Below are 57,671 nucleotides of genomic sequence, written 5' to 3'. Positions count from 1 at the left end.
AACATCTGCTTTATGCATCATCGAGCTCAGTGTATGGGTTAAATCGAAAAATGCCATTCTCAACGGATGACTCTGTAGATCATCCTATTTCATTGTATGCCGCTACGAAAAAAGCCAATGAATTGATGGCACACACATATTCCCATTTATATGGTATTCCTACTACGGGATTGCGTTTTTTTACTGTGTATGGCCCTTGGGGGCGTCCTGATATGGCTCTGTTTAAATTTACAAAAGCCATGTTAGCAGGAGACGCTATTGATGTGTATAACTACGGTGAAATGCAGCGCGACTTTACTTTTATTGATGATATTGTCGAATCAGTTGTTCGTTTACAAGATGTGATCCCACAAGCCGATGCAAATTGGACAGTTGAAGAGGGATCACCAGCCAGCAGTTCAGCACCTTACAAAGTATATAATATTGGCAATAATGAACCGGTTCAATTAATGGAGTATATCCAAGCGTTAGAATCAGCTTTAGGTATTGAAGCGAAAAAAAATATGATGCCGATTCAACCGGGTGATGTACTTAATACAAGCTCAGATACATCCGCGCTGTACAGTACAATTGGCTTTAAACCTAAAACATCTGTGCGTGATGGCGTGCAGCAATTTGTTGATTGGTATCGTCAGTTCTACCAGTGTTAAGTTCGATAAATTTGACCATAATAAAACAAAAATCCCACAAGAAATGTGGGATTTTTGTTTATAGACGTTCATTGTACAATGACAAATTGAAACGTTTATTCTGCTGTAATGGCGAAATTTTCTAAATCCTGACCTGCATCAAGAGCTTGTTTGATGATAGCTGGTGTACGACCTTGGCCTGTCCAGGTTTTTAGTTCACCATTTTCATCGGTATATTCATATTTAGCTGGTCGGGCAGTGCGCTTTGCTTTTTTCGGTGCCGCCGTTTTACTGTTCGCAAGCATTTCAAACAGTTCATTTGGATCAATACCATCATTAATGAGCATTTCACGATATTGTTGAAGCTTGCGTTGACGCTCTTCGTTTTCAGCTTGGTTTAACTCAGCTTCTTCACGACGCTCTTCTACTACAGTCGTTAACTTACTGAGCATATCTTCAAGTTGCTCAAATGATACTTCACGGGCAAGAACACGTAGGCTACGGATATTACTTAATACTTTAATAATTTCGCTCATCATTGTTATCTCGAAATATGAATTAATTATTGTCTTTTTAATGCTAACAGAAAAAATATTCAAGCTATAAAACAAAAATAATTAAATTAATGGGAAAAGTATATAATCAAATGGCTAAAAATAGTATGTATAACAAAAATAAAGTCAGTTTAGCGTAACGTTTAATCATATCTTATCACTACATTTAGATATTAGACCAATGCGTGATAATTTGTTCAATGAGTCTAAAGTTAGTATAAAGAAGTGAGAATTGTTACGTATATTTTATACTGGATGTCATTTTTAGCAGTACAAATTGTACATTGATGCATAAATGCCTTTGTGTGATATATCGTGAAATAATTCTTATAAAAAGTGATATTTATGCATTGCATCACTGAAATCAATTGTTACAATGGATTTGGCAGCTTGATTGAAGAGCGTTTCATTTTTCAATTTTAATCACATAATGAGTGTTAAACAAATAGGTCGTTGTTCAAGGGATATTTTGTTATGCATAATGTTGTGGTTATGTGAAATATGATTCATTGTTTATTTAGCTGTTGAACGTGTTTTGAAGTAGAGGTGCGCTGTTTATCAGTAATTGTCAGTAGGGTGATTCTGTTGATCGACAATGAAAGGAAGCCGCGCCGAAGTTAGAGTGGTTATCACTCCCTCTAGCTGGTGGAGTACTCAAATAGGGGCTGCACTGCCATAGTCATAAGATTGTTAATACACTATGGAGCGCTACTGGTTGGTTTTGGTTCACAGATTCGTTGTTCCGTACCTTTAGTCATCTGACTGTCAGTAGATCTTCGCCGAACTTTTAAGGTAAAGATCATGAATATTGTTGATTATTCAAACTCATTTCTTGCGGTACTTCCCCCGCTCACAGCGTTACTGCTTGCCGTATTGACCCGTCGTGTCCTGTTTTCATTGGGCATGGGGATTTTGGTCGGCGCTTTATTATTAAACAGTTTCTCTCCTTTGGGCTCTTTAGGGTATCTGCAGCATAAGATCACGGCATTAGCGTGGGATGATGGTGCATTGAATTTGTGGAATATCTATATTCTGCTGTTCTTATTCTTACTGGGCGGAATGACTGCCATGCTGACACTTTCAGGTGGTAGCCGGGCATTTGCACTTTGGGCGCGTCAGCGGGTGAAAACGCCACGCGGAGCAAAGTTACTGACCGTATTTTTGGGCGCATTCATCTTTATTGATGACTATTTCAATAGTCTGGCCGTTGGCTCGATTGCCCGCCCGGTGACAGATCGCGCAAATATTTCGCGTGCAAAATTAGCTTATATTCTTGACTCAACCGCAGCACCGGTGTGTGTGATGATGCCCGCTTCCAGTTGGGGTGCTTATATCATTACCATTATTGGTGGCATTTTAGCGACTCACAGCGTGACAGAATACACGCCATTGGGTGCGTTTGTCGCTATGATCCCGATGAATCTGTATGCCATTTTTGCATTGCTGATGGTGCTGGCAGTGTCATGGTTCTCTATCAATATCGGGCCGATGCGTCGTCATGAACGTATGGCGCAAGAGGGGATTTCACTGACTGGTCGCCCGATGGATGAGCAAGATAATGGGCACTCTGGTTTCTCTGTACGTGAGCTGGAATCTGGCCGTGTTGCTGATTTGCTGATCCCAATTATTGCGTTGGTTGTTGTCACTGTTTCTGCCATGGTCTTTACCGGTTATAAGGTGCTGGCAGCTGAAGGCAGTGCCTTCTCAATTATTGGTGCATTTGAAAATACCGATGTCGGTATTTCACTGGTCAGTGGCGGTATTGTCGGTTTAGTCCTGTCAATTGTCAGTACCCTGCGTCAGCGGGTTGCAATGGGCGAAATGGTACAAGCGTTGCTCAGTGGTATGCGCTCAATGCTACCGGCTGTATATATTTTAGTGTTTGCGTGGACTATCGGTGCGGTAATCAAAGATATGTCGACCGGCAAGTATCTCTCATCGCTGGTACAGGGCAATATGCCAATTAGCATGCTGCCGGTTCTGCTGTTTATGGTTGCAGGTATTATGGCGTTTTCAACCGGGACGAGCTGGGGCACATTCGGCATCATGTTACCGATTGCCGCAGATATGGCTGCGGCTGCAGACATCGTAATGCTGCTACCCTCGATGGCTGCGGTAATGGCAGGTGCGGTGTTTGGTGATCACTGTTCACCGATTTCTGATACGACCATTTTGTCGTCTACAGGTGCACATTGTAATCATCTTGATCATGTGACAACTCAATTGCCATATACACTGGTTGTTGCCGGTATTTCTGTTGTTGGTTTTATTACGTTGGGCGTTACCCAATCATCGATGACTGCACTGGCTGTTTCAGCACTGTTGTTTAGTTTTGTTATTGGTTTGTTTTATTTTTTACGTCCACGGCCTATTGCAATAAAAGCAGTGTCATAATACAGAATATAGTATGATTAGGAGGGCGGATTTCCGCCCTTTTTTACGCTTAAAATAGGAGCATTCACGCGCATGGCGCAGTTATATTTTTATTACTCAGCTATGAATGCAGGTAAATCAACCTCATTATTACAATCCTCTTATAATTATCAAGAACGTGGATTACGTACGTTAGTATTTACGGCTGAAATTGACGATCGTTTTGGCGTTGGGAAAGTGAGTTCGCGGATCGGGTTATCATCCGATGCATTGTTATTTTCATCTGAAACAGATTTGTATGTTTGCATTGAAAGTGAGCATCAAAAACAAAAAATTGATTGTGTACTGATTGATGAGTGTCAGTTTTTGAGCCGCAGCCAAGTTGAGCAGCTCTCTGATGTGGTTGATGGTCTTGATATTCCGGTACTGTGCTATGGTTTACGTACTGATTTTCAGGGCGAACTGTTTGTTGGAAGCCTGTATCTGCTGGCATGGGCCGATAAATTGGTGGAGTTAAAAACCATTTGTCATTGTGGCCGTAAAGCGAATATGGTATTGCGCCTAAATGCCGAAGGTATCGCGATGCGAGATGGTGAGCAGGTGCAAATTGGTGGTAATGAACGTTATGAATCAGTGTGCCGAAAACACTATAAATCGGCTTTTACTGATAACGAAATGAATGATCAATCGCAACTGGTTTAGCAGTAATCTATAGAGAGTTGTTATCTTTAATTCCCTCTAAAATAACCCACTATATGGCTATACCGATCTTTATCTAACAGTATTGTGGCAAGAGTAAGAACATAATGGAAACTTTCCCCGCGATATAGCGGGGAAGTGGCTTATCATTCATGACTAACAATAAGCGATATACCATTTGCTTAAATTATGCATTTGGCAACAACTCTGCAAGTGAAATAGCGTTTAACAGTGCATTTGGTGGTGTAGTACGTGTACTTAAATGAGTCTCTTCTGGTGCAATAGGCACAGGTTGGTTGAGTACAAATTGGCGGGCATCAAGATAAGTGAAATCATCAGGGAAAGGCCATTCACTGTCAGTTCTTGCGCAATCTGCACTCATCAGGACAGCATCACGCTTTCCCCAACTGATCCAACCTTGAGCCTGTTGGCGAGTCACCCATAGCGCAAAATCCTTGATCACCTTTGGAAATGGTGAGGCTGCATCAATCTGTGCTTGTGTAATCCCTGTGTTTATCTGACAGAGCTCGGTGAGTTCAGGTTCAAAACAGGGTTTTACGACAGCATGAAATTGCTCGGTAATTGTACCATCAGGTTTTACCGCGACAGCCCCAATCTCAATAATTTCATTTTCTATTTCACAAAAGAGATCATCTTGCTGATAAGAGACTTGCAAACTCATGGCAATGAAAGAGGTGAATGCAACGGTCATTTTTATACCCGACTTTTTGTATACATCTAAAGTTATCTAGCATGTATAACATAATATACAGTAACAGTGATGAGACTATCACCAATTGGGTTGACTAGTTAAAAGGTGTTACCGATTCAAATAGTAATGAAATACATTATCATTTAAAGAGCGGTGCTGTAATATATCAGCTTTTAAACGCCAAGCTAAGTGACTACAGCGCATAGTGGTGTATTGATTTTTGATACAAAAAAATCGGGGTTTTCTGTGGGATTATTTAGGCAACTCAGTTGGTTTTTTCGCCAACAATGGAAACGCTATATCGGTGCAATTGGGTTATTGGTTTCTATTGCATTTTTAGAGCTTTTACCCCCGATGCTGGTTGGGCATATTGTTGATGGAATTGATCGGCAACAAATGAGCACGCAGCATTTATTGGGGTTTGTTGCCGTTTTATTAGGTTGTGCGCTGGCGGTATATCTATTACGGGTTGTATGGCGAGTGCTACTGTTTGGCGCATCATATCGCCTTGCTGTGATATTACGGCAGGATATTTATCGGCAACTTAGCCGCCAGCACGGGCGATTTTACCTTAAGCATAGAACCGGCGATCTGATGGCTCGTGCAACCAATGACATTGATCGGGTGGTATTTGCGGCCGGTGAAGGTGTGTTGACGTTGGTTGACTCTATGGTGATGGGGCTGGCTGTGCTATTTATTATGAGTACCCAACTAAGCTGGCAACTCACTTTACTTGCATTATTGCCCATGCCGATTATGGCGGCAGTGATTAAACGTTATGGTGATCAGTTACATCACCGTTTTCGGGCTGCACAGGCTGCATTTTCATCATTAAATAATAATGTGCAAGAGACACTGACCAGTATTCGGATGATTAAAGCATTTGGGCTGGAAACGCGCCAGATGCAGCATTTTGCGCAAACCGCGCAGCAGGCCAGTGAGCGGAATATGCACGTGGCGCGTGTTGATGCAAAGTTTAATCCGACTATCTATGTGGCGATTGCCTCAGCCAACTTATTGGCCGTGGGCGGTGGAAGCTGGATGGTGGTTAATGGTCATCTGACTTTAGGGCAATTGACCAGTTTTGTGATGTATCTTGGTCTGATGATCTGGCCGATGTTGGCGCTGGCATGGATGTTCAATATTGTCGAGCGCGGCAGTGCTGCGTATGTTCGTGTGCAGTCTTTGTTGGAAGAGGATATTGATATTACTGCCGGTCATTTGCCGATCCCGACTGAACGCGGTGTTTTATCCCTGAATATTACGCAATTTTTGTACCCTGAAAACCCACATTCAGTACTGCAACAGATTGATATTCAGGTCACACCGGGCATGGTTTTAGGTTTATGCGGTGCAACCGGTTCCGGTAAAAGTACCTTGTTAGCCTTGGTGCAGCGGCAGTTTGATGTGGCACATAATGAGATCACTTTTCATGCTCTACCACTGACAGATATTGCACTGGATGCATGGCGTGCACGGCTGGCCGTAGTGAGCCAAACCCCGTTTTTGTTTTCTGCAACCATCGCTGAAAATATTGCATTTGGTCGCCCAGAGTCCACATTAGCGCAGATTCAGCGGGCAGCAGAGCTTGCTTGTGTTGCTGACGATATTGCCCATTTACCGCAAGGCTATCAAACGCAAGTCGGTGAGCGTGGTGTGATGCTCTCTGGCGGGCAAAAACAGCGTATTGCCATTGCACGTGCGCTGCTGCTGGATGCTGAAATCTTGATTCTGGATGATGCACTCTCTGCAGTAGATGGGCAGACTGAGCACCGGATTTTGTATAACCTAAAACAGTGGCGACAAGGCCGTACTATGCTAGTGGCTGCTCACCGACTATCTGCGCTGGCAGAGGCCGATGAAATTGTGGTTCTGCAACAAGGGCGTATTATTCAGCGCGGCAAACATGATGCACTTCGCCACCAGTCTGGGTGGTATCAGGATATGTACCAATATCAACAGCTAGAACAAGCCTTAGAGCAGGATGATGGAGTGAACAATGTTGAACCTGCGTGAACAGTGGCCAACGTTGAAGCGTTTACTGCGCTACGGTAAGGCACATAAGAAAGATATTATTATTGCTACCTTAATGCTGTGGTTAGCTTCGATAGCCGAAGTGGGTGGCCCATTATTGGTCAGTTTTTTTATCGACCATTTTCTTTCTCAGCGCTATCTTCCACTGTGGCCTGTTGTTGGGCTGGTGGTCGGATTTTTGTGTTTACAATTTGGTGCCGGAACACTGCACTATTTTCAGGCGCTGCGTTTCAACCATGTTGCATTGAACGTGGTTCAGCAGGTGCGCTGTGAGGTGTTTCAGGCAGCCATCCGCCAGCCGTTAAGTGCGTTTGATACTCAACCGGTAGGGCAACTGATCTCAAAAGTGACCAATGATACCGAGGTTGTGAAAGACCTGTATGTGACAGTATTGGTAACAGCATTGCGTAATATTGCCTTGATCAGCACCATGCTGGTGGCGATGTTTGTGCTCAACTGGAAGATGACGCTGGTCGCAATGGTCATGTTTCCTGCCGTGCTGACTGTGATGAGCCTGTATCAAAAACGCAGTATTCCGATAGTGCGTAAAGTGCGTAGTTTACTGGCCGGAATTAATGATGGTTTTAATGAAACGATCAGCGGTATCAGTGTGATCCAGCAAATGCGGCAAGAAGCGCGAATGGGCGAAAAGCTTTCGGCAGAAAGTCAGGCACATTACCGTGCAAGAATGCAGGCTTTGCGGTTAGATGCCTTCTTACTGCGCCCATTACTGAGCCTGATTTCAGCCTCGGTACTGAGTGGATTGTTGCTGGTATTCGGGTTTTCAGCCACCGGCAGCATTGGTGTCGGCGTGTTGTACGCATTTATTAGCTATCTTGGCCGCTTAAATGAGCCGTTGATCGAGCTGACGTCACAACAATCTATGCTGCAACAAGCCATTGTTGCCGGAGAGCGTATTTTCACGTTAATGGATGCGCCGGCACAGCACTACGGTGTCAGCATCCAGCCACTGGCTGATGGCCGTGTGGAAGTGCGTAACCTCAGTTTTGCTTATCATGTTGCAGAGCCGGTTTTGCAGCAGATTACACTGAATGTGCCTGACCGAGGTTTTCTGGCATTAGTCGGTCATACAGGTAGCGGAAAAAGTACGTTAGCAAGCCTGTTGATGGGCTACTATCCAGTACAAGAGGGGCAAATTTTACTGGGTGGACAACCTTTATCAACACTATCGCATGATGTTTTGCGTCATGATATTGCTATGGTGCAGCAAGACCCCGTAGTACTGGCAGCGACTGTGTATGACAACGTTGCGCTGGGGCGCGAAGTGAGTGAAGAGGCTGTTTGGGCGGTATTAAAGCAAGTTGAACTGGCTGAATTGGTTAGTGCGTTACCACAAGGGTTGCACACCTTGTTTGGTGAGCAGGGCAATAACCTCTCTGTGGGGCAAAAACAGCTCCTCGCTCTTGCGCGAGTGCTAGTACAGCAGCCAAAAGTGCTGATTCTTGATGAGGCTACGGCAAATATTGACTCCGGCACAGAGAGATCAATTCAAACGGCATTAGCACGGGTACGCCGCTCTACAACACTGATTGTGATTGCGCACCGTTTATCCACCATTGTAGATGCCGATCAAATCGTGGTACTACACCGAGGCAATATTGCTGAACAGGGTAAGCATGCTGCATTGTTACAGCAGCAGGGGCGATATGCGCAGATGTGGCAACTTCAGCAAGTCACCGATCAGTTGTTGCAGCAAAAAGCAAGATAGTGTTTTATACCGATACTCTACCCGTTCAGAGGGGTTTTCACCCTTGGGTAGCGTATCGGTAAACATTGGTAATAGCTGATAATGATAATAGTGAAAAAAATCAAAAATTAACCTTTTGGGGTACTCTCCTTTACCAAGCTATTTGTGGCCTTGTCACCTAGCCATAACCCGATGACCAACGCAGAAAAAAACAGCACTGTAGGTAAGGAAGGCTCGACAAGTAAGGTAATCGCAGGGCCTGGGCAGATCCCCGCTAACCCCCAACCAACACCAAAAATAGCCGCTCCGCAGACTAAGCGTAACGTGATTTTTTTACTGGCAGTATCAGGAAGCGGATCACCGCAAACTGCGGTTGAACAAGGCTTTACCCAGCGAAAATAGCCGGTAGAGAAAACGGCAAGTGCACCAAACATGACAAATGCCAGTGTCGGATCCCAGTTGCCGGTAATATCCAAAAAGTCTTGTACTTTGGCCGGATTATTCATACCCGAAACGGTTAATCCACTGCCAAACAGCACGCCACAGATAAGGCTAAACAGATAGCGCATCTTCTCTCTCCCTGTATTTAGCGGGTATTTCAGTCTATTTAATTCACGGATTTGTTTGGTTATTGTGCTTCATTAGGTATGTATCTATTACTCACAGGCTGTTAGCCAGCAAAAATATGCCGCAGTAGATAGACCGTAATGAACCCAGTGGCCATAAACGTGCAAGTTGCAATGATAGATCGCACTGACAAACGCCCCATCCCACAAATACCGTGCCCACTGGTACAGCCATTTCCCAGCTTTGCACCAAACCCTACCAATAATCCAGCAACCACAATGAGGGGTAAGGGAGCGTTAACGGTTGAGCCTAATGTGATGCCCATCAGGTTTGCGGTATACAGCGCACCTACAGCCATTCCCAGAACAAAAAGAATACGCCAAAACCACTCTTTATTGGGATGAAGCAATCCGGTGAGAATGCCACTAATACCTGCAATACGGCCTGTACTTTTAAGCAGTAACAGAGCCGATAAACCGATTATTGCGCCACCAGCTAAACCGAGTAAAGCTCCACTGAGTGAAAGCATATCCATTTCCCTAAACTGAGGTTGATGTGCATGATAAAAAATAAGGATAATCTAATGTACTATAATGCAAAAGATAACTCCGTTGTGTTACGGAGTTATCTTTTTTATAAAACAGATAAAATTAAATAAGGGTACTTAGGTTATTTAGCCTTGCATAAGTTACTGGGTGTATAAATTTTGTTTTAGAAGGTAATGACACTTGTGTAAACTATCTCTATAAGGAATTAATAATGCCATTAATTGATATGCCTATTTATGGAAGCACAAGAAGCTTTCCCATAGAGAACATAGAGAAACAAAATGTCCTTAATGTAAATTGTAATTTAGATCTTCGTGGCATTGCTGGCAATATAAAATCAGTGAGATCTTTATCATTGGGATTGGGTGAAATTAATTTTCTAAAGAGCAGAATTAAAAAAACAAATAAGAAATCACTTTCTAACACTAAGGGAAGTGTTAATTATTTAAATCATCAAGTGAATGTTATACGAAAGAGAGATACTGCTGAGTGTATTTTAACTGAACAGTGTGGATTATCTTCTATAAGCGCAAAGCAGTTATTATCAAAATATTTATTTCCTGAGAATAGTTTGTGTAATGCTTATACATTTGCATTAGATCTTGAAAGCTCGGGTGTTCCTCCTGCATGGGCAGAAAAATTTAGAATTGGAAGCACACTTGAAAATAATATACCTAATGGTAAGACATGTATCGAGGTATTTTCTCCTGATGATAGAGTGAGAGTAAGATTAACGTTAGGTGATTTTTTAGGTGATGGTGCGTATGGTGAAGTGTTCGTGGATCATGATGATCCAAGCTATGTGATAAAAGTAATAAATGAAAATAGGTATAACCCAAAGTTTTCTTTTGCTTCAGATGAGCCCGATATACACTCTGAATCGTTACTGTTTTGTCGGTACTATGGAAGTTATGATGCCTCAAAACTATTTGTAGATGATAATGAGGGGTATTACATAAGAATGTATAGAGTTCCAGGTCAGAACTTAAGAGATGTTCCTTTAGGTACTCTTCCGTATGATGCTGTCGAGCGTTTTGTGGATATGTTAGAAAAATTGAATAATCTCGATATTATACATGATGATCTTCATGATGATAATGTGAGATGGGATGACAATGAACAGGTTTTTTATCCAATAGATTTGCGTAATTGCAAAAATGATTTTTTTAATTCAAATTCAATAATGAAAAAAGAGCATAACGATATTCAAGAGCGTGGTTATTGTATGAAAACAATCGAAAAAATAAAACAAAAAATAAAGAGGGGTTAAAATATATTATATTCACTCATTTTTTTAAATACCACGTTTATACATAAAGCCAGACTCTTGTCTGGCTTTATGCTATAAAAAACAAAAACAATTACTGACGTTGGCGAATTAACCCTTCTTGTGCCGTTGTAGCAACTAATTTCCCATCACGCGTAAATACATGGCCACGTACAAGACCACGTGCACCTGATGCCGACGGGCTTTCAACCGCATATAAAAGCCAATCATCCATACGGAAAGGGCGGTGAAACCACATAGCGTGATCAATGGTTGCAACTTGCATATCAGCTTCTAAAAAACCCTTACCGTGTGGCTGTAATGCAGTAGGCAAGAAGTTAAAATCAGACGCGTAGGCTAGCAGATATTGGTGTACTCGCAGGTCATCGGGCATACTACCATTTGCTTTAAACCAAACATAACGCGTAGGTAGATCAACTTTCCCTTTCAGTGGATTGCTGAATTTAACTGGACGCATCTCAATCGGGCGTTCACACAGAAATTTCTCTTTTACCGAAGCGGGCAGAAGATGTGCCATTTTACGTGCAATCTCTAATTCAGACTCTAGCGTTTCAGGTTGTGGAACAACCGGCATAGTATCTTGATGTTCAAAACCCTCTTCATGAAGCTGGAAAGAGGCAGTGAGATAAAAAATAGGGCGACCATTTTGAATCGCGCTGACACGGCGGGTACTGAAACTACGGCCTTCACGCAAAATTTCAACGTCGTACACAATCGGCTTATGGCTATCACCGGGCAGTAAAAAATAGCTGTGGAAAGAGTGTACTGATCGCTCAGGGTCAATGGTTTGTTTTGCAGCGTGTAGTGCTTGTCCAATAACTTGCCCACCAAAAACTTGGCGTAAGCCTAAATCTTGGCTTTGACCTCGAAAAATACCCTCTTCAATTTTTTCTAGATGCAGAAGCTGCAGTAATCCTGCCAATACGTCACTCATAAATAACCTCAAAATGTATAACTCAATACTCTGTGGTATTGATGTGTTAATGGCCAATTGTGTATACAGAGTAGAAGATTAGAAGCATAGCATTAACTGTGGTTAGGGCTAAAACATCGAAATTAATATATCAACTTGCACACATAAGACAGTGTTATTGAGAATGTGGAAAAAGAGGGGTATTAAAAGTGGGTGTCATAAGTAAGTAACCTTTATGACTCATTGAGTTAACAATAAAACATTTATTGATAAGCTCTGCACAAGAAAACATCACCTGAACGGTTTAGCTATTGCATTCTACGGCAGTATCCCTGATAATTGCCGCGCTTTCACGGGATTACAAGTGAAAGTTTGTCAATGGAGGCTCTATTGGTCCTCCCGCATTGATACTATGTCGACCTGGTCAGATCCGGAAGGAAGCAGCCAAGGCGTAGAAATCGAGTGCCGGGATGTGGCTGGTAGAGCCTCCACCCGTTTCTGGGGTTGGTGTTTTATCCCTTCAAAAGTATTTTGTCTTTGTCTTGTATCCTCCATCCCATAAATAGATTAATTTTATATCTGTATTACTCAACAGCACAGCGTTATAAAAAAGGGCACAGACTTCGCTGTACCCCCGATAATGTACTATTCAATAAGCTCAATGAGCATCAATAGATACTGCGCGTATACCTGTTTTGGTTATTCATCAAAACCATTTTTTGCAGCAACCTCAGCATACCAGTAAGCTGATTTTTTCTTGTAACGCTGCTGTGTTTCCCAATCAATATACAAAAAGCCATAACGTTTTTTAAAGCCGTTGATCCACGAAAAGTTATCCATTAATGACCACATATAGTAACCACGGACATTAATGCCATCATTTACAGCCTGATGAATGACTTTGAGGTGCTCGCGGACAAAATCAATACGGCCATCATCATCAACCGAACCGTCGGCATTAAGCTGATCTTGCATGCCGATACCGTTTTCGGTGACATAAACCGGAATGCCGGGGGCATACTCATGTGCTCGTTGCAGCAAGTCATACATTGCTTGCGGTGCAATTTCCCAGCCCCAGTCAGTGTATTTTCCGTGTGGATTTTTGACAAAGCGAACCACTCCGGCAATAGAGAATTTGCAGTCATCACTGTTATTGCCTGAGTTGTTAATGTGGAACTCGGTATCTGTTGCATCGGCAGTGGCATAGTGCGGGTAGTAGTAATTAACGCCGATAAAATCAATTTTTGTTTCGGAAATATCACGTAATTGCTGCTCATCCCATTCAGGCAGCAGATTATGTTGCTGATAAAAATCGACCACATCTTGCGGATAAAGCCCTAGCAGAGCCGGATCAATAAACCAGCGGTTTAACATGCCGTCAGCTAAATTTGCCGCAGCAATATCTTCGGGTTTGTCAGTTGCCGGATACACGGTTGACATATTCAGCACCAAACCAATTTCACCACCGGTATTAAGCGCACGAAACAGTTTTACTGCACGCGCATGGGCCAGTACAAAATGGTGGGCAACTTGAATGGCGGCACGATAGTCATGCTTGCAGGGCGGATGCAGTGCGGTGACATAGCCATTGAGTGTCGTCCAGGCCGGTTCATTAAAGGTTGCCCAGCGTTTAACGCGATCGCCAAACAGGGTAAAGCAGGTTTTGGCAAAATGCAGGTAGGCATCAAGCGTTTTAGGATTTTCCCAGCCACCGTTATCGGCCAGCCATACCGGAAGATCCCAGTGGTAGAGCGTGACATTCGGTTCAATACCTTCTGCCAGCAGTGCATCAAACAGGTTGTTATAAAACTCAACACCCTGTGGGTTAATCTGACCATCTTCTGTCGGTATTAGGCGTGGCCAGCTGATTGATAAACGGTAACCATTGTGGCCAATCTCTTTCATCAGGCGCACATCATCGCGGTAGCGATGGTAGTGATCGCAGGCAACATCAGGGTTGGCTTGTTGATAGATACGCTCTGGGTGCTCATGGCAGAAAACATCCCACTGCGATAATCCGCGCCCTTCTTCACGGGCCGCGCCTTCAATTTGTAGCGCAGCGGTTGCCGAGCCCCAGATAAAGCCTTCAGGAAAAGTATAGGTTGTCATAGCGTTGTCCGGTTATCTGTTAAAATCAGTCAAAAAGTGATTATGATTTCGGTAGCCATATATAAAGATATTTATGTTTTGTTTATTCGCACTATTTTGCGAAATACTACTGAATATCCTTCCGTATCTCTTGCCTTTTTTCCTTTCATTATGATCAGTATCACACCTTGGATAGGAAGATTTTTTATTGTTGAGTGAAGAAAAAAGTGAAGTGATTTATCAGACAAAATAACAATTCAAATTGTCATGAAACAAGTGATTGCAAGTTTTTATTGGCTGTTTATTATACGCTGAAAATGAGCAGCTCACTGGTGTTAACAAGTACTATTCCCAATAAATATTTATTGTAGAGTCATATGCTTATTAGTGTGTAATGCTGTGTGGGTTATTATAAGTGACTTAAAATAAGAGTAGATCATGTGTCAGTTTTTTGTTGTACCAAAATCATGGTTATGGGTATGTAGCATTGCATTTTCAGGGGCTTTTTTTACGCTATCTGCTACAGCTAGTCTTGTGCAAGAGCCACCAAAAGCAGATTTAGTCGTAGTAAAAAAATCACAATATCGGTTATCACTTTTACGTAATGGCGAAGAGATTAAAAGCTTTTGGATTGCATTGGGTGCAAATCCGGTGGGACACAAAGTGATGCGTGGAGATAACCGTACCCCTGAGGGGCGATATCTGCTTGATTATAAAAAAGATGATTCTCAATACTACAAAGCAATTCATATCTCTTATCCTAATCTCAATGATATTGAACGAGCGCAAGCGAGTGGAGTAAATCCGGGTGATATGCTCATGATCCATGGCCAACCAAATGCGGTACAAAGTAGCCGCGTTCAGAGCTCGAACTGGACAAACGGTTGTATTGCGGTACTTAACCATGACATGGATGAGATATGGCGTTCAATTGAACCGGGAACGCCTATTGAGATCTATCCATAACAACATGTTTTTTTCTGCTATCGATAGTCACTTTTATTTGTTTCGAAATACAGTCATTCCGATTAAAACAGTATTAATAACAGTGCTAATGGACATGAGCGTTCATCAATTACAGGAGTTACCGAATGACTTTACGTACATATTCATGGATTACGGCTACGGCGACAGCAACATTATTAGCTCTGAATGCACAGGCGGCTGAAATTACGTTGCTGAATGCCTCGTATGACCCTACCCGTGAACTGTTTGCTGAATATAATCCACTTTTTTCTGAACATTGGAAAAAGTTACACGGTGATGATGTGGTAATAAAGCAATCTCACGGTGGTTCAGGTAAGCAGGCTCGCGCGGTGATTGATGGGCTTGAAGCCGATGTAGTGACACTGGCTTTGGCATATGATATTGATACTATTGCGAAAAAAGGCCGTGTTAATCCTGCTTGGGCAGAGGCCTATGCACACCATGCAACGCCTTTTAATTCAACGATTGTGTTTTTAGTGCGAAAAGGTAACCCAAAACAGATAAAAGACTGGAACGATCTGATCCGTCAAGATGTTGAGGTGATCACGCCAAACCCCAAAACCTCAGGCGGTGCTCGCTGGAACTATTTGGCAGCGTGGGGGTATGGATTAAAACAAAATCAGAACTCGGCAACGGCAGCACAAGAGTTTGTGGGTAAATTGTACCGTAATGTGAAAGTGCTGGATTCCGGTGCGCGTGGGGCAACCACCACATTTGTTGAGCGTGATATCGGCGATGTGCTGATTACATGGGAAAATGAAGCGCATTTAGTGCTCAAAGAGCTGGGTGCGGATAAGTTTGATATTATCACGCCTTCTGTCTCTATTTTGGCCGAACCGCCAGTGGCAGTGGTTGATAAAGTGGTCAATAAGCGGGGTACTCAGGCTGTTGCTAAAGAGTATTTAGCGTATCTGTATTCACCTGAAGCACAGACTATTGCAGCGAAAAATTTCTATCGCCCAACAGATCCAAAAATAGCAGCACAATATGCCAATCAGTTTGGCCAGTTAACGCTATTTACTGTTCGTGATCTGTTTGGAGATTGGTCACAAGCCCAGCAAACGCATTTTGCACAGGGTGGCATATTTGACCAAATTTATCAGCCTGGACAGTAAATAATAACTGATATTTTACGGTATTTTAAGTGGATATATACTGAAAGTGCCTTAAGGGAAGGGAATATACACACTATTACTACAACCACATTTCACATTGGTGGATTACTCGTCACAGACGTTGATTAATAATGATAATTGATTAATGGCAATAATTGTGGCGAGTACAAAAATATACATAATTTATCGGATAGTCTAAAATCCATGTGTTAGTACACTTACTTCCTTCTCAACGTCTACTGTCTACTCTAATTGACAAGGGAATAAAATGAGTACAATCAATTCTAATTTATCCAGTACTGATGTAGCTAATATGGCCGAATCAATAACAAGTTTGGGGACTCGTGATGCTGCAAATAGAGTTAACTCGCCTAAAGGTGTGTTGCAATATATCGTTAATTTTTTTACGTTTGGTTATTTACGAAAAAATAATGAGAATAAGTATCAAGAATTGGTCAATGCACTGGCTAATGCATTAGAGGAAAACAGAAAAAAAGCAGAGGGAAATGTAGAACAATTAAATCTAACAGATAAAGTCTCTTTTGATATTCATGGCTGCAATGTAACTTTTACAAAGTTGGATCTTGCTGATAATAAAGATAACATAAAGATTGAGGTGAAAAGCAATAATGAAGAGCCTCAGCAAGTCATGATTAATGAAGATAGTTATAAAAAAATATGTGATGCTTTACAGTTAAGAACACGATGTAAGATACCGCAATCAACCGCTATATTAACAGAAGAGGAGGGGCTTGACTTATATCAACTAGATTTAACCCAATCTGACTTAAGCAATGTAGATTTAACTAAAGCTGATATGCGCGGTGTAGATCTGAGTAATACCACATTGCACAATGTTAATCTTAGTTTTGCTAATTTAAATTTTGCTAATTTAGAAGGGGCGCGTTCATATAAAGTTATTTTATCTGGTGCGAAGTTAAACAATACAAAAATGAAGGGGGTGTATATAGATGAAACAACACTTGACGGTGCGGGGGTGCGTAATTCCGACATGAGAGGATGCATTATAAATAATTCAAATCTTAGTACTGCTAATATAACTAACTCTATTTTCACTAAGTCAATTATTCATAACACCAAGATGGAAGGAGTTATAGCGGGAGATACAATATTTCATGGGGTTGATTTTAGAAATATAGACTTCAGTAAGGCTGATTTCACACGTGCATCTTTTTCAAAAATAACAAAGAATATGTATTCACCTTTAGGATTCGATATCTCTAATCCTGCAGACATTAGATGTAATAACTTTACTGGTTCGATATTTAATAATACTCAGTTGTCGGGTGTAAGGGTTGATGGCGCTAATTTCACTGATACGATTTTCTGTGAAGTATTTATAGATGGGACGGATTTTAGTCAGGCCATCGGTCTTGATAATAGAGTAATAGATAAAAATCTAATGCCACTATCATCCTGGTCAATATTATCAGGATTATCAGGGAAGTTCAGTGCTACGATGAGAAGCATCTCTGGTCTTGCCTTTCGTTATTAAATACATTGTAATAAATAATAGTGCGTTACAGTATAAAATATGATTGCACAATGAATAGCCTTATGTTTTGAATATCTTCTTGATGTATGACTATGAAATGGGCGTTTATGTTGTGCTATTTTTTAATCATGATGTATCACATTGGAGATAAGAGTATTGAAAGCAAGTTTTTCAGACTGGTAATTGAAGTGTGCTAAATATTGAGCTGCAGCACTTATAGTATTTCGTCATAATTTATAGCGTTACTGAAAATACTCAAAAAAACATGACCAGTATCGCGTTAGCAAAAAACAAGCATAAGAAAGCTCTTTTCCTTATTTTACCCTGCTCGATGAACGCGAGATAGTATGCATTAGCAATCTATTTCAACGGTTTGGCTATAGCATTAAGGCTGTAGTAACAAACGAATCAGTGGGGGATACAATGGCAGTTCGCTCTTTTAGCGTAATCCCAGGGATGGGGCCTACACTTGGTTTTACCTTAGTTTATCTGGGCTTAGTGGTGTTACTACCGCTGTCAGCACTGGTACTGTACAGTTTTACCCATTTATCATTAACTGATTTTTGGCACATCGTGACCCAGCCACGGGTTATTGCATCCTATAAATTGAGCTTTTTTGCCGCCTTAATTGCCGCCTTGATCAATACTGTCTTTGGCGTGTTACTTGCGTGGATTTTGGTTCGTTATGAATTTCCCGGTCGCCGTTGGGTTGATGCCTTGATCGATTTACCCTTTGCAATGCCCACTGCCGTTTCAGGCATTGCGTTGACCGCCGTGTTTGCGGGTAACGGAGTTATTGGCCACTGGTTAGCACCTTATGGCATCAAAATGGTATTTAATCCAACCGGCATCGTGATTGCGCTGATTTTTATTGGCCTGCCTTTTGTGGTACGCACACTGCAACCTGTGCTCCGTGAGCATGAAAATATGCTAGAAGAGGCTGCTTCCTGTTTAGGTGCTGATCGCTGGCAGATATTCTCACGGGTTATTTTTCCTGCCTTATTACCCGCAATTATTACCGGTTTTACCTTGGCGTTTGCGCGTGCCATTGGTGAGTATGGCTCGGTCATTTTTATTGCGGGCAATATTCCGATGGTGTCAGAAATTGCTCCATTGATGATCATGAGCCATCTCGAAGAGTATGACTATGCTGGTGCAAGCGCCATCGCTGTGGTGATGCTGGGTGTATCATTCTTACTGCTGCTGCTGATTAACCAGCTACACGCATGGAGCCGTAAAGGAATTAAAGAGGATAGACTATGAGCCGGCAGCAAACAGAGCGCTCTTGGGTTCGCTATAGCTTAATCGCATTGGGTTTGAGCTGGTTTACACTGATTTTAGTGATTCCGGTCATCGTTATCTTTCTTTCAGCATTCAGTAAAGGGTTGGATACCTACCTATCCGCCCTCAGTGACAGCGATGCACTTTCGGCACTCTGGTTAACGTTGACGGTTAGCCTGCTGTCAGTGCCGTTAAATATTGTTTTTGGCGTGTGTGCTGCATGGGCCATTGCACGGTTTAAATTTCGCGGCCGTGAAGCTCTACTTACCTTGATTGACTTACCGTTTTCAGTATCACCCGTTGTTGCTGGATTAATGTTTGTCATGCTGTTTGGCAGTAACGGTTGGTTTGGCGAGTGGCTGGAAGCATTTGATATCAAAATTATCTTCTCAACACCGGGCATTGTGTTGGCGACCACCTTTATTACCGTCCCGTTTGTGGCGCGTGAAGTACTTCCGCTACTGCAATCTCAGGGGGTAGAGGAAGAAGAGGCCTCTATTATGCTCGGTGCAAGCGGTTGGACAACCTTCTGGCGGGTGACTCTGCCGAGTATCCGGTTAAGTTTGCTGTACGGTGTGTTGCTCTGTACTGCACGAGCGGTCGGCGAGTTTGGTGCAGTGTCTGTGGTCTCTGGCCACATTCGCGGGCAAACCAATACCATGCCGCTGCACATTGAAATTTTGTACAACGAATACCAATTTGCTGCAGCGTTTGCGGTTGCCAGCTTGCTTGCCAGCTTCGGCCTGATTACCTTATTAGCCGAAACCCTGATTGATAAAATGCGTGAACGCCAAAAAAATCACATCTTGTCTCAAGGAGTTGAATCATGAGTGTTGAAGTCAAACATATCCAAAAAGCATTTAACGGCTTTGCCACCTTGCATGATATCAACCTGACCTTTCGCTCCGGTGAATTGGCCGCGTTACTTGGGCCATCAGGCTGTGGTAAAACAACCCTATTGCGTATTATTGCAGGATTAGAGCGTGAAGATCAGGGGCAAATTCTGCTGAATGGGCAGGATGTATCGGCACTGTCAGCCCGTGATCGTAAAGTCGGTTTTGTTTTCCAGCACTATGCACTGTTCCGGCACATGTCAGTATTTGAAAACGTTGCGTTTGGTTTGCGTGTAAAACCGCGCCATTTGCGCCCTAATGAAGCGACAATTCGGCAGAAAGTGTTAACGCTCTTAGAGTTAGTGCATCTTGGCCATCTGGCACAGCGTTTTCCGAGTGAACTCTCTGGTGGCCAACGTCAGCGTGTGGCGCTGGCTCGTACACTGGCCGTTGAGCCGCAGGTGTTGCTGCTTGATGAACCGTTCGGTGCGTTAGATGCGCAGGTTCGTAAAGAGTTACGTCGCTGGTTGCGTGAACTGCATAACGAACTGCATGTAACCAGTTTGTTTGTCACCCATGATCAAGAAGAGGCGCTTGAAGTGGCTGATCGCATTGTGGTGATGAATAAAGGGCAGGTAGAGCAGATTGGCACACCAGATGATGTGTATGAGTCACCGGCGACGCCATTCGTACATCAATTTTTGGGAACAGTGAACTTACTGCAAGGTCAGGTTAACGGTGATAATATCCATTTTCACGGGCATATTTTACCGATATCCAACAGTGTAAGTACATTATCAGGCAGTGATGCAATCGCTTATGTGCGTCCGCAAGATATTGAGGTCTTACCGGCTAATGTTAATGTAGGTACACCGGCCAAAGTGGTGCGCTTACTGCGTTTAGGTTCCGGTATTCGGGTTGAATTTATTACCGAAAATACGGGGAAAAATGCCGTGGTAGAAGTAGATATGAACCGCGAACAGATTGCCCAACTTGGTTTGACAGTAGGAAAACAGGTGCGCCTCTGCCCGCAGCGTGCACATGTTTATCCGTCAGTCATTACGGCTGAACAAACCAAACCCCATACCGCGAAACAAGGAGAACGCGCCGCATGAATTTCCAGCAACTCAGGATCATCCGTGAAGCTGCCAGACGTAATTACAACCTGACTGAGGTCGCAAACTCACTGTTTACGTCACAGTCAGGTGTGAGTCGGCATATCAAAGATCTTGAGGAAGAGCTGGGCATTGAAATTTTCATTCGGCGTGGTAAAAGGCTGCTGGGGATGACCGACCCTGGGAAGGAGCTGCTAGTAATTGTCGAACGAATGCTGACCGATGCTGGAAATATCCGGCGTTTAGCATCATCGTATTCGGCAACGGACAGCGGTTATTTGCGGGTTGCCACCACCCATACACAGGCGCGGTTTTCATTACCGGGCGTGATAAAAGAGTTTCGGCCGCTGTTTCCCAAAGTACAGCTAGGAGTCAATCAGGCCAGCCCCGATGAGATAGTGTCATTGCTGCTCAGTGGTGAAGTTGATGTTGGTATTGCTAGTGAACGAATTAATGAGCACCCAGATTTGGTCTGCTTTGAATATTATCACTGGCATCATTCGGTTGTAGTGCCTAAAAACCATCCGTTGGTTCATACACCTATTCTAACTTATGAGCTGCTCTCAGCGTATCCGCTGATTACCTATTATCCGGGGTTAACCGGTCGTTCTCGTATCGATAGCGCTTTCCAAAAGGCTGGATTTACACCCGATGTTGTGTTGAGTGCGCAAGATGCTGATGTGATAAAAACATATGTAGAGCTGGATATGGGCGTGGGCATTATGGCCTCGATGGCGTTTGATGCACGCAAAGATACTGATTTGGTACAACTCAATGCTAGTCATCTTTTTGCACCGAATACCGCATGGTTGGCAGTAAGAAGGGCGCAATATCAGCGCGCTTATGTGCTGAGTTTTTTACAAATTTGTAATTCAAGTTTAAGCATCAGTGATATCAAAGAGGCTATCTGGAAAGAGCCGCAAGAGGAGCATGTTTTACAATTTGATATTTAACAGATATATACGTAAGACGTGAGATATGTAAAACCGAGGTCTATACAATAAAGTATTTAAGACAGATATATAATGTGTGTTATGTGGTTTGCTATTGTTCGCTTTCTCTAACATGCAACCGCTAAGTGTGAAACTTATCTGCCGTAATCGAAATCATGATTAGCATCAGTGCCCGTTATTAATACGGGCACTGATATCAGGTTAGAAGAGATAAATTACACATTATTGATTATAAGCATTCTCACCGTGCGTGGTCACATCCAGCCCGATACGCTCATCCTCTTCCGGCACACGTAAGCCAATAATCATATCAACCAGCTTGTAGCAGATAAGGGCAACAACGCCTGACCAAAGGATTGTGATCCCCACACCCAGTGCCTGAATCTTCACCTGTTCCCACATTGAGTAGACGGCTACGCTGTTGGTGACATAGTCCCATACGCCTGTTCCCCCCAAAGCCGGGTCAGCGAACACGCCGGTCAAAATTGCGCCCAGAATACCGCAAACACCGTGTACTCCGAAAACATCAAGGGCATCATCGGCACTGAGCCAGCGTTTAAGCATATGAACACCCCAGTAGCCCGCTAATCCGGCGAGTAGACCGATAGCTAATCCGCCGCCGATCCCGACAAAACCACAAGCCGGTGTAATGGCAACCAGCCCCGAAACAGCGCCAGACACTGCACCTAGCAGCGAAGGTTTGCCTTTAATCAGCCACTCAGCAAACAACCATGTGAGTGTGGCGGCAGACGCGGCACTCCATGTATTAACGAATGCCAGAGCTGCTGTACCGTTGGCTTCAAGGGCTGATCCAGCATTAAAGCCAAACCAACCAAACCAGAGTAGTGCAGCGCCAATCATGGTCATGGTTAGGCTGTGTGGTTTCATCGCCTCACGGCCAAATCCAACACGGCGGCCCACCATATAGGCCCCTACTAATCCTGCAACTGCGGCATTGATATGTACAACAGTGCCGCCAGCAAAATCAAGTGCGCCGTGGCGGAATAAGTAACCCGCTGTTTCGGTAGCAGCACTGGCCGCTTCTGCGCTGGTATATGCGTCAGGGCCAGCCCAATACCAAACCATATGTGCCATTGGCAGATACGATAAGCTAAACCAGATGACACAAAACAGCAGCACTGCAGAGAACTTCATCCGCTCGGCAAACGCACCGACAATCAAGCTACAGGTAATTGCTGCAAATGCCCCCTGAAAGATGACATAAACCAGTTCATGTACCCCGACACCTTTTGAGAAGGTGGCCGCAATTGAGTCTGGTGTCACACCTTTAAGCAGTACTTTATCGAATGACCCGATAATGGCATTGCCTTCGGTGAAGGCGATGGAGTAGCCGTAGACTATCCATAAAACAGAGATCAGAGCAAAGACAGTGAACACCTGCGCAAGCACGGAAAGCATATTTTTTGAACGTACTAACCCGCCGTAAAAGAGTGCCAATCCGGGAATTGACATCAAGATCACCAACGCACTACAGATCAGTAGCCATGTGTCGTCAGCCTTATTAATTGCTGGTGCGGGGGCAACACCTTCGGCATAGGCTGATGATAGAGTCAGTAGTAGGCCGAACAGGGCCGTAAAAACAGTGAATAAAGAGCGTGTCATGGCAGGCCTCTCTTCAGCATAGGGAATTTTTTTCACAATATAGCTCCTTGCATGATGTTGCTCCTTGAACGGTACAGCCTCTGAAACGGTATAACGTCTAAATGATATAAATGCCGTGCTGCATCCTGATAAGGGTGATCAATATCGGGTCTTACCGCGCTGTTACAGTGCAGAATCATCCGTTTCACCGGTTCTGATCCGAATTACCTGACTGAGCTCGCAGACAAAAATTTTGCCATCACCAATTTTTCCGGTGTAAGCCGATTTTTGTATCGCATCGATGACCTCTTCAAGTTGATCATCAGAAATTGCGATCTCAATTTTTACTTTGGGCAAAAAATTCACCACATACTCAGTACCGCGATAAAGCTCTGTATGACCCTTTTGACGGCCAAACCCTTTGACTTCACTGATTGTTAACCCTTGTACACCTAATTGTGAAAGTGCTTCTCGTACATCTTCGAGTTTGAAGGGTTTTATAATCACCGTAATAAGTTTCATAGTGTTCCTTTGATATACACAAGATAACCTGATTACGTTGATATACGCATAATACATGCCATAAATTAATAAATTGTTAAAAATAGTTTAATTTATTTTTGTGTTGAGCTCTACTGAGGGAGTATGAGGTATTGTGATGATGAGTCAAAAAGGAGTGGTGCAAAAGGCCCTGTAAAGAGTCAAAATCGCACTAGGCTAGTGCAGAAAAAGAGCTCACAGTGCACTATACAGTGCACTATATTGGTGCAACATCTCTTACAGTTGAACATTAGGCTAAATCAATAAAAAAGAGAGCACTTTCTGAGGATAAAAAAATACCAGCAAACAATATAACGTTTACTGGTATTTATTATGGTGGCTATTCTTAATGAACGTTATTTTTTAGTTTCTTGTACAGATGTTGTTGCAGGTTGAGCATCGGGGAATTTCATATCTTCATAGCGTACTAAACGGCTTTTAAATTTAATGCGATAACCTAACCACAATAAAATAACGAGTGGAATACCAATATAAGTGGCAGCTAAACTCTGTATATCAAGGTGAGTAGATGTAAAAGCCTGATAGTCTTGGCCAAAAGTCACAAATAAGCACAGTGCTAGGGCAAATAATGGCCCAAAAGGGAATAATTTTGCACGGTAAGGCAGTTCATCAAGTGAGTGGCCTTGTGCCAGAAAACCTTTACGGAAACGGTAATGGCAAAGAGAAATACCCAGCCATGCAATAAAACCACTCATACCTGAGATATTTAATAGCCACAGATACACGGTTTTATCACCAAACAGTGAGCTTAAAAAGCATAACGCTGCAATTGCTGTGGTGGCATACAGGGCATTGCGGGGCACACCAGAAGGTGTGAGTTTACCGAAAAATTTCGGTGCCATACCACTTAAAGCCATGTTGTAAAGCATGCGCGTTGAAGCATACATGCCTGAGTTACCCGCAGATAAAATTGCTGTTAAAATAACCGCATTCATAACACTTGCTGCAAAAGCTAAACCCGCATTTTGGAAAACAAGTGTAAATGGGCTCACTCCTACATCTTGCACATTATTTTGCAGCAGAGCAGGGTTTGTATAAGGAATAAGACAACCAATCAGAAAAATAGCAAGCACATAAAAGAGTAAGATTCGCCAAAAAATCTGTTTAATAGCACGGGGAATATTACGGCTCGGATTATCTGATTCACCGGCGGCTACACCAACAAGTTCAGTGCCTTGGAATGAGAATCCAGCAATCATTGCTACACCAATAATGGCAGGGATACCGCCTGCAAAAGGTGCATCGCCCATAGTAAAAGTTGACCATCCTGCATGAATATTGGCGGTATCGTTAATGATCCCAAAAATCATCATCACGCCGACAATGATAAAAATCAGTACAGTGATCACTTTAACCATTGAGAACCAATATTCACCCTCTCCAAATCCTTTTACGGAAAAGAAGTTCAGCGCAAAAATAATGGCTAAAAAGAGCCCACTCCATACGGTTCCGGGAATACTTGGAAACCAGTAAGCCATTACGATAGAAGAGGCTGTTAATTCAACGGCAATCGTAATTGCCCAGTTGTACCAATAGTTCCAACCTAATGCAAAACCCACAGCCGGAGAGACAAACGCATTACCGTACGTCGAAAACGAACCAGAAACCGGCATATAAGCGGCCATCTCACCTAAGCTGGTCATCACAAAATAGACCATCAGACCTATAACGGCATAAGCAACCAGTGCACCGCCAGGGCCTGCTTGGGCAACTGTTGCGCCTGAGGCAACAAATAATCCAGTGCCAATAGCCCCACCGATAGCGATCATCGTTAAGTGGCGTGCTTTTAATTCACGTTTTAGCCCTGGAGCCGGTTCTTCTTTGGTTTCATTAACGTCGTGCATGGCTTATGGGCACTCCTCTTAAACAGCGTAATTACAATTGGAAAGATGCATATAAAACGGATTTGTGATGTTCAACACAAGTATTAATTATCGTAATTAATCTTAGCAGAATATGGAGCTATTTTTTTGTGTGATTTTTACTATTATCGTTTTGATTTTTAACATTATTTCTAATGCAACAAAAGCGTAACTTAATGTGTCAGTTAGAGGTGATTAAATAGCAATTAAGTCGATTTTTTTACTTGACATATTGACTATTTATTCTAGAAGAGATTTAGCTAAATGGCATAATAAGATAAATATCTCTTTTGATTATGTGTTAAATCTCTTCAGTTGCTTCTTTTTTCATCCCTTTTATATGAATTTCTTGATGTAGAATAGATGCATTTTGCTGTGGGAAAATGTATAGGTCTGTTATTCTATTCTTTTATTCGATTGCTCTTTTTTTACTCGTTTTAGGACGCTATGGCCTCGATGTTGTGTGTATCTTCTCGTATTAACAGAGCTGCATTGCTCTCTGTATTATTGGTTTTTTCCCTTTTCTTTGGTCATTCAGTTATCGCTGCACCGAGTATCGGTGGGGGTTCATTTGAGTTACCGCAAACAGAAGAGCTACAAGTTCAGTTAGATGGGTTGGCAAAAAAGGATAAATTATCGCCAACTCAAACAACACAAAAGGGTGATCTTGAGCAAACGATTGGCTTTCTTGATACAATTGATAAAGAGAAAAGCAAGATTCGTGAAATTCAACAGCAGTATGATAAAGCACCTGCACTGTTACGTCAGTTGCAAGATCAAGCGAATACGCTGCGTAATGGTTTAGATAAAACCAGCCTAGACAAAGAGTTTAAGCAGTTGAGTTTAGCTGAGTTAGAGAAAAAACTCAGTGATACACAAGCGAATACACAAAAAACACAAGAGCAGCTTTCGGCAGTAAGTAGCCAACTGATCTCAATGCAAACACTGCCTGAGCGTGCACAAGCGGCAATGAGTAAAGCTTATGTACGTATTCAAGATATTCGCAATATCCTAAATGGGGTATCAGCTGATCAAGATAGTTTAACAGCAGAGCACAAGCAGTTGTTAAATACAGAGATTGTTTTATTAAATACACAAATTGAACGTCGACAAAAAGAGTTAGACAGTAATACAACTCTGCAAGACATCGCTCAAAAACAACGTGATATTTTTACTGCACAATTGAATCAATATGAGCAGTTATCACAATTGTTGCAGCAACAAATTAACCAAAATAACCTGACACAGTCAGAAAAAATGGTGACTGATGTCAGTGGTTCAGAGCATGCCTCAGAACAGGATTTAAACCCGCTCGTCGTTAAAGAGCTTAATAAGAATCATCAGATAAGCCAGAATTTGATTAATGCAACACAACAAGTAAATACTATGGTGCAAGAGAACACCAAGGTAAAAAACTGGCTTGATAGCGTGACACAAACTGAGCGTAACCTAAATGAGCAGATCTCCGTATTAAAAGGTAGTTTGTTATTATCGCGTATTTTGTATCAACAGCGCCAAATGTTGCCTGATGCAAATTTGGCCCGCAATCTAGAAGAACGTATTGCTGATTTACGTTTAGAGCAATTTGAGGTAAATCGTCAGCGCGATGAGTTGTATCAACCTAATCAATATATTGATCAACTTGCAACTCAAAATGGCAATACACCACTATCAGAACCTGTACGTAAAGCGTTAATGCAAGTTCTAGATGCGCGTAAAGAGTTATTAGATCAATTTAATAAGCAGTTGGGCAACCAACTTAATATGTCGATTAATTTACAACTTAATCAACAGCAATTACAGCGTGTTAATAGCAGTCTTCAAAATACATTACAGCAACAAATCTTTTGGGTTACAAGTAATAAACCGCTGGATTTAGCATGGGTTTGGGGTTTGCCTGCAGCCATGTTTTATCAAACACAAGAGATTATTAGTGATATTCACCTTACCAATTGGGTCGGACAAGAGCTCAAACTTCTGTTTGTTATTATTCCATTGTTAATGTTGGCCAGTTTAATTATTTGGCGACGTAAAGATCTGACAAAGCATTTACAATCAATAGAGTCTGATATTGGTCAATTGCGCCGTGATTCGCAGTTGCACACACTAAAAGCTCTTTTGCTTACCATGCTGCAAATATTACCGGGCACACTCCTTGTAATCAGTTTCGGTATGTTATTTATTTTTAGTAATTTAAGTAGCCCAATTATCATTTGGCATTTGACTTTGCGTTTTGCATTGGCTTATCAGGCGTTTGGTATGTTGGCGAAGGTGTTACAACCGGGTGGTATTGCCGAAACACACTTCAACCGTAAAGAGTCTGACATCAACCATTTCCGCCGCTCATTGCACTATATTGCGATGGCGGTTGTACCATTAATTTTAGTTTCTACGATAGGGGAGCTTGACCCTTCGAGTTTAGCTGATGATGCAATTGGGCAAGTTATTACTATTTCAATGCTCATTGTGATGGTGTTTTTGATTTACCCTATTTCTCGTTCTCGTATTGATGAGAATGGAAATAGTTTGCTACGTTTGTTTGTCATGTTCGCTATCATGCTTGCACCTGTGGCACTTATTGCATTAGTTGTGCTTGGTTACTATTACACTTCGCTTAAGCTCACTGCCAAGCTTATTGATAGTTTCTATTTAGTCATGCTCTGGTGGGTTATCCATGAAACCGCGTTACGTGGTTTGGCCGTAGCTGCTCGTCGTTTAGCCTATCGTCGTGCAATGGCTCGTCGTCAGCAAAAAGCGCATGAAAACGCAGAAGGTGGGGAAATTATTGATGAACAGCCTATGGCTCTGGAGCAAATTAACCAGCAGTCATTGCGTTTATCTAACATGTTACTGTTTTTGGTATTCTTAGGAGCATTTTACTGGCTTTGGTCTGATTTAGTTACGGTAATTTCTTATCTTGATAGTATTACGTTGTGGGTTAGTACTAACGCAACAGATAATATTACTCATGCAGTGACGTTACGTGATCTACTCATGGCTATTGTGTTTGCTGTAGTCGCTTATGTGCTTACACGCAACTTGCCTGGTTTGCTCGAAGTTTTAGTGTTATCAAAACTCCAACTGGGGCAGGGGGCATCGTATGCAATTACAACGATGCTTTCATACGTAATTACCGCGCTTGGTGTTATGCTTTCACTTTCAGCCGTAGGTATGTCGTGGGATAAATTGCAGTGGATTGCAACAGGTCTCTCTGTTGGCCTGGGTTTTGGTTTGCAAGAGATCTTTGCAAACTTTGTCGCGGGTTTGATTTTGCTATTTGAACGCCCGATTCGTATTGGTGATACCATTACAATTGGTAATTTTACCGGTACAGTCAGTAAAATTCGTATTCGTGCTACAACAGTAACTGATTTTGACCGTAAAGAGGTCATTATCCCGAACAAAAACTTCGTGGTTGAGCGGTTACAAAACTGGTCATTAACTGACACTGTCACCCGCGTATTAATTCGCGTGGGTGTAGCATATGGTTCTGATTTAGAACTTACTCGTAAGTTGTTATTACAGGCAGCATATGAGAATGATCGAGTAATGCAAGATCCTGAACCACTTGTGTTTTTCTTAACTTTTGGTGCAAGTACATTAGATCATGAGTTGCGTGTTTATGTTCGTGAATTGCGAGATCGTAGCTTTACTGTTGATGAATTGAATCGCCGTATTGACCAACTTTTCCGTGATAACAACATTGAAATTGCGTTTAATCAGATGGATATTTATGTTAAAAACCTAAATAAGCCAACGGAAGAAGAAGTAAAGGTACACTCAACAACACAAGTATTTCCACCTAAATTAGCTGAATAAGTGTTAGGGTAAAAAAAAGGGGGCGAAATCAATAAAGATTTCGCCCCTTATGTTTTTTCGCTAAGAATATTGATCAATATGGCTGCAAATTATAGCATTATGGTTGTACTACGGGTTCTGCGTCTACAGGTGGTAGAGTCGTTATTTGTGTAGCACATTTATACTGCATATCTTGTTTTACAATCTCAAGTGCACTTAGTGCAATTTGAGGTGAAACATTATTAATTTCCAGCAAATAGATAAGATCAACAGCTAGTTTTATTTCAGGTGATGCTTGTTCAAGGCTCATCATACTTCCTATTTTGGATAAACTTTAATCATTTTTATAGAGTGTACACTGATTAAGTTGTTGAGCCTTTACGGTTTAGCTTTTAATTTTTCGATAGACAAAAAGTACAATTAAAGAGCCAATAATTGAGAAAATTAGGCTTTTAATGTTAAAGCCGGTAATAGTGGCAATACCCAGTAACTGACTAACATATCCACCAATTACTGCACCTACAATACCTAAGATAACAGTAACAATAAAACCGCCTTCATCATTTCCTGGCATAATCCATTTTGCCAACACACCAACGACTAAGCCTAGAATAATCCAAGAAAAAATACCCATTTTATTTGCCTCATAAAAGAAAGAGTTACCCTAATAAGTATAGTGTCTCTGCATTGATAGCAAGCATAATATTGATAAAATTCTTGTCTATTGCTGAAATAAGCGTAGGGTAACAAGCAACGTAGTGTAGGAAATTTTTAACGCGGTAAGCGACTATCTTGCTGCTCTATACGGCGTTCTATTTTTTGTAATGCAGATTTACAACGTTGTAATCGTCCTTCATAAGCAGCAATTTCTTGCTGTAATGTTCGTTGTTGTGCAAGTGTTTCGCAGCGATTTAAATTTGACTCTTTAATACGAATCATCTCCGTTAAACGGCGTTCATATTCTTGATGTTTGGTAAACTCATCATATACCTCTGCATAGTTTTTACGGTTGTGTGCAGGTTTTGTATGCACACGTTCTTGCTGGCGAAGGGTTTGTGTAGAGATCTCACGCTGCAATGCAGTAAATTGTGCAGTTACAATGTCAGCTAAAAATGCTACTTGTGCAGCAGTTTTAGCATGATCAAGTTGATCAAGGTTAACGGCAAGCTCCTTTACGCAGTCAGTTAAACGTGGGCTGTAGCATTTAAATAACGTTTGAGCAAAACGTGGGGCATTAGGTAGCGTTTTATCTGCGGTAATGGCTAACTCTTCAAGCTGTGTTAGTGCTTGTCTAAAACGTGCGGTAATTGACATACTTTACCCGATTAATATTCTACATGGCGGTGAAAAGGGGGCAGCGCATCAAGCAGCGCTTTTCCATAACGGCGGGTAATCACACGCCTATCAAGCAGTACAACCCGCCCCTGATCATCTTCAGTTCGGATCAACCGCCCAACAGACTGTATCAACTTGCGGCTTGCTTCTGGTACGGTAATTTGCAAAAACGGGTTGCCCCCTTTGTGCGTAATATATTCAGCATAAGCTTGCTCTAAAGGGGATGTAGGCACTGCAAAAGGCAATTTAGTAATAATTAAGTTAGTGAGATAATCACCAGGTAAATCAAGCCCTTCAGAAAAACTGCCTGTTCCCAGTAAAATGCTAGTTTTTTTTCCATCACACTGCATTTTATGTAGAGTCAGCAGCGCATCACGCGAAGCCTCACCTTGAACCAGCAGACTAAACCCCTGTGCTCGCAGACCTTCTGCCACTCGATTCATCTGCCAATATGAAGCAAATAAAATTAAACTGGCTTGCTGATTAGCCAGATAGGTCGGTAATTCAGTGATCAGTGTATCAGTATACTGATCATCAGCAGGGTCTATTTTTAGATTAGGGATCAGAAGCACACTGTTGTTCTTGTAATCAAATGGTGATTGCAAGCTTAGGTGTGCTATTTCATGGGCTTTGCCAAGACCAGCTTGCCGACAAAAATAGTCAAATTTTCCTAATGCACGTAATGTAGCTGAACACAGCACCGCACCTGCACACCGGCTCCAAAGTAAGACATCTAATTTACCACCACTTTCGAGTGGGGATACTGCCACAATCATATCGTGTGATTCAGCATCTATAGCTATCCAGCGAGCAAATGGTGCATCAGCAGGGTGATCCTCTTTGCTCATTCCTGTCCAACAGCGGTCAAGCTGTGTCATGCGCTCAATATATGGCGAGAACTCAGCCAACAAAGGCTCAACACGAGGGCTTAATGAGGCATCATTGCGTACCAGTTCAGCCGCTTGATCGAGCAAAATCCCCAGTGTTTGATTTGCTTTTTTGCACTGTATTTTTAAATCACTAAAGAGTGGTTGCAACCCTTCTGGCACTTCACCTAAAGGAAAACGCCAAATACCTTCAGCATTAAACTGGCTTTCTGCTTGTTCAATAATCTGCATTAACTGCCGTAATGCAGGGATTATCTCTATAAGAGCTGAACGTAGGCGATTTACCAACTCTTGTGCCCGCGCAGTGGTCAGAATAGTCAGTAACTTACCAACATGTTGATTGAGTTTTTCAACCCAGCTTCCGCTTTGGCGTACTGGCAGGTGTACAGCAAAAAACTCACGAGCGACATCAGGCAGATGGTGTGCTTCATCAATAACAAATAGAGTATTTTCAGTATCAGGTAAAATTACACCGCCTCCAAGATCTAAATCGGCCATCAACAAACTGTGGTTGGTCACAATCACATCATGGGTGAGTAAATCAGAGCGTGCGCGCTGAAAGGGGCATTGGCGATGCTGTGAAAGTGATGCATTACAGTGATGCCGTTCCGAAACGACTTGTTGCCAAAGCTGATCTGGCACGGGTGTAGGCCAACTATCACGATCACCACTCCACGACCCATCTTGTAGGGCAATGTTCATTTGGCTGATGATCGCCAGATCTTCTGCTTGTGGTGGGTTTTCCCACAATGCTAGTTGCCCGTCGTCTGCCACGCTGTGCGCTACCTTATGTGCGCAACAATACCGACCTCGACCTTTTGCTAAAGTGTAATGAAACGGTAACTTACTGTATGTAGCATAAAAGGGTAAATCTTTGTGAATTAATTGTTCTTGTAGTGCAACAGTGGCTGTAGAGATAACCAATTTTTTATTATTTGCTTGTGCGTAGGGAATGGCTGAAACCAGATAAGCCAGAGATTTACCAATTCCTGTGGCAGCTTCTGCAACTAAAATTCGCGGTTTTGGTGCATGTTCACCTGCCAGTGTTTTTGCAATTTCAGCAATTAATTTAAGTTGCCCATGGCGTGGTTTAAAGCCAGGTAATGCATCTGAAAGTGCTCGGTACACATTACGAATCGTTGTTTTGGTTTCTGAATTTAGCATTAAGACACTCCGTTACTCGTGGTGCAATTCTACCAAAAAGTGAGATGCATCACGCTAATTAAAGTAGGCGGCTTGTTGCATACGGATAAATTTTTGGGAATAGCTCTACTTTTGAATGAATATGTGAAGCATCTCACGATTGATTCACCTGTGCTATTAATGGGCTATTTTACGGTTTAAAAAATGAATAAGTAGCATATAAAATTGATTGTAACGGCATTTTTCAAGGTTAAAATCTGATTTATGCTGTTTTTTATGAATATATAGTGAATAATTTTGCATTAAAGATTTCTGATTAAGTTCAAAAAAAAAGGATTTTTTGTGTGAAAAATGGAGTTATTTAAGTGCTGTTATTATCTTATCTGCATGAAAAATAATGGGAATTTGTTGTTTTTTGCCAGTGTTTGACATGAAAAATCCTTTCTGTCAGCATTAGCCGCGAATCAACATAAAGTTGCTTGTTTAGCCTTAGAGTAAGCGACAGGGAAACTTTAGCGACGGTAAAAAATACCGCATTTAGATATAAAAACTAACCAAAGAAAAGGCAGTGGATTAAATATTATGAAAAAGACGATTTTAGCATTAGCAGTACCTGCTCTGTTGGCTGCTGGCGTAACAAACGCAGCAACGGTATATAAAAATGACGATACCTCAATTGACCTGAAAGGTTCTATTCGCCTGTTGGCTGAAGAGGGAAGTCATCGTGATGCCAATCTTGGTGATGATGGTTCGCGTATTGGTTTGGGTATCAATCACAATTTGGGTAATGGCCTGAGTGGGATTGGCTATATCGAAATGGGTTACGATACTCAAAAACAAGAGAGCTCAGGTGATTCGCCAATTAAAAACCGTTTAGCATATGCGGGTCTGTCTTTAGATGGTGTTGGTACACTGACTGCTGGCCGTATTACGGCACCGTTTGATGATGTTGCACTGTCTGACTACACCTATACCTACGGTGGTGTTATGGACTTTGGTAAAATCGCATCAAGTAAAGACGGTGGTCCGTTTGGCCATAAAAATACGTTCTTTGCACGTACCTCTAACTCTGTGAAAGTAGAGTCTGCGGAATTTAATGGCTTTAAAGCTGCGGGTTCTTATACCATGCAGACGGGTGAAGCCTATAACCATATTGATAGTGCATATACCTTGGCTGCATTTTACACTTCTGATTTTGGTCTGACATTTAACGCAGGTTATGGCCATGGTAAGTCAAACGGTGGCAAAGACTTAATCGGTGTATTACAGAATGCAGCTGATGCAGATATTTGGGGTATTGGTACTCAGTACGAAATTAATGATTTTACTATCGGATTGGATTATGGTCAGGCTAAACTAGACTATAACTCTACAAAGGCAACTGCTAAATCTGACCTGCTTGGTGTGGGTGTGAAATACCAAATTATTGAACAATCTAAAGTGTATGCAGGTTACTTTGGCCGTGATTACACCGACTATGCTGATTTGAATCGCCATGATCAATATGTTCTTGGTGTTGACTATGCTTACTCTAAGAACGTTGTGACTTTCTTAGAATATGCACATGATGACTATAAATACGTTAAGCCAACCGACGAAATAAAGAACGAAGATCGTATCGGTCTGGGTTTCCGCGTTTACTTCTAATGTAGCGTTGTACTTAGTATGTTAAAAAGCCGGTATTTATACCGGCTTTTTTATTGTGTACGAAAAGTTATTATTTGCAATATCCTTACTGTTTGTCAGTTGTTGTAATTTTCTTTTTGGCATTAAATAGGCAAGTAGTATATGTGTCTGTTATGTCGATATTTATTTAGCACCGTAAGTTAAGTCATCGTGATGAGATAAACCAATGAGGAGCACACATGGACAGTGATTTTAAAGATCCACTAAATATAGGATGTATCCTACTGTTTTTACTGGTTTTTTGTATTCCGTTATTGCCCGCATGGTTTGGTTGGTTACACGTATTCACGCTACACCCTTAATGATTTATCAGCAGGAAAAGAAATTTTTAGTATCTTGTCATTGATACTGAACAATATGGCGGCATGATGAATATCCTCAAGCTCAGGGTGTAAATATAGGTGAGGATATATGCGTTGGTTTTATATAGCCACGGGGTGTTTGGCTGTGATATTGGGTGTTATTGGGGTTATTTTACCCTTATTGCCGACAACCCCTTTTTTATTATTAGCACTTGCTTGTTTTGCGCGCTCTTCGCCACGTTGCCATGATTGGTTAATGTACCGTTCGCCGTTTGCCGTGTTATTGCAACAGTGGCAACACAATAGAACGATTCCTAAAGCAGCTAAATTACGCGCAATCTGTTTTGTTTTATGCAGTTTTGCTGTATCGATAGGGTTTGTATCACTGAATGTGGTTAAAATAATTCTTGTGTTGTTGTGCATGGTTATTTTGTATTTACTTTGGCGGATACCAGTCGGTATGCCAAAGTAAAGTATATAGCGAGCCATGTTACTCATGAACAAATGTAAAGATAACGATAAAAATAGCGAAGTCAAACGGGTAAAATAATACAGAGACAGGTAAAAAAGACATAAACCGAAAAGAGACGCTTACTCAACATTGCGCCTCTTTTCGGTTTAGTTTAGTTATGCTGAGTGTTCTTGTGTCATTCGGTAGAGTAATGGTGCTGTTGCAATCATCAATACAGCAATGACAGCTGTCGCAATACCAATTTGTAAAAAGACATGACCATAAATATTCAGTGAAACTAACGGATCTTTTACGTCACCGGGTGTTGCCGTTAAACTAGCAACATACCCTGCAATAACAGATGCGCCGGCAGACGTTAAGAACCATGCTCCCATGATAAAACCCATCAAGCGTTGAGGTACAAGCTGAGCAACCATGGCAAGGCCTAACCCTGAAATTAGCAGCTCCCCCACACTTTGCAGGAAATAACTTAAAATCAGCCAGTTAGCTGAAACTAACCCTGCTGCGTTAGCATAGCGGGTGCTGAGATATAAAATTAAAAATGCCCCAGAGCAGAGCACCATGCCGATGGCAAATTTATGCGGCATCGGCAGTTTATCACCCATACGGTGATAAATAATCGCCAAAATAGGGCTGGCAACCATAATCCAGAATGGGTTAAGTGACTGAAACTGTTCTGGTTCAACTGGAATACCAAACAAGCTATGCACTGTGTTATGGATAGCAAAGAAATTGAGCGAGAGTGGCATTTGGCTATATAGCACAAAGAAAATAACAGCTTCTAGCATCAGCACAAAAGCAACAATCATTTTACGGCGCGCAGTATTTTTCAGTGCAAAGGTTTCACGGATAAAGATAAATACAATTCCCATTGAGACCAATGCCAGCGCAATATGGGCAATTAAAATATGTTCTAAAACCCAGCTGGATACTAATGAGGCAACAACAGTACCTATTACGACGAGTAAAAGATTACGACGATCAATAGGCTTGAAATCAGGTTTCGAACCATACTCTTTGACCCAGCCTTTCATCATCAAAAAGTTGATGATAGTAATTAATAACCCTAGCACACTCAGTGAAAAGGCGACGTTCCAGCCATAACGGTTGGCTAAATACGGTGTCGCCAGCATAGAGATAAATGAGCCGATATTAATCGACATATAATAGAGCGTAAATGCGCCATCAAGTCGAGGATCATCTTTGTCATAGCATTTAGAGAGCAGGGAAGAGGGGTTTGCTTTAAATAACCCATTACCCACAGCAATGGTTCCCATACCGAGGTAAATCCACGTAATGTGGGTGGTTGAAAAAGCAATCATGGCGTAACCCACCACGAGTGTAATAGCGCCTAAAATAATCAGGCGTTTTGTTCCAAGAACTTTATCTCCTAACCAACCACCAACAGCAACCAATCCATAAACCAGTGCAATAAAAGAGGAAAACAGTGCAAATGAGTGGGTTTCAGGTAGTTTTAACTCTTGAACCAAGTAAACAGCAAGAATGCCCTGTAGCCCGTAAAAACCGAAACGCTCCCACAATTCGACCGAAAAGATGAGATAAAATGATTTGGGTTGTTTGAGTGATTCAGTGATCGACACGTTAACCTCTGTATGAATTATTGTGCTGGCAAGATGCGTAATTTTTTTAGACACTCTCGTTTACACGCATGTGAGGTAAATCACAAGGTTTTGCAAAATCATGTTACAAAACAGCCGGGGCGGAAAGTTAATTGAGTTTTCACATTGGGTGATTTATTGATTTTTATATAGTTACGTTTTTTTTAAGTTTATTTAATGTAATTAAAGCGTGGCTGGCCTGCGTGAGATATGAGCATTGAGTTTAAGATTTACTTTAAGGCGTTGCATTTCACGTCAGCTTTGACTAAATTCTGCACTTTTGAGATTTTCCTCTGTGCAATAGGCAGAATAAGCGTAGTTCTTTTTTGTTGTATAGTAATAGAAACCTGAAAATATACTGGCATAAAAAGAGTATGCTTAACGTTGCCGATATTGTTGCCAGATTACCTTTGTACTGCGGACGACACGAAATGATGACTGAACAAGCACGCCAACTGGTTAAAGAGAGCATTAAAACAATTGTAGATTATCCAAAGCAGGGCATTTTGTTCCGCGATGTGACCAGTTTGCTGGAAGTACCCGAAGCGTTTGCTGCAAGCATACGTTTACTTGTTGAGCATTACCGCGATCAAGGTTTTACTAAAGTGGTTGGCACAGAAGCACGCGGTTTTTTCTTTGGTACACCAGTCGCCTTAGCTCTTGGTGTTGGTTTTGTGCCTGTACGTAAGCCTGGTAAATTGCCGCGTGAAGTTATCGCAGAGAGCTATGCGTTAGAGTATGGTACAGATACATTAGAGATGCATATTGATGCGATTGTTCCAGGTGACAAAGTGTTGGTGATTGATGATCTACTTGCAACCGGTGGAACTATTGATGCTACTGCAAAATTGATCCGTCGCTTAGGTGGTGAAGTGACTGACGCAGCATTTATTATTAATCTACCAGATTTAGGTGGTCAGCAACGTTTAGAGAATATGGGGATTAAAACGTTTAATTTGGTTGATTTTGCTGGCCACTAATATTTATGCGTTAAAAAATGCTGCATATCCTATTGATTAAATCATAAAGTAACACTATGTAATAAAATGGTATGCAGCCTAATATCTTCAATATTGTATTTTGATGGATGCGGGTGAGTTTTTTAACCCGCGTTTTATCTAAAATCAGATCTTCAAGTCTATATTGTTTTTTGTGCTTTTTTCTCTATATCTACAGCCTGATTTTCAGTGTAATTATGTCAGATATTGGCTGACTTCTGTGAACTCCGTGGCTGCTATGCTATTATTGGCCTCCGTTTCCCTGTATTCCGGTTCCGATGAGTTATCAGGTTTTAGCCCGTAAGTGGCGTCCCCACACCTTTAATGCCGTTGTGGGTCAGGAGCACGTATTAACAGCCTTAGCGAATGGTTTATCGCTTGGGCGTTTACACCATGCCTATCTGTTTTCTGGTACGCGCGGGGTAGGTAAAACTACTATTGCCCGCCTGTTTGCCAAAGGGCTAAACTGTGAAACCGGCGTTACTGCAACGCCTTGTGGTGTTTGTGATACTTGCCGTGAGATTGATGAAGGCCGATTTGTTGATTTATTAGAAATTGATGCGGCATCACGGACCAAAATTGAAGATACGCGGGAATTACTCGATAATGTGCAATACACGCCGGTACGTGGGCGCTTTAAAGTTTATCTGATCGATGAAGTGCATATGTTATCGCGCCACAGCTTTAATGCGCTGCTTAAAACGCTTGAAGAACCACCTTCATATGTAAAGTTTTTGTTGGCGACAACGGACCCACAAAAACTACCAGTGACTATTTTGTCGCGTTGTTTGCAATTTCATCTTAAAGCGTTGGATGTTGATCAGATTCGTGGCCAGCTTGAGCATATTCTAAAAGCAGAAGCTATTCCGTTTGAGATGCGTGCACTTTCGCAACTGGCACGGGCTGCTGAAGGCAGTATGCGTGATGCATTAAGCTTAACAGATCAAGCTATTGCTATGAGCAGTGGGCAGGTGACGATTGACGGTGTCAATCAGATGTTGGGTTCATTAGATGCTGACCAGCCACTAGCCCTAATTGAAGCTCTGCATCAAGCAGATGGCCAGCAAATTATGCTGCTGTTACAACAGGCTGCTGAGCGCGGCACTGATTGGGAAGCTTTATTAGTAGCAACCAATGCTATTTTACACCAAGTTGCCATGGCGCAAATGTTACCAGGCACAATCGATGATACTGAACCACACGCAGTACGTTTACACTCACTTGCCCACACTCTTGCTCCGCAAGATATACAGTTGTACTACCAAACATTACTGATAGGGCGCAAAGAGTTGCTACTTGCACCTGATCGTCGAAGTGGTGTTGAAATGACATTTTTACGTGCACTGGCATTTCATCCTACGCACACTATTATGCAACAAAATGTTGGTATACCATTTAGTGCTATGGCAGTGGCGAGTGAGCCACAACCCTCTGTTTTAGCAAAAATGCCTGTTACACGAGCAGACGTTAGCATAAATCACACACCACATCAGGTAATATCAGTTGCATCGAGTCAAGATACAGCAGCACATGCTCCAACCCAGATCATCTCTTCAGATGTACCTCAATCTGCAGCTCCTCAGCCCCCTATAGATACGAACATGAGAGCTCAAGAGCCGTCTTTGGAGGATACTGCATTATCTATAAACTCACGGGTTGATACTGAGTCGACGGTTAAATTGACAAATTTTGTCAACAATGCAGAGCGATTAAATGAGCATGTAGAGACTAATGTGACATTTGAGCCTTCGTTGCACTCATTAGATTCTGCAGTTGATACGGTATCTGTGTCTGTTGCAATGCAGGCGTTGCAGGCCCGTGAGCAATTGCGTTCTCAGCGTCAACGTACAGAAAGTAGTGTTCGGAGTGAGGCTGGAGGTTTAGCAAAAAAAGTTGAGCCGGTTGTAGCAGCAACGCTGCGGCCGGCAAAGAGTAAGTCTTCACCGTTAGAGCGTCTGGCACTGGCGGGTGAGCAACGTGCCCAGCAATCTGATCAGAGGCAGGCTGCCCCTACTCAGGCACCACCTGTACTAGCGAAAAAGAAAAAAGAAGCTTACCGCTGGACAGCACAAAACCCTGAGCTGGAAACCAATGATGTAGTAACCCCCGATCAGTTGCGCAGCTCACTTGAGCATGAGAAAACGCCTGAAATGGCGTTAAAGCTGGCAAAAGAGGCGAGCGAGCGCGACCCTTGGTCGGCGCAAATAGAAACACTTGGTGTGGCTAAATTAGTGGAACAACTAGCGTTAAATGCCGTCAAAGAGGAGTTAAGTGCTGGGCAAATCCGTCTATTATTGCGCTCTTCACAGCGGCATCTGAACTCTGAAAGGGCAAAAGAGCAGTTAACCGAGGCGCTGAGTCAGCAAACCGGTTTGTCTATTGCACTTGAAATTGTAGAAAGTGATGATAAAACGCAGCTTACGCCATTAGAGATCAGACAAATGATCTATGATGAAAAGCTGGCTCAAGCGCGGCAGTCATTGCAGGGGGATGCCCATATCCTGCAGTTACAGCGTCTTTTTGCAGCCAGTGTAGATGAGAGTAGTATTCGGCCACTGTAGTGCTGTATCCCCCATTTACGGTTTGAAGTTTGCCGTGTAAATGTTGAATAATGGGTGGGATAAGCTATTTTGTGCGGTATGTGCACAGTAAATAAGAATTTTATAGGAAAGCATACGATAAAAAGGCTTTTCTTATAGCATTAACTTGAATCAAATAGTCTGTATGCCGATATCGGCTCAACCTAAAAGAAAAGAGAGTGCACTATGTTTGGTGGTGGAAAAGGTGGTCTTGGTAACCTGATGAAGCAAGCCCAGCAAATGCAAGATCGTATGCAGAAAATGCAAGAAGAGATCGCGCAACTGGAAGTTACCGGTGAGTCAGGGGCAGGTTTAGTTAAAGTGACCATCAATGGTGCGCACAACTGTCGTCGTATCGACATTGATAGCAGCCTAATGGAAGATGATAAAGAGATGCTGGAAGATTTAATCGCTGCAGCATTTAATGATGCAGCTCGCCGTATTGAAGAGACTCAGAAAGAGAGAATGGCACAAGTGGCTGGCGGTATGCAGTTACCGCCAGGTTTTAAAATGCCATTCTAAACATGTTTTGCCTGTTAACGTATTTTAGTCAGTGTGATGTGAATGCTGACTATTTACGATAATTGTTACGGTAAGCACAGGTAACACAGTTAACCTCAACGCCCTGATCACAGGGCGTTGCTAATATAGGTTTATACATGGCAAATTCGAGCCCTCTTTTAGATGCCTTAATGGATGCACTGCGTTGTTTACCCGGTGTCGGGCCAAAATCAGCACAACGTATGGCATTTCAGTTGCTACAACGGGATCGCAGCGGTGGTATGCGCCTATCACAAGCCTTATCACGTGCGATGTCAGAGATAGGGCATTGCCATGACTGCCGCACGTTTACCGAAGAGGATGTGTGTGCTATTTGCAGTAACCCTCGGCGGCATAAAAGTGGCCAGATTTGCGTCGTTGAAAGCCCTGCCGATATCCACGCTATTGAGCAGACTGGGCAATACTCAGGCCGCTATTTTGTACTGATGGGGCATTTGTCGCCGTTAGACGGTATCGGGCCGGATGATATTGGGCTTGATCGGTTAGAAGAGCGTTTGCGTACTGAAACAATCAATGAAGTGATTTTAGCCACTAACCCAACCGTAGAAGGTGATGCCACCGCAAACTTCATTGCCGAAATTTGTGCTATGCACAATGTCATGGCGAGCCGAATTGCTCATGGTGTACCGGTAGGCGGAGAGTTAGAAATGGTTGATGGTACAACGCTTTCTCACTCATTAGCCGGTCGTCACCCCTTCAAATATTAAACGTTGCGATTGTAGCTAAATGCCATAAATATGCACAGGTTGGGCAAAATTTCATCAGGGAAGCTAAAAGCTTCCTTTTTTTGCACTTGAAAACAGTTTGTGTGCCCCCATCTATTTGAATATCACCTTTATTTTGCTATCTGTTGATACGAGGATTTGCACAATGACCCAAAATACAACTCAGGATTCTTCCCTTAAAGCACAGGAAACCCGTGGTTTTCAGTCTGAAGTTAAGCAACTGCTGCAGTTGATGATCCACTCACTGTATTCTAATAAAGAAATTTTCTTACGTGAGCTGATCTCAAACGCCTCTGATGCGGCGGATAAACTGCGTTTTCGTGCGCTATCACAGCCTGATCTGTATGAAGGCAACGGTGAGCTATGTGTTCGCCTTTCAGTAGATAAAGAGGCAGGCACGATTACCATCAGTGATAACGGTATTGGTATGACCCGTACCGATGTGATTGATCACTTAGGCACTATTGCAAAATCAGGCACTAAAGCATTTTTAGAGTCAATCGGCTCTGATCAGGCGAAAGATAGCCAACTTATCGGCCAGTTTGGTGTGGGTTTCTACTCTGCATTTATTGTGGCAGATAAAGTAACCGTACGTACGCGTGCTGCAGGTGTGAGCGCGGATCAGGGCGTGTTCTGGGAATCTGCCGGTGAAGGTGATTATACCGTTGCCGATATTACCAAAGCTGATCGTGGTACTGAAATCACGCTGCATTTACGTGCTGATGAGCATGAGTTTTTAGATGACTGGCGTTTGCGCTCTATCATCGGTAAATACTCTGATCATATCAGCCTGCCGGTTGAAATTCAGACCCGTGAGCAGAATGAAGATGGCAGCGAAGGCGATCTGAAGTGGGAAAAAATCAATAAAGCACAAGCCTTGTGGACTCGCAACAAAGCTGACGTATCTGACGAAGAGTATAACGAATTTTACAAGCATATCTCACACGACTTCTCTGACCCAATGAGCTGGAGCCACAACCGTGTTGAAGGCAAGCAGGAGTACACCAGCTTGCTGTATATCCCTGCACATGCGCCTTGGGATATGTGGAATCGTGATCACAAGCACGGTCTGAAACTCTATGTACAGCGCGTATTTATTATGGATGATGCCGAGCAGTTTATGCCGACATACCTGCGCTTTGTTCGTGGCCTGATTGACTCTAATGATCTGCCGTTGAACGTTTCACGTGAAATTCTGCAAGATACCCGCATCACCCAAAGCTTACGCAGTGCTTGTACTAAGCGCGTGTTGCAGATGCTGGAGAAACTGGCAAAAACCGATGCAGAGAAGTACCAGACTTTCTGGAACGAGTTTGGTCTGGTGATGAAAGAGGGCCCAGCAGAAGACAGCGCGAACAAAGAGACTATCGCCAAACTGCTGCGTTTTGCTTCTACCCAAAATGATAACGATGTTCAAAATGTGGCGCTGGCCGATTATGTCAGCCGCATGAAAGAGGGTCAGGAGAAGATCTACTTTATCACGGCCGACAGTTATGCCGCCGCGAAAAACAGCCCACATCTTGAGTTGTTCAACAAAAAGGGCATCGAAGTTCTGCTGTTATCCGAGCGCATTGACGAGTGGATGATGAGCTACTTAACTGAGTTTGACGGCAAACAGTTCCAATCTGTGACAAAAGCGGATCTGGATCTGGGCGCGCTGGCAGATAAAGAAGAGGAAGAGAAGCAGAAGGAAGCTGATGCTGAGTTCACCTCTTTTGTCGAGCGTGTTAAAGGTTATCTGGGCGAGCGCGTGAAAGATGTGCGACTGACCCACCGTTTAACCGGTACACCGGCACTGGTGACAACCGAGTCAGATGAAATGACGACTCAAATGGCTAAATTGTTTGCTTCTGCAGGCCAGAAAGCCCCTGAAATCAAGTATGTGTTCGAGCTAAACCCTGAACATATGCTGGTGAAAAAAGTGGCTGATACCAGTGATGAGCTGCAATTTAATGAGTGGGTTGAGTTGCTGTTGGAACAAGCTATGCTGGCAGAGCGTGGTAATTTGGAAGATCCAAGTGCTTTTATCCGCCGCATGAACCAACTGTTAACAGCATAATGCACTAAGCAGCATCAAGCCGTATCCGTGGTATAAAAGCATAACAGAGACCTGATATGTATCAAATTTAGCCACCGTATTAACGCCGCTTGTCTTTGTACAGGCGGCGTTTTATTTTGTATTTATTGCGTAAATATCCAACATTATTTGGTCTTTATTAGAGTAAGGGCTGTGATGACAGAGGCGGTTCTTGAGTTTGGCGCTCAGTCAGTGTTATGGTTTAATCCTAAAAAATTATATCTTTCATTATTATAGTGAATTTTAAAAAGAGGAATCATCTATGCGTATTATTCTGCTCGGTGCTCCGGGTGCAGGTAAAGGCACTCAAGCGCAGTTCATCATGGAGAAATACGGAATCCCGCAAATTTCAACGGGTGATATGCTGCGTGCTGCAGTAAAAGCTGGAACCGAGCTGGGTTTACAAGCGAAAGCAATCATGGATGCTGGCCAATTAGTGACTGATGCGCTGATTATCTCTTTGGTTAAAGAGCGTGTAGCACAAGAAGATTGCCGTAACGGTTTCTTGCTTGATGGTTTTCCCCGCACTATTCCACAAGCGGATGCAATGAAAGAGGCCGGTATTGCGGTTGATTTCGTACTGGAATTTGATGTGCCTGATCAAGTTATTGTTGATCGCATGAGTGGCCGTCGTGTACACCCAGCATCAGGCCGTGTTTACCACGTTGTATACAATCCGCCAAAAGTGGAAGGTAAAGATGATGTGAGCGGTGAAGATCTGATTATTCGTGTGGATGACGAAGCTGAAACCGTACGTAAGCGTTTAGCCATCTATCATGACCAAACTGAACCTCTGGTGGCTTACTACAATAAAGAAGCTGATGCTGGTCAGACCCGTTACTTCAAATTAGACGGTACACGTAACGTTGATACCATCAGCCAAGAGTTAACTACTATTTTAGGTTAATGTTCACTGTACAATACAAAGATAAAAAAGGTGGCTAGGCCACCTTTTTTATCTTGTGAAGATGACTCAGTTTGTATGGCATAACAGGGCGCTTACCCACATTGGGTAATTTATTATTGTACGGTAAGAGAGATATAACCTCTATTTTTAGCATAAGGAGAGTGATTAATGGCTCAGAAACAGTATGGTGTGTTGTTAGTTAATTTAGGCACTCCTGATGCGCCAACGCCTTCTGCCGTCAAACGCTACTTGGGTGAGTTTTTGCATGATAAGCGTGTTGTTGATCTAAACCGTTGGCTCTGGTGTCCGCTATTGCATGGGGTAATATTGCCAATTCGAGTGCCACGAGTGGCAAAGTTGTATCAATCGGTGTGGCGTGATGACGGTTCACCTTTGCTGGCATTTTCTCGCCAACAGCAGCAAGCGTTGTACTCTCAGTTACAGCAACAAGGGCATGATATTCCGGTTGAACTGGCAATGACCTACGGCAACCCTTCATTGTCGCAAGCACTTGATCAGTTGCAATCAAAAGGGGTCACGAACCTTGTGGTATTGCCACTGTTTCCACAATATTCGAGCTCTACCACTGCCGCAGTGTGGGATGGTTTGACAAAAGCACTAAAAAGTCACCGCACTATACCGGCCATCCGTTTTATTCATGATTACCATGATCATCCGCTCTACATTGCGGCATTGGTAAAAAGTATTCGCCAACATCTACCAGAATTACCGGATAAACTGATCTTTTCGTATCACGGTATTCCACAACGGTATGTGGATGAGGGCGATCAGTATGCAACCCAATGTCAGATTACTACTGAGCGAGTGGCACAAGCATTAGGGTTGACAGAAGAACAATATTTGCACACTTATCAATCACGGTTTGGACGTGAAGTCTGGTTGCAACCCTATACCGATCATACGCTTAAAGCACTGCCTAAACAGGGCATTAAGACACTCGGTGTTGTGTGTCCGGCATTTTCTGTTGATTGCCTAGAAACACTTGAAGAGATTAATGAACAAAATAGAGAGGTGTTTTTGCAAGCAGGGGGACAAGAATTTACGTATGTTTCAGCCCTGAATGCAGATCCAGAACACATTGTTTTGTTAAGGGCGCTAGTGCTCGATGAAATAAGAAGTTGGTAGCAGATTAGTGCATTAGGATTAATTCTGTTTACACTATTTTGTGATAGAATCCATGATATACGCTGATTGTCCATCGCCTTTTCTGGATTTGAACGATGAAATTTCCTGGCCAACGTAAATCAAAACACTATTTTCCTGTCAGTGCACGTGATCCTTTACTGATTAATCAAATGCGTGCAGCAGAGAGTGAAGTCAGTACCGCATATGTGGTTGGTATTGATCAAACACTAGTGGATATTGAAGCTCGTGTTGATGAAGACTTTTTATCGCGTTATGGCCTAAGTAAAGGGCACTCTTCAGTTATTGAAGATACTGTTGCAGAAGCACTCTATTGTGAATTAAAAGACCGTAATCTAATTACACACGAGTTTGCAGGTGGAACAATTGGTAATACTTTGCACAATTACTCCGTATTGGCTGATGATAAGTCGATTATGTTAGGTGTGATGTGTAGCCGTATTGAAATTGGTGGTTATGCTTACCGTTATTTGTGTAATACCTCTAGTCGGTTGGATCTAGATTATCTGCAACCGGTAGATGGCCCTATTGGGCGTTGTTTTGCACTGATTTCTGAAAACGGTGAGCGCACATTTGCTATCAGCCCAGGTTGTATGGATCAACTGCGTCCTGATAGTATCCCAGAGGATGTTGTAGCCGGCGCTTCAGCTCTAGTGCTAACCTCATACTTATTGCGCTGTAAACCCGGTGAGCCGATGTCAGAAGCGACTTTGCGTGCTATTGAATATGCAAAAAAACATCATGTGCCTGTGGTGTTGACACTGGGAACGAAGATTTTAATTGAAGAAAACCCGCAATGGTGGCGTGATTTCCTCAAAGAAAATATTTCGATGGTTGCGATGAACGAAGAGGAAGCGGCAGCATTAACGGGCATTGAAGACCCGTTAGCGGCTTCAGATAAAGCATTAGATTGGGTTGATTTGGTACTTTGTACTGCTGGGCCAGTAGGTCTGTATATGGCAGGTTATACAGATGAGAGTACACTACGTCAGACACAACACCCATTGCTGCCAGGGGTTATTCCTGAATTTAATCTGCATGAGTTTAGCCGCCCAATGCATCGTGCAGCTTGTGTAACACCAAAGCGTATTTACTCGCACATTAGCCCGTATATGGGTGGGCCTGAAAAAATCATGAACACTAACGGTGCTGGAGATGGTGCACTGTCAGCCATTTTGCACGATATGGCAGCTAACCACTATCACCGCAGCAATGTGCCGAACTCTAGCAAACATGCTTGTACATTTATGACATACTCTTCACTTGCGCAGGTCTGTAAGTACGCTAATCGCGTCAGTTATCAGGTATTAAATCAGCACTCTCCGCGTTTAACGCGCGGCCTACCAGAGCGTGAGGACAGCCTAGAAGAGTCTTATTGGGAACGATAACCTTTTTTGATACAGAATGTCCATTAAGCCGACAGGGAACTGCCGGCTTTTTTTACGAGCTAAAATATAGAGCTGAAACGTTACCACTCGTTGATATGCCATATTTTTTATGACTAAGGCGATATTTTTAGCTATTTAAAGCGGATTATCTGATATTTGCATGTTAAATATGCCGCCGTAATCAAGATGCCCCCCAATGATGTAATTAAGAGAGGGAACGATGAAATTAATTTTGCGCCTGCTGGCAGGCATTGCTTTTGGTGTTTTATGTGGTCTTTTTGCACCAGACATTTTAATTCGAGTACTGATCACTGCTAAAGTACTGATTAGTCAAATGATTGGCTTCACCATACCATTACTAATTCTATTTTTTGTCACTAGTGGCATTGCCAGCTTGCCAAAAAACTCAGGCAAACTATTGGGTAAAACGGTTGGGCTTGCTTATGCCTCTACAGTCGGTGCAGGTTTTCTTGCTTATCTGGCTTCAGTAGAAGTCATGCCTACGCTATTAAGCCATGCTGGGCAACTGGCCGAATCGGTACGCAAATTAGAGCCGCTGATGACATTGCAAATTCCACCGGTCATGGGCGTGATGAGTGCATTGGTATTGGCTTTTGTTTTTGGTCTGGGCATTGTTGCTACTGGCAGTGCTGAGATGAAAAAGTTGAGCGATCAAGGTCGTGATATTATCGAACTGCTGCTGAGCAAATTTATGATCCCCGCACTGCCATTCTATATTGCCGGCGTATTTGCGGATATGACCGTACAGGGAACAGTGTTTGCTACCCTGAAAACCTTCAGTCTGGTCTTGGTGCTGGTGGTTGTGTTGCACTGGTTATGGCTGACATTCCAGTTTATTACTACTGCTGCAATCGTGAAGCGTTCACCGTTAACCCTACTTAAAACCATGATGCCGGCATACTTTACTGCACTGGGCACCATGTCATCTGCAGCAACACTACCAGTTACACTGCGTCAGGCCCAAGTGTGTGGTGCAAGTAAAAGTATCTCTAACTTTGTTGTACCACTGTGTGCCAATATTCACATGGCAGGATCTGCAATCAGTATTGTAACAGTTGCATGTGCAGTTATGTTAATGAATGGCCATGCTCAAATTCCAAGCTTTACTGAAATGCTACCATTTATCATGATGTTAGGTATTACTATGGTGGCCGCACCCGGTGCACCTGGTGGCGCAGTCATGGCAGCTCTAGGGTTGCTTGGCACTATGTTAGGCTTTAGTGAGGCGATGTTAGGGCTACAAATTGCGTTACATTTAGCACAAGATGGCTTTGGTACTGCATGTAATGTGACAGGTGATGGTGCATTAGCCATGTGTGTTGACAAAATTGCAGAGAATACGGGTATTATCACAGAAGAAACACCTATTACAGCAGATAAAACAGTGTAATGTTGTTATCGGGATAGGTCTGTTTTATGTGTGAAGAGTCAGTGATGACTAAAAAATCAACATAAAAAAGCGCAATAAGCGGTACAACCGTTTAATGTAATCACATTAAAATTATAACAATGAGCCTTATAAATAAGAGAAGAGTAGGCTGATAAAGAGGGCTGATATATTTATTAGCCCTCTTTTTATTGGTTTGCTTATCTGAACCACGCTCTCATAGACCTCTGAAATCACACTATCTGAAAAGAAACCGACATTTTGCAGAGTACCTCTCCTTCGTTTTTTTAATGTTTTACGAAGTGTATTGCAAAAATAGGGTATTCATCTCACAGTAAGGGTTTTTTATATAAAAAAGTTTATTGTTAGCTGAATACATTATTTAATATAGTGCTTGAAGTGACCATATTCGGTACACAATGTGTTTTTTTAGTCATTTTGTTCTGGCAGTTATATTACTGTCATTGTCTATTTCGTACTAGCATTCTTAAATTACCGCATCACTATGATCGGAATAAAAGAATGAATCTATGCTCTTTTGGGGTCATTAATGAAAGCTGTTCGTCTACTTGCTGGCTTGCTAGTGTCTGCGCTGGCAATGGCTGCCGTGCCACGTGCATTGGCTGCATCCTATCCACTCCCTCCTGTGGGTAGCCGTTTAATCGGCACTGAAGAGATTTATACTGTTCCAGGGAGTGGCGAGTCATTAGAGACTATTGCCGCACGTTATCAGGTTGGTTTAATAGCCATGCTAGAAGCGAACCCAACAGTCGATCCGTTCCTACCACAAACAGGTATGGTATTGCGCATACCAACAACAATGTTACTACCAGATACACCACGTGAAGGTATCGTACTTAATCTGGCCGAGCTACGGTTATATTACTATCCCAAAGGCAGTAATGTAGTAGAAGTCTATCCTATCGGCATTGGTCGTGTTGGCCGTTCAACCCCAACGATGGTGACTACAATCATCTCTAAACGCGCGAATCCAACCTGGACACCGACTGCAAATACCCGTAAAGAGTATGAAGCGCAAGGTATTACACTGCCTGCCGTTGTACCGGCAGGGCCTGAAAACCCAATGGGGCTCTTTGCATTGCGTTTAGCAAAAGGAAATGGTGAATATCTCATTCATGGTACTAACGCAAACTTTGGTATTGGCATGCGTGTAAGTGCGGGATGTATCCGTTTACGCCCTGACGATATTGAAGCGTTGTTTGATAAAGTCCCTGTAGGTACACGCGTACAAATTGTTAACGAGCCGATTAAAGTATCGATAGAGCCTGATGGTAAGCATTACATGGAAGTGCATCAACCTTTGTCACAAAACGACAATGACGAGCCACAAACTATGGTAATTCCATTGACCACGGCAGTGCAGAGTTTTATCACTAATCCACAAACAGACAGTGTAGTAGCAGAAAAAGAGATTGCACGTCGTTCCGGTTTGCCGCTAGATGTCACTGCTCTGAGTGAACAACAAGAGCAACCGCAACAAGAGCAACCGCAACAAGAGCAACCGCAACAAGAGCAACCGCAACAAGAGCAACCGCAACAAGAGCAACCGCAACAAGAGCAATAACAACCTGATGAAATGATCAGAGCACTGGGTCATTGATGGTTATGATCAACAATGATTCACTATGGTCATATCGTCTGATACAAGAATAAAAGCTGCTATGGTGAATATACCGAGCAGCTTTTGTTTTTTATCATTCACCAATAGCATAAGCATTTTGTAGTGATTGGCTTAATAATTATACAATTTCTTATGCAAACAAATTAGCCTATGCTTCTGTATACGCTTTAACCCGCTAATGTTGTCGGAAAATTGAGCGCAAACACACCTTGAACCGTCTGTTAACTCGACTCACCCTAATACCATCGCTATAATGCCTCGTCTACTTTTCCATACTGTACTCGGGACATTCCGATAACAGAAATATATCGGTTGTGTTCGGTAACTGATAGAGCGTGCTACTTTTGTGTTTTACGAAAGTAGACCGTAAGTCATACCGAGCACTGAGGATTTTTTTGAGGTAAAAGATGCACGTTTCTGTTGAGACAACTCAAGGCCTTGAGCGCCGCATGACCATCACCGTAGCGGCTGATGTTATTGAAACTGCTGTTCGTAACGAACTGCAACGTATGGCTAAAAATGTACGTGTAGATGGTTTCCGTAAAGGTAAAGTGCCAATGAGCTTAGTGACTAAGCGTTATGGCCAGTCTGTACGTCAAGATGTTGTCGGTGAAGTTATGCAACGTAACTTCATTGACGCTATTATTAAAGAAAAAATTAATCCAGCAGGTGCTCCTACCTTCATGCCAAATCAAATGGTAGAAGGTCAAGATTTCTCTTTTGCTGTAACATTTGAAGTCTATCCAGAAATCACCCTAAAGGGTCTGGAGACAATTGCAGTAGAAAAACCTGTTGTTGACGTTACTGATGCTGATGTAGCTAACATGATTGACGTGCTGCGTAAGCAACAAGCAACATGGAAAGCGACTGATCGTGCAGCAGAAGCTGAAGATCGTGTGACTGTTGACTTCACTGGCTCTGTAGATGGTGAAGTGTTCGAGGGCGGTAAGGCAACTGATTTTGCACTGGCGATGGGCCAAGGCCGTATGATCCCTGGTTTTGAAGAGGGTATCGTAGGCCACAAAGCAGGTGAAGAGTTCACCATCGATGTGACTTTCCCAGCAGAATATCACGCAGAAAACCTGAAGGGTAAAGCGGCTCAGTTTGCTATCGTATTAAAGCAAGTTGAAGAGCGTGAACTGCCAGAGCTGACTGTTGAATTTGTACAGCGTTTTGGTGTGGCTGATGGTTCAATTGATGGCCTGAAAGCTGAAATTCGCAAAAACATGACCCGTGAACTGAGCACTGCAGTGAAAAACCGCGTGAAAACTCAAGTACTTGATGGTCTATTAGCGGCAAATGAGTTTGATATTCCAACTCCGCTGATTGACGGCGAAATTGACGTACTGCGTCAGCAAGCAGCACAGCGTTTTGGCGCACAAGGTAATAAAGCGTTTGAACTGCCACGTGAGTTGTTCGAAGAACAAGCACGTCGTCGAGTACAAATTGGTCTGCTGCTAGGTGAAGTAATCAAAACTAGCGAAATGAAAGCAGATGATGTACGTGTTAATGCACTGATTGAAGAGATGGCATCTGCATACGAAGATCCTTCTGAAGTTGTTGCATATTACGCGAAAAATGAAGAACTGATGAACAACATGCGTAATGTTGCTCTAGAAGAACAAGCAATCGATGCGGTTTTGGCAAAAGCAAACGTCACTGAAAAAGCAGCGACCTTTGATGAGCTGATGAACCAAGCACCGGCAGCCTAAGTGCTATGAGCCGACCTAAGTATTTGACTTAATTCCGGCTCTTCTGCTATCTATGGCTCGGGTGAAGCATCACTCGGGCCATTTTTCTATTGGGGAGAAGACAATGTCATACAACGCAAAACAGGATGATTTCACCACGCGTATGGCCTTGGTGCCAATGGTCGTTGAACAGACATCACGTGGAGAGCGATCTTATGATATCTATTCCCGCCTGTTAAAAGAGCGTGTCATCTTTTTAACTGGGCAGGTAGAGGATCACATGGCGAATTTGATTGTCGCTCAACTGTTGTTCCTTGAGTCAGAAAACCCTGAAAAAGATATCTATTTGTACATCAATTCACCTGGTGGTTCAGTCACTGCAGGGATGTCTATCTATGACACCATGCAATTTATCAAACCTAATGTCAGCACCGTATGTATGGGGCAAGCCTGCTCAATGGGTGCGTTCTTACTGGCGGGTGGTGAAAAGGGTAAACGCTTTTGTTTACCAAATGGCCGGGTGATGATCCATCAACCTTTAGGTGGTTTTCAGGGGCAAGCCTCTGACATTCAGATTCATGCACAAGAGATCTTGAAAACAAAATTGAAACTGAATGAAACGTTGGCATTCCACACGGGTCAACCATTAGAAAAAATCGAACGCGATACTGACCGCGATAATTTCATGTCTGCTCAAGAGGCAGTCGAATATGGTCTGGTTGATGCAGCCCTCAGCCATCGCGAGTAATAGCGGCAAATTCTAGACACTGATATACACTCAACATAGGGTTTATCAGGTTCTAGGGCAGCGCCCTAATAAGAGGTTTACGAATGACAGATAAGCGCAAAGATGGCTCTGGCAAACTGTTGTATTGCTCCTTTTGCGGCAAAAGCCAACATGAGGTACGCAAGCTGATTGCTGGGCCATCGGTGTATATCTGCGATGAATGTGTCGATCTGTGTAACGACATCATCCGCGAAGAGATTAAAGAGCTATCTCCACGTCGTGATCGCAGTGCATTGCCTACACCACATGAAATCCGTAATCATCTCAACGATTACGTGATTGGCCAAGATCATGCCAAAAAAGTATTAGCAGTCGCCGTATATAACCACTACAAGCGGTTACGTAACGGCGACACTAACAACGGTGTGGAATTGGGTAAAAGTAATATCCTGTTGATCGGCCCAACCGGTAGCGGTAAAACATTACTGGCAGAAACACTGGCTCGCTTACTGGATGTGCCATTTACAATGGCCGATGCTACCACATTAACCGAGGCGGGTTATGTGGGTGAAGATGTTGAAAACATCATTCAAAAGCTGCTGCAAAAGTGTGACTATGATGTCTCTAAAGCCCAGCGTGGTATCGTCTATATTGATGAAATTGATAAAATTTCACGTAAATCAGATAATCCATCAATCACGCGTGATGTTTCTGGTGAAGGTGTACAGCAAGCATTATTGAAACTGATCGAAGGTACTGTTGCAGCAGTGCCTCCACAAGGAGGCCGCAAGCATCCACAACAAGAGTTTTTACAGGTTGATACCTCAAAAATTTTGTTTATCTGTGGTGGTGCATTTGCTGGCTTAGATAAAGTGGTTGAGCAACGTCTTAATACTGGAACAGGTATTGGTTTTGGTGCGCAGGTGAAAGGCAAAGATGATAAGTTTGGTTTAAGTGAACTTTTCACCCAAGTTGAGCCTGAAGATCTGATCAAGTTTGGCTTGATCCCTGAGTTTATTGGTCGTTTGCCGGTTGTTGCAACATTAACTGAGCTTGATGAAGCGGCGCTCATTCAGATCTTGCAAGAACCAAAGAATGCTTTGACCAAGCAGTTCCAAGCCTTGTTTGATCTTGAAGGCGTACAACTTGAGTTCCAAGAAGATGCTCTGATTGCCATTGCTAAAAAGGCGCTGGCACGTAAAACGGGAGCACGTGGATTGCGCTCAATTGTAGAAGCCGTATTGCTTGATACCATGTATGACTTACCTTCTTTAGAAGGTATTGAAAAAGTGGTAGTCAATGATGATGTTATTAACGGTACAGCAGCACCTATCTTGATCTATGCAAAACCAGAAGCACAAGCTTCTAATGCTGATTGATAAGTGATTAAACCCTATTTTTTATAGCTCTAGGGGTTAGCCAAGTAAAACGGAGCTTGACAAAAAGTATCGGTTGGCTGAACGTAAATACAAGTAATACGTTGCAAAAGGGAAGGGAAACCTTCCCTTTTTCTTTACCCTTCTTTTTTCTTTGGGAAGTTATCTGTTTAGCTGTTGAATCCTATTTTTCTGACCCCATATATTCAAATAACAATTATATTTGGCGGAAGCTAAGTCTGAAGAGAGAGTTCTATGAACCTGGAGCGTTCCGAGCGAATTGATATTCCTGTATTACCTTTGCGTGATGTTGTGGTTTATCCGCATATGGTTATCCCACTGTTTGTTGGGCGAGAGAAATCCATTCGCTGCTTAGAAGCAGCAATGGAGCAGGATAAACAAATCCTATTAGTGGCTCAAAAAGATGCCGCAACCGATGAGCCTGCTGCAACCGACTTACACCAAATTGGTACTGTTGCCACTATTTTACAAATGCTAAAATTGCCCGATGGCACAGTGAAAGTATTAGTGGAAGGGCAGCAGCGTGCGAAAGTCACCCTTTTGGTTGATAGCGATGAATTTTTCTCTGCTCAGGCTGAGTTTTTGCCTGCTACTGCCATTGATGATACAGAACAAGAAGTCCGTGTTCGTACAGTACTGACCCAATTTGAAGGCTACATTAAGCTTAACAAAAAAATTCCACCTGAAGTCTTAACATCACTGGCTGGCATTGATGATCCTGCTCGTTTGGCTGATACAATTGCAGCACACATGCCATTGAAAATAAAAGATAAGCAAACAGTATTAGAGATGACTAATGTCTCTGAGCGGCTTGAATATCTAATGGCCATGATGGAATCAGAAATCGATCTGCTACAAGTCGAAAAACGCATTCGTAACCGCGTGAAAAAGCAGATGGAAAAAAGCCAGCGCGAGTACTATCTGAATGAGCAAATGAAAGCCATTCAAAAAGAACTTGGCGAAATGGATGATGTTCCCGATGAGTTCGAAGGCTTAAAACAGAAAATTGAAGCGGCAAAAATGCCGAAAGAAGCACGTGAGAAAACAGAAGCTGAACTGCAAAAATTAAAAATGATGTCACCAATGTCAGCAGAAGCGACTGTAGTACGAGGCTATATTGACTGGATGCTACAAGTGCCTTGGCATCAGCGCAGCAAAGTGAAAAAAGATATCGCCAAAGCGCAAGAGATTCTTGATCAAGATCACTACGGTTTAGATCGCGTTAAAGAGCGTATTTTGGAATATCTGGCAGTACAAAGCCGAATCAACAAAATTAAAGGCCCAATCCTGTGTCTAGTTGGCCCACCGGGTGTGGGTAAAACGTCACTGGGGCAGTCTATTGCACAGGCTACAGGACGTAAATATGTCCGAATGGCACTGGGTGGCGTACGCGATGAGGCTGAGATCCGAGGCCATCGTCGTACCTATATTGGTTCAATGCCAGGTAAGCTGATCCAAAAAATGGCCAAAGTGGGTGTTAAAAACCCACTATTCTTGTTAGATGAAATAGACAAGATGGCATCTGACATGCGTGGTGATCCAGCTTCCGCACTGTTAGAGGTTCTTGATCCTGAGCAAAATGTTGCGTTTAATGATCATTACCTTGAAGTTGACTATGACCTGTCGGATGTGATGTTCGTGGCAACTTCGAACTCAATGAATATTCCAGGGCCGTTGCTTGATCGTATGGAAGTGATTCGTCTTTCTGGTTACACCGAAGATGAAAAACTGAATATTGCAAAACGCTATTTACTTGCAAAGCAAGTAGAGCGTAATGCACTGAAAGCCAATGAGCTGATTGTTGATGATAGCGCATTAATCAGTATTATTCGTTACTACACCCGTGAAGCAGGCGTACGTAGTTTAGAGCGTGAAATCTCTAAACTGTGCCGTAAAGCGGTGAAAAATTTACTGCTAAATAAATCACTCAAGAGCATTACGATTAACGCTGAAAACCTAAAAGAGTATCTCGGTGTACAGCGGTACGATTATGGCAAGAGTGATGGTGAAAACCACATCGGTGAAGTTACTGGCTTGGCATGGACAGAAGTAGGTGGCGATCTGCTGACCATTGAAACGGCTTCTGTTCCGGGTAAAGGTAAGCTGACCTATACCGGTTCACTTGGTGAAGTCATGCAAGAGTCTATTCAAGCGGCAATGACAGTCGTGCGTTCACGCGCTGAAATACTTGGAATTAATAGCGATTTTTATGAAAAACGCGATATTCATGTGCATGTACCAGAAGGGGCAACGCCTAAAGATGGTCCAAGTGCAGGTATTGCAATGTGTACCGCACTGGTCTCATGCCTAACAGGTAATCCAGTACGCGCTGATGTGGCGATGACCGGTGAAATTACCTTACGTGGTCAAGTGTTACCGATTGGTGGCCTTAAAGAGAAATTGCTGGCAGCACATCGTGGCGGTATCAAAGTGGTACTGATTCCGGAAGAGAATCGCCGTGATTTGGAAGAGATCCCTGATAATGTGATTGCTGATTTGCAAATTCATCCAGTCAGTAAAATTGACCAAGTTTTGAGCATTGCCTTAGAAAATAGTCCGTTTGGCGCTGATTTCCCTGCAGCAAAAGCGTGATCTATAGCAAGAAGTACTGAGAAACACAGACTGGTTTGGTTTTCTAGCCTTGCCAGTCTTTTTTTGCACAGTTACCGTAGCTGGCAACGTAACAAGATTAAATGGGCTCATCCCTTGTGTTACGAGGCTTATAACTTAAACAACCCAGCGTTTACGCTGCTTGCCAAGCTTGGGTAAGACTGATATAAAAGCGCCATCGTGACCCTAAAGGATAGTGTCGGGCATGATATGAGATTCTTAGAGGGGATGTAAGAGTGAACAAATCTCAACTGATTGATAAAATTGCAACTGATGCTGATATTTCGAAAGCAGCAGCAGGCCGTGCACTAGATGCATTCATTGATTCTGTAACTGACGCACTAAAATCAGGTGATCAAGTTGCATTAGTTGGATTCGGTACTTTTGCTGTACGCGAACGCGCTGCACGTACTGGCCGTAATCCACAAACAGGTAAAGAAATTGCTATTGATGCGGCTAAAGTACCTGGTTTTCGGGCAGGTAAAACACTAAAAGATGCTGTGAACAGTTAATTTTAGATAATTTATGCAAAATGTTGTCGCGTCTACAATCATCGACATTTTGTTATCATTGCAAGGCGCATCATTCGATGCGCTTTTTTTCTTATTTGACAGCGT

Annotated in this window: 46 protein-coding genes, 1 other RNA gene, 1 pseudogene and 1 riboswitch (1 of these 49 only partly in view); of the genes and pseudogenes, 34 read left to right on the top strand and 14 right to left on the bottom strand. The window is 42.7% G+C overall.

Going from position 1 to position 57,671, the window contains the following annotated elements; all coding sequences use genetic code 11:
- Positions 1-650: the 3' portion of an NAD-dependent epimerase gene (locus ACRC53_RS10135; RefSeq protein ID WP_438643307.1), read on the top strand. 358 nt of this gene lie to the left of the window's left edge; 650 of the gene's 1,008 nt are visible here — the last part of the coding sequence; the start codon falls outside the window, past its left edge; the stop codon is at positions 648-650.
- 95 nt (positions 651-745) lie between these two features.
- Here ACRC53_RS10135 and ACRC53_RS10130 read toward each other — a convergent pair whose 3' ends face one another.
- On the bottom strand, positions 746-1,165 hold the full coding sequence (locus ACRC53_RS10130) for an H-NS family histone-like protein (protein ID WP_438643637.1): 420 nt from the start codon (positions 1,163-1,165) through the stop codon (positions 746-748).
- Positions 1,166-1,716: 551 nt separating this feature from the next.
- Positions 1,717-1,902: riboswitch (Lysine riboswitch) on the top strand.
- 82 nt (positions 1,903-1,984) lie between these two features.
- Here ACRC53_RS10130 and ACRC53_RS10125 point away from each other — a divergent pair.
- Both ACRC53_RS10125 and ACRC53_RS10120 read left to right on the top strand, forming a co-directional pair.
- Positions 1,985-3,577, top strand: coding sequence for a Na+/H+ antiporter NhaC family protein (locus ACRC53_RS10125; protein ID WP_438643306.1), 1,593 nt, complete (start codon positions 1,985-1,987; stop codon positions 3,575-3,577).
- A gap of 72 nt (positions 3,578-3,649) precedes the next feature.
- Entirely contained in the window at positions 3,650-4,258 is a 609-nt protein-coding gene (locus ACRC53_RS10120; RefSeq protein WP_438643305.1) for a thymidine kinase, read from the top strand.
- Positions 4,259-4,442: 184 nt separating this feature from the next.
- Here ACRC53_RS10120 and ACRC53_RS10115 read toward each other — a convergent pair whose 3' ends face one another.
- The gene (locus ACRC53_RS10115) at positions 4,443-4,967 is read right to left on the bottom strand and encodes an exonuclease domain-containing protein (protein WP_438643304.1); all 525 of its coding nucleotides are present in this window, start codon (positions 4,965-4,967) and stop codon (positions 4,443-4,445) included.
- A 246-nt stretch (positions 4,968-5,213) separates the two neighbouring features.
- Between ACRC53_RS10115 and ACRC53_RS10110 the strand changes: the two genes are divergently transcribed.
- Positions 5,214-6,983, top strand: a complete 1,770-nt coding sequence (locus ACRC53_RS10110) for a SmdA family multidrug ABC transporter permease/ATP-binding protein (protein ID WP_438643303.1) — start codon at positions 5,214-5,216, stop codon at positions 6,981-6,983.
- Positions 6,967-8,730 carry a SmdB family multidrug efflux ABC transporter permease/ATP-binding protein gene (locus tag ACRC53_RS10105; protein WP_438643302.1) on the top strand — a complete coding sequence of 588 codons (1,764 nt, stop codon included), beginning with the start codon at positions 6,967-6,969 and terminating at the stop codon, positions 8,728-8,730. Before ACRC53_RS10110 ends, ACRC53_RS10105 begins: the two co-directional genes overlap by 17 nt.
- A 107-nt stretch (positions 8,731-8,837) precedes the next feature.
- Here ACRC53_RS10105 and ACRC53_RS10100 read toward each other — a convergent pair whose 3' ends face one another.
- Positions 8,838-9,278 carry a DUF6691 family protein gene (locus tag ACRC53_RS10100; RefSeq protein WP_438643301.1) on the bottom strand — a complete coding sequence of 147 codons (441 nt, stop codon included), beginning with the start codon at positions 9,276-9,278 and terminating at the stop codon, positions 8,838-8,840.
- Between the two features lie 101 nt (positions 9,279-9,379).
- Complete coding sequence (locus ACRC53_RS10095) at positions 9,380-9,805, bottom strand: YeeE/YedE family protein (RefSeq protein ID WP_438643300.1); 426 nt, start codon at positions 9,803-9,805, stop codon at positions 9,380-9,382.
- A 230-nt stretch (positions 9,806-10,035) separates the two neighbouring features.
- On the opposite strand from ACRC53_RS10095, the gene ACRC53_RS10090 reads away from it, so the two are divergent.
- Entirely contained in the window at positions 10,036-11,094 is a 1,059-nt protein-coding gene (locus ACRC53_RS10090; protein WP_438643299.1) for an OspG family effector kinase, read from the top strand.
- A gap of 91 nt (positions 11,095-11,185) precedes the next feature.
- On the opposite strand, the gene tesB is transcribed toward ACRC53_RS10090, so the two are convergent.
- Positions 11,186-12,046 carry an acyl-CoA thioesterase II gene (gene tesB, locus ACRC53_RS10085; RefSeq protein ID WP_438643298.1) on the bottom strand — a complete coding sequence of 287 codons (861 nt, stop codon included), beginning with the start codon at positions 12,044-12,046 and terminating at the stop codon, positions 11,186-11,188.
- Between the two features lie 367 nt (positions 12,047-12,413).
- Between tesB and ffs the strand changes: the two genes are divergently transcribed.
- An RNA gene (ffs, locus tag ACRC53_RS10080) (signal recognition particle sRNA small type) lies at positions 12,414-12,510 on the top strand.
- Positions 12,511-12,724: 214 nt separating this feature from the next.
- On the opposite strand, the gene ACRC53_RS10075 is transcribed toward ffs, so the two are convergent.
- Positions 12,725-14,134: a GH1 family beta-glucosidase gene (locus tag ACRC53_RS10075; protein ID WP_438643297.1), complete on the bottom strand. Its 1,410-nt coding sequence runs from the start codon at positions 14,132-14,134 to the stop codon at positions 12,725-12,727.
- A gap of 417 nt (positions 14,135-14,551) precedes the next feature.
- On the opposite strand from ACRC53_RS10075, the gene ACRC53_RS10070 reads away from it, so the two are divergent.
- The 8 genes and pseudogenes from ACRC53_RS10070 to ACRC53_RS10035 all read left to right on the top strand — a co-directional run bounded on the left by ACRC53_RS10070 (position 14,552) and on the right by ACRC53_RS10035 (position 21,913).
- A complete protein-coding gene (locus tag ACRC53_RS10070) occupies positions 14,552-15,079 on the top strand; it encodes a L,D-transpeptidase family protein (protein ID WP_438643296.1) in 528 nt (175 codons plus the stop codon).
- A gap of 125 nt (positions 15,080-15,204) precedes the next feature.
- Positions 15,205-16,215 carry a sulfate ABC transporter substrate-binding protein gene (locus tag ACRC53_RS10065; RefSeq protein ID WP_438643295.1) on the top strand — a complete coding sequence of 337 codons (1,011 nt, stop codon included), beginning with the start codon at positions 15,205-15,207 and terminating at the stop codon, positions 16,213-16,215.
- A gap of 268 nt (positions 16,216-16,483) precedes the next feature.
- Positions 16,484-17,731, top strand: coding sequence for a pentapeptide repeat-containing protein (locus ACRC53_RS10060; protein WP_438643294.1), 1,248 nt, complete (start codon positions 16,484-16,486; stop codon positions 17,729-17,731).
- Between the two features lie 423 nt (positions 17,732-18,154).
- Positions 18,155-18,994, top strand: coding sequence for a sulfate ABC transporter permease subunit CysT (cysT, locus tag ACRC53_RS10055; protein ID WP_438643293.1), 840 nt, complete (start codon positions 18,155-18,157; stop codon positions 18,992-18,994).
- Entirely contained in the window at positions 18,991-19,842 is an 852-nt protein-coding gene (gene cysW, locus ACRC53_RS10050; RefSeq protein ID WP_438623043.1) for a sulfate ABC transporter permease subunit CysW, read from the top strand. The genes cysT and cysW overlap by 4 nt, the downstream gene beginning before the upstream one ends.
- Positions 19,839-20,684 (top strand): annotated as a pseudogene (locus ACRC53_RS10045) (sulfate/molybdate ABC transporter ATP-binding protein); the annotation flags it as partial. The gene cysW and the pseudogene ACRC53_RS10045, both read left to right, overlap by 4 nt.
- Positions 20,667-20,960 carry a TOBE-like domain-containing protein gene (locus tag ACRC53_RS10040; protein WP_438629931.1) on the top strand — a complete coding sequence of 98 codons (294 nt, stop codon included), beginning with the start codon at positions 20,667-20,669 and terminating at the stop codon, positions 20,958-20,960. The pseudogene ACRC53_RS10045 and the gene ACRC53_RS10040, both read left to right, overlap by 18 nt.
- Positions 20,957-21,913: a CysB family HTH-type transcriptional regulator gene (locus tag ACRC53_RS10035; RefSeq protein ID WP_438643292.1), complete on the top strand. Its 957-nt coding sequence runs from the start codon at positions 20,957-20,959 to the stop codon at positions 21,911-21,913. The genes ACRC53_RS10040 and ACRC53_RS10035 overlap by 4 nt, the downstream gene beginning before the upstream one ends.
- A gap of 222 nt (positions 21,914-22,135) precedes the next feature.
- On the opposite strand, the gene amt is transcribed toward ACRC53_RS10035, so the two are convergent.
- The 3 genes from amt to ACRC53_RS10020 form a co-directional block, all read right to left on the bottom strand.
- Positions 22,136-23,536 carry an ammonium transporter gene (amt, locus tag ACRC53_RS10030; protein WP_438643636.1) on the bottom strand — a complete coding sequence of 467 codons (1,401 nt, stop codon included), beginning with the start codon at positions 23,534-23,536 and terminating at the stop codon, positions 22,136-22,138.
- Between the two features lie 162 nt (positions 23,537-23,698).
- On the bottom strand, positions 23,699-24,037 hold the full coding sequence (gene glnK / locus ACRC53_RS10025; RefSeq protein WP_438643291.1) for a P-II family nitrogen regulator: 339 nt from the start codon (positions 24,035-24,037) through the stop codon (positions 23,699-23,701).
- Positions 24,038-24,411: 374 nt separating this feature from the next.
- Entirely contained in the window at positions 24,412-25,920 is a 1,509-nt protein-coding gene (locus tag ACRC53_RS10020) for an amino acid permease (RefSeq protein WP_438643290.1), read from the bottom strand.
- Between the two features lie 465 nt (positions 25,921-26,385).
- Between ACRC53_RS10020 and mscK the strand changes: the two genes are divergently transcribed.
- Complete coding sequence (gene mscK / locus ACRC53_RS10015) at positions 26,386-29,757, top strand: mechanosensitive channel MscK (RefSeq protein ID WP_438643289.1); 3,372 nt, start codon at positions 26,386-26,388, stop codon at positions 29,755-29,757.
- Between the two features lie 97 nt (positions 29,758-29,854).
- Here mscK and rsmS read toward each other — a convergent pair whose 3' ends face one another.
- The 4 genes from rsmS to dinG form a co-directional block, all read right to left on the bottom strand.
- Positions 29,855-30,046, bottom strand: a complete 192-nt coding sequence (gene rsmS / locus ACRC53_RS10010; RefSeq protein ID WP_438643288.1) for a pleiotropic regulatory protein RsmS — start codon at positions 30,044-30,046, stop codon at positions 29,855-29,857.
- Between the two features lie 75 nt (positions 30,047-30,121).
- Complete coding sequence (locus ACRC53_RS10005) at positions 30,122-30,370, bottom strand: GlsB/YeaQ/YmgE family stress response membrane protein (protein WP_438643287.1); 249 nt, start codon at positions 30,368-30,370, stop codon at positions 30,122-30,124.
- A 137-nt stretch (positions 30,371-30,507) separates the two neighbouring features.
- Positions 30,508-31,050, bottom strand: a complete 543-nt coding sequence (gene priC / locus ACRC53_RS10000) for a primosomal replication protein PriC (RefSeq protein WP_438643286.1) — start codon at positions 31,048-31,050, stop codon at positions 30,508-30,510.
- A gap of 11 nt (positions 31,051-31,061) precedes the next feature.
- Positions 31,062-33,122, bottom strand: a complete 2,061-nt coding sequence (gene dinG / locus ACRC53_RS09995) for an ATP-dependent DNA helicase DinG (protein ID WP_438643285.1) — start codon at positions 33,120-33,122, stop codon at positions 31,062-31,064.
- A 561-nt stretch (positions 33,123-33,683) separates the two neighbouring features.
- On the opposite strand from dinG, the gene ACRC53_RS09990 reads away from it, so the two are divergent.
- From ACRC53_RS09990 to ACRC53_RS09980, 3 genes are all read left to right on the top strand, one after another.
- The gene (locus ACRC53_RS09990) at positions 33,684-34,748 is read left to right on the top strand and encodes a porin (RefSeq protein ID WP_438643284.1); all 1,065 of its coding nucleotides are present in this window, start codon (positions 33,684-33,686) and stop codon (positions 34,746-34,748) included.
- A 218-nt stretch (positions 34,749-34,966) separates the two neighbouring features.
- The gene (locus ACRC53_RS09985) at positions 34,967-35,089 is read left to right on the top strand and encodes a hypothetical protein (protein ID WP_438643283.1); all 123 of its coding nucleotides are present in this window, start codon (positions 34,967-34,969) and stop codon (positions 35,087-35,089) included.
- Positions 35,090-35,198: 109 nt separating this feature from the next.
- Positions 35,199-35,561, top strand: a complete 363-nt coding sequence (locus ACRC53_RS09980) for a DUF454 family protein (protein WP_438643282.1) — start codon at positions 35,199-35,201, stop codon at positions 35,559-35,561.
- Between the two features lie 155 nt (positions 35,562-35,716).
- Here ACRC53_RS09980 and dtpA read toward each other — a convergent pair whose 3' ends face one another.
- On the bottom strand, positions 35,717-37,162 hold the full coding sequence (gene dtpA, locus ACRC53_RS09975) for a dipeptide/tripeptide permease DtpA (protein WP_438643281.1): 1,446 nt from the start codon (positions 37,160-37,162) through the stop codon (positions 35,717-35,719).
- 452 nt (positions 37,163-37,614) lie between these two features.
- Between dtpA and apt the strand changes: the two genes are divergently transcribed.
- From apt to hupB, 15 genes are all read left to right on the top strand, one after another.
- The gene (apt, locus tag ACRC53_RS09970) at positions 37,615-38,160 is read left to right on the top strand and encodes an adenine phosphoribosyltransferase (RefSeq protein ID WP_438643635.1); all 546 of its coding nucleotides are present in this window, start codon (positions 37,615-37,617) and stop codon (positions 38,158-38,160) included.
- 296 nt (positions 38,161-38,456) lie between these two features.
- The gene (gene dnaX, locus ACRC53_RS09965; RefSeq protein ID WP_438643280.1) at positions 38,457-40,739 is read left to right on the top strand and encodes a DNA polymerase III subunit gamma/tau; all 2,283 of its coding nucleotides are present in this window, start codon (positions 38,457-38,459) and stop codon (positions 40,737-40,739) included.
- A gap of 204 nt (positions 40,740-40,943) precedes the next feature.
- Positions 40,944-41,279: a YbaB/EbfC family nucleoid-associated protein gene (locus ACRC53_RS09960; protein ID WP_438643279.1), complete on the top strand. Its 336-nt coding sequence runs from the start codon at positions 40,944-40,946 to the stop codon at positions 41,277-41,279.
- Between the two features lie 137 nt (positions 41,280-41,416).
- Complete coding sequence (gene recR, locus ACRC53_RS09955; protein ID WP_438643278.1) at positions 41,417-42,025, top strand: recombination mediator RecR; 609 nt, start codon at positions 41,417-41,419, stop codon at positions 42,023-42,025.
- Positions 42,026-42,188: 163 nt separating this feature from the next.
- Positions 42,189-44,102 carry a molecular chaperone HtpG gene (gene htpG, locus ACRC53_RS09950; protein ID WP_438643277.1) on the top strand — a complete coding sequence of 638 codons (1,914 nt, stop codon included), beginning with the start codon at positions 42,189-42,191 and terminating at the stop codon, positions 44,100-44,102.
- A 280-nt stretch (positions 44,103-44,382) separates the two neighbouring features.
- Entirely contained in the window at positions 44,383-45,027 is a 645-nt protein-coding gene (adk, locus tag ACRC53_RS09945) for an adenylate kinase (protein ID WP_438643276.1), read from the top strand.
- A gap of 168 nt (positions 45,028-45,195) precedes the next feature.
- Complete coding sequence (hemH, locus tag ACRC53_RS09940) at positions 45,196-46,173, top strand: ferrochelatase (RefSeq protein WP_438643275.1); 978 nt, start codon at positions 45,196-45,198, stop codon at positions 46,171-46,173.
- Positions 46,174-46,268: 95 nt separating this feature from the next.
- On the top strand, positions 46,269-47,579 hold the full coding sequence (locus ACRC53_RS09935) for an inosine/guanosine kinase (RefSeq protein WP_438643274.1): 1,311 nt from the start codon (positions 46,269-46,271) through the stop codon (positions 47,577-47,579).
- A gap of 220 nt (positions 47,580-47,799) precedes the next feature.
- The gene (locus tag ACRC53_RS09930; RefSeq protein ID WP_438643273.1) at positions 47,800-48,990 is read left to right on the top strand and encodes a dicarboxylate/amino acid:cation symporter; all 1,191 of its coding nucleotides are present in this window, start codon (positions 47,800-47,802) and stop codon (positions 48,988-48,990) included.
- A gap of 547 nt (positions 48,991-49,537) precedes the next feature.
- Entirely contained in the window at positions 49,538-50,572 is a 1,035-nt protein-coding gene (locus tag ACRC53_RS09925; protein ID WP_438643272.1) for a L,D-transpeptidase family protein, read from the top strand.
- Between the two features lie 464 nt (positions 50,573-51,036).
- Complete coding sequence (gene tig, locus ACRC53_RS09920) at positions 51,037-52,341, top strand: trigger factor (protein WP_438643271.1); 1,305 nt, start codon at positions 51,037-51,039, stop codon at positions 52,339-52,341.
- Between the two features lie 103 nt (positions 52,342-52,444).
- Complete coding sequence (gene clpP / locus ACRC53_RS09915; RefSeq protein ID WP_438643270.1) at positions 52,445-53,068, top strand: ATP-dependent Clp endopeptidase proteolytic subunit ClpP; 624 nt, start codon at positions 52,445-52,447, stop codon at positions 53,066-53,068.
- Positions 53,069-53,151: 83 nt separating this feature from the next.
- The gene (clpX, locus tag ACRC53_RS09910; RefSeq protein WP_438643269.1) at positions 53,152-54,426 is read left to right on the top strand and encodes an ATP-dependent protease ATP-binding subunit ClpX; all 1,275 of its coding nucleotides are present in this window, start codon (positions 53,152-53,154) and stop codon (positions 54,424-54,426) included.
- A gap of 252 nt (positions 54,427-54,678) precedes the next feature.
- Positions 54,679-57,036 (top strand): endopeptidase La, encoded by a 2,358-nt coding sequence (lon, locus tag ACRC53_RS09905; RefSeq protein ID WP_438643268.1) that lies wholly within the window; start codon positions 54,679-54,681, stop codon positions 57,034-57,036.
- Between the two features lie 254 nt (positions 57,037-57,290).
- Positions 57,291-57,566 (top strand): nucleoid-associated protein HU-beta, encoded by a 276-nt coding sequence (gene hupB, locus ACRC53_RS09900; protein WP_438643267.1) that lies wholly within the window; start codon positions 57,291-57,293, stop codon positions 57,564-57,566.
- Positions 57,567-57,671: the final 105 nt, after the last annotated feature.

Source organism: Plesiomonas sp., from assembly GCF_051652165.1.
Lineage (GTDB): Bacteria > Pseudomonadota > Gammaproteobacteria > Enterobacterales > CAMTGL01 > Plesiomonas.
This window is presented reverse-complemented; position numbering and strand designations above follow the sequence as displayed.

Coding starts and splice junctions, on each gene's coding strand:
- priC (WP_438643286.1), bottom strand. CDS start 31,050: ATGTCAATTACCGCACGTTTTAGACAAGCACTAACACAGCTTGAAGAG.
- ACRC53_RS10130 (WP_438643637.1), bottom strand. CDS start 1,165: ATGAGCGAAATTATTAAAGTATTAAGTAATATCCGTAGCCTACGTGTT.
- dnaX (WP_438643280.1), top strand. CDS start 38,457: ATGAGTTATCAGGTTTTAGCCCGTAAGTGGCGTCCCCACACCTTTAAT.
- adk (WP_438643276.1), top strand. CDS start 44,383: ATGCGTATTATTCTGCTCGGTGCTCCGGGTGCAGGTAAAGGCACTCAA.
- ACRC53_RS09960 (WP_438643279.1), top strand. CDS start 40,944: ATGTTTGGTGGTGGAAAAGGTGGTCTTGGTAACCTGATGAAGCAAGCC.
- lon (WP_438643268.1), top strand. CDS start 54,679: ATGAACCTGGAGCGTTCCGAGCGAATTGATATTCCTGTATTACCTTTG.
- clpX (WP_438643269.1), top strand. CDS start 53,152: ATGACAGATAAGCGCAAAGATGGCTCTGGCAAACTGTTGTATTGCTCC.
- amt (WP_438643636.1), bottom strand. CDS start 23,536: ATGACACGCTCTTTATTCACTGTTTTTACGGCCCTGTTCGGCCTACTA.
- ACRC53_RS10095 (WP_438643300.1), bottom strand. CDS start 9,805: ATGCTTTCACTCAGTGGAGCTTTACTCGGTTTAGCTGGTGGCGCAATA.
- ACRC53_RS10005 (WP_438643287.1), bottom strand. CDS start 30,370: ATGGGTATTTTTTCTTGGATTATTCTAGGCTTAGTCGTTGGTGTGTTG.
- recR (WP_438643278.1), top strand. CDS start 41,417: ATGGCAAATTCGAGCCCTCTTTTAGATGCCTTAATGGATGCACTGCGT.
- apt (WP_438643635.1), top strand. CDS start 37,615: ATGACTGAACAAGCACGCCAACTGGTTAAAGAGAGCATTAAAACAATT.
- cysW (WP_438623043.1), top strand. CDS start 18,991: ATGAGCCGGCAGCAAACAGAGCGCTCTTGGGTTCGCTATAGCTTAATC.
- ACRC53_RS10035 (WP_438643292.1), top strand. CDS start 20,957: ATGAATTTCCAGCAACTCAGGATCATCCGTGAAGCTGCCAGACGTAAT.
- mscK (WP_438643289.1), top strand. CDS start 26,386: ATGGCCTCGATGTTGTGTGTATCTTCTCGTATTAACAGAGCTGCATTG.
- ACRC53_RS09985 (WP_438643283.1), top strand. CDS start 34,967: ATGGACAGTGATTTTAAAGATCCACTAAATATAGGATGTATCCTACTG.
- ACRC53_RS10060 (WP_438643294.1), top strand. CDS start 16,484: ATGAGTACAATCAATTCTAATTTATCCAGTACTGATGTAGCTAATATG.
- ACRC53_RS09925 (WP_438643272.1), top strand. CDS start 49,538: ATGAAAGCTGTTCGTCTACTTGCTGGCTTGCTAGTGTCTGCGCTGGCA.
- ACRC53_RS09935 (WP_438643274.1), top strand. CDS start 46,269: ATGAAATTTCCTGGCCAACGTAAATCAAAACACTATTTTCCTGTCAGT.
- ACRC53_RS10120 (WP_438643305.1), top strand. CDS start 3,650: ATGGCGCAGTTATATTTTTATTACTCAGCTATGAATGCAGGTAAATCA.
- htpG (WP_438643277.1), top strand. CDS start 42,189: ATGACCCAAAATACAACTCAGGATTCTTCCCTTAAAGCACAGGAAACC.
- hemH (WP_438643275.1), top strand. CDS start 45,196: ATGGCTCAGAAACAGTATGGTGTGTTGTTAGTTAATTTAGGCACTCCT.
- ACRC53_RS10105 (WP_438643302.1), top strand. CDS start 6,967: ATGTTGAACCTGCGTGAACAGTGGCCAACGTTGAAGCGTTTACTGCGC.
- cysT (WP_438643293.1), top strand. CDS start 18,155: ATGGCAGTTCGCTCTTTTAGCGTAATCCCAGGGATGGGGCCTACACTT.
- ACRC53_RS10020 (WP_438643290.1), bottom strand. CDS start 25,920: ATGCACGACGTTAATGAAACCAAAGAAGAACCGGCTCCAGGGCTAAAA.
- ACRC53_RS10065 (WP_438643295.1), top strand. CDS start 15,205: ATGACTTTACGTACATATTCATGGATTACGGCTACGGCGACAGCAACA.
- ACRC53_RS10125 (WP_438643306.1), top strand. CDS start 1,985: ATGAATATTGTTGATTATTCAAACTCATTTCTTGCGGTACTTCCCCCG.
- ACRC53_RS10070 (WP_438643296.1), top strand. CDS start 14,552: ATGTGTCAGTTTTTTGTTGTACCAAAATCATGGTTATGGGTATGTAGC.
- ACRC53_RS09930 (WP_438643273.1), top strand. CDS start 47,800: ATGAAATTAATTTTGCGCCTGCTGGCAGGCATTGCTTTTGGTGTTTTA.
- ACRC53_RS10090 (WP_438643299.1), top strand. CDS start 10,036: ATGCCATTAATTGATATGCCTATTTATGGAAGCACAAGAAGCTTTCCC.
- glnK (WP_438643291.1), bottom strand. CDS start 24,037: ATGAAACTTATTACGGTGATTATAAAACCCTTCAAACTCGAAGATGTA.
- ACRC53_RS09980 (WP_438643282.1), top strand. CDS start 35,199: ATGCGTTGGTTTTATATAGCCACGGGGTGTTTGGCTGTGATATTGGGT.
- ACRC53_RS10075 (WP_438643297.1), bottom strand. CDS start 14,134: ATGACAACCTATACTTTTCCTGAAGGCTTTATCTGGGGCTCGGCAACC.
- rsmS (WP_438643288.1), bottom strand. CDS start 30,046: ATGAGCCTTGAACAAGCATCACCTGAAATAAAACTAGCTGTTGATCTT.
- dinG (WP_438643285.1), bottom strand. CDS start 33,122: ATGCTAAATTCAGAAACCAAAACAACGATTCGTAATGTGTACCGAGCA.
- ACRC53_RS10115 (WP_438643304.1), bottom strand. CDS start 4,967: ATGACCGTTGCATTCACCTCTTTCATTGCCATGAGTTTGCAAGTCTCT.
- ACRC53_RS09990 (WP_438643284.1), top strand. CDS start 33,684: ATGAAAAAGACGATTTTAGCATTAGCAGTACCTGCTCTGTTGGCTGCT.
- tesB (WP_438643298.1), bottom strand. CDS start 12,046: ATGAGTGACGTATTGGCAGGATTACTGCAGCTTCTGCATCTAGAAAAA.
- ACRC53_RS10100 (WP_438643301.1), bottom strand. CDS start 9,278: ATGCGCTATCTGTTTAGCCTTATCTGTGGCGTGCTGTTTGGCAGTGGA.
- tig (WP_438643271.1), top strand. CDS start 51,037: ATGCACGTTTCTGTTGAGACAACTCAAGGCCTTGAGCGCCGCATGACC.
- clpP (WP_438643270.1), top strand. CDS start 52,445: ATGTCATACAACGCAAAACAGGATGATTTCACCACGCGTATGGCCTTG.